Source organism: Streptomyces sp. NPDC002181, assembly GCF_042890485.1.
Classification (GTDB): domain Bacteria; phylum Actinomycetota; class Actinomycetes; order Streptomycetales; family Streptomycetaceae; genus Streptomyces.
This window is the reverse complement of the sequence record NZ_JBIASC010000019.1, coordinates 1-57,671: the sequence shown is the minus strand read 5'-3', so window position 1 is coordinate 57,671 and position 57,671 is coordinate 1. Positions and strand designations below refer to the sequence as shown.

The 57,671-nt window shown below is 71.2% G+C and carries 18 protein-coding genes and 2 pseudogenes (1 of these 20 running past the window's edge); 4 read left to right on the top strand and 16 right to left on the bottom strand.

All coding sequences use genetic code 11. The features are described from left to right. The 9 genes from ACFYXV_RS32125 to eccD all read right to left on the bottom strand — a co-directional run. Nucleotides 1–31,735, bottom strand: partial view of a lonely Cys domain-containing protein gene (locus ACFYXV_RS32125; RefSeq protein WP_389384809.1) — the 5' portion only. Its footprint begins 6,311 nt before the window's first position; the window shows 31,735 of its 38,046 coding nt (coding positions 1–31,735); its start codon is at nucleotides 31,733–31,735; its stop codon lies off the left edge, out of view. A gap of 1 nt (nucleotide 31,736) precedes the next feature. Further along, complete coding sequence (locus ACFYXV_RS32120; RefSeq protein ID WP_389384808.1) at nucleotides 31,737–32,105, bottom strand: hypothetical protein; 369 nt, start codon at nucleotides 32,103–32,105, stop codon at nucleotides 31,737–31,739. 7 nt (nucleotides 32,106–32,112) lie between these two features. Then, nucleotides 32,113–32,598 (bottom strand): YbaB/EbfC family nucleoid-associated protein, encoded by a 486-nt coding sequence (locus tag ACFYXV_RS32115; protein WP_389384807.1) that lies wholly within the window; start codon nucleotides 32,596–32,598, stop codon nucleotides 32,113–32,115. 2 nt (nucleotides 32,599–32,600) lie between these two features. Beyond that, nucleotides 32,601–35,651, bottom strand: coding sequence for an AAWKG family protein (locus ACFYXV_RS32110; RefSeq protein ID WP_389384806.1), 3,051 nt, complete (start codon nucleotides 35,649–35,651; stop codon nucleotides 32,601–32,603). 43 nt (nucleotides 35,652–35,694) lie between these two features. Then, nucleotides 35,695–36,186 carry a type VII secretion system-associated protein gene (locus tag ACFYXV_RS32105; protein WP_389384805.1) on the bottom strand — a complete coding sequence of 164 codons (492 nt, stop codon included), beginning with the start codon at nucleotides 36,184–36,186 and terminating at the stop codon, nucleotides 35,695–35,697. 45 nt (nucleotides 36,187–36,231) lie between these two features. Then, nucleotides 36,232–36,555, bottom strand: a complete 324-nt coding sequence (locus tag ACFYXV_RS32100) for a WXG100 family type VII secretion target (RefSeq protein ID WP_385466147.1) — start codon at nucleotides 36,553–36,555, stop codon at nucleotides 36,232–36,234. Nucleotides 36,556–36,601: 46 nt separating this feature from the next. Continuing rightward, nucleotides 36,602–36,943 (bottom strand): hypothetical protein, encoded by a 342-nt coding sequence (locus ACFYXV_RS32095; protein WP_385466150.1) that lies wholly within the window; start codon nucleotides 36,941–36,943, stop codon nucleotides 36,602–36,604. Between the two features lie 120 nt (nucleotides 36,944–37,063). Next, nucleotides 37,064–38,521: a type VII secretion protein EccB gene (eccB, locus tag ACFYXV_RS32090; protein WP_389384804.1), complete on the bottom strand. Its 1,458-nt coding sequence runs from the start codon at nucleotides 38,519–38,521 to the stop codon at nucleotides 37,064–37,066. Between the two features lie 49 nt (nucleotides 38,522–38,570). After that, nucleotides 38,571–39,971 carry a type VII secretion integral membrane protein EccD gene (gene eccD, locus ACFYXV_RS32085; RefSeq protein ID WP_389384803.1) on the bottom strand — a complete coding sequence of 467 codons (1,401 nt, stop codon included), beginning with the start codon at nucleotides 39,969–39,971 and terminating at the stop codon, nucleotides 38,571–38,573. 607 nt (nucleotides 39,972–40,578) lie between these two features. On the opposite strand from eccD, the gene eccCa reads away from it, so the two are divergent. Genes eccCa through ACFYXV_RS32070 form a run of 3 tightly spaced genes read left to right on the top strand, consistent with a single transcriptional unit; the run spans nucleotide 40,579 to nucleotide 49,129 of the window. After that, entirely contained in the window at nucleotides 40,579–44,559 is a 3,981-nt protein-coding gene (gene eccCa / locus ACFYXV_RS32080; protein WP_389384802.1) for a type VII secretion protein EccCa, read from the top strand. After that, on the top strand, nucleotides 44,556–45,770 hold the full coding sequence (locus ACFYXV_RS32075; RefSeq protein ID WP_389384801.1) for a S8 family serine peptidase: 1,215 nt from the start codon (nucleotides 44,556–44,558) through the stop codon (nucleotides 45,768–45,770). Before eccCa ends, ACFYXV_RS32075 begins: the two co-directional genes overlap by 4 nt. Nucleotides 45,771–45,814: 44 nt before the next feature. Continuing rightward, a complete protein-coding gene (locus ACFYXV_RS32070; protein WP_389384838.1) occupies nucleotides 45,815–49,129 on the top strand; it encodes a right-handed parallel beta-helix repeat-containing protein in 3,315 nt (1,104 codons plus the stop codon). Nucleotides 49,130–49,204: 75 nt separating this feature from the next. On the opposite strand, the gene ACFYXV_RS32065 is transcribed toward ACFYXV_RS32070, so the two are convergent. Next, nucleotides 49,205–49,912, bottom strand: coding sequence for a type VII secretion system-associated protein (locus ACFYXV_RS32065; RefSeq protein ID WP_385466165.1), 708 nt, complete (start codon nucleotides 49,910–49,912; stop codon nucleotides 49,205–49,207). A gap of 104 nt (nucleotides 49,913–50,016) precedes the next feature. After that, on the bottom strand, nucleotides 50,017–50,139 hold the full coding sequence (locus ACFYXV_RS32060) for a hypothetical protein (RefSeq protein WP_385466168.1): 123 nt from the start codon (nucleotides 50,137–50,139) through the stop codon (nucleotides 50,017–50,019). Between the two features lie 304 nt (nucleotides 50,140–50,443). Between ACFYXV_RS32060 and ACFYXV_RS32055 the strand changes: the two genes are divergently transcribed. Then, a complete protein-coding gene (locus tag ACFYXV_RS32055; protein WP_389384800.1) occupies nucleotides 50,444–52,468 on the top strand; it encodes a BTAD domain-containing putative transcriptional regulator in 2,025 nt (674 codons plus the stop codon). 117 nt (nucleotides 52,469–52,585) lie between these two features. Here ACFYXV_RS32055 and ACFYXV_RS32050 read toward each other — a convergent pair. The 5 genes and pseudogenes from ACFYXV_RS32050 to ACFYXV_RS32030 form a co-directional block, all read right to left on the bottom strand. Beyond that, nucleotides 52,586–52,735 (bottom strand): annotated as a pseudogene (locus ACFYXV_RS32050) (IS30 family transposase); the annotation flags it as partial. A gap of 121 nt (nucleotides 52,736–52,856) precedes the next feature. After that, nucleotides 52,857–53,402 carry a TetR/AcrR family transcriptional regulator gene (locus ACFYXV_RS32045; RefSeq protein ID WP_389384799.1) on the bottom strand — a complete coding sequence of 182 codons (546 nt, stop codon included), beginning with the start codon at nucleotides 53,400–53,402 and terminating at the stop codon, nucleotides 52,857–52,859. A 134-nt stretch (nucleotides 53,403–53,536) separates the two neighbouring features. After that, entirely contained in the window at nucleotides 53,537–55,093 is a 1,557-nt protein-coding gene (locus ACFYXV_RS32040; RefSeq protein WP_389384798.1) for a carotenoid oxygenase family protein, read from the bottom strand. 176 nt (nucleotides 55,094–55,269) lie between these two features. Beyond that, a complete protein-coding gene (locus ACFYXV_RS32035; RefSeq protein ID WP_389384797.1) occupies nucleotides 55,270–56,727 on the bottom strand; it encodes an aldehyde dehydrogenase family protein in 1,458 nt (485 codons plus the stop codon). 768 nt (nucleotides 56,728–57,495) lie between these two features. Continuing rightward, nucleotides 57,496–57,671 (bottom strand): annotated as a pseudogene (locus tag ACFYXV_RS32030) (MFS transporter); the annotation flags it as partial.

The window sequence follows — 57,671 nt, the reverse complement described above, 5'->3', positions numbered from 1 at the left end:
CGTTCTCCGCGGCCAGAATCTCCCCCGTCTCGGCGAATGCCAATAGCAGTGCCCGCACCCGTTCATCGAGGCCCGTCTGGCTGGCCCCGTCCCGGAAGAAGCGCAGGAAGCTGCGCTGCAGCAGGGCCGGCGCCGCGCGGTAGGCATCCAGGCCGGGGCCCTCCAGCGCGGCCAGCCAGTCCCTCGCCGCCTTCGCGGTCTGCTCCGCGTCACCCGCGAAATCCGCGCTGATGTGGGCGAGTTCGGTGCGCGTCGCGATGATCGCGCCAAGCCGGGGCAGCATTCCGGGCCCGCCGTCCTCCTGGACTGCCGCCAAGCGGTACAGCTGCTTGTGCAGGAAATGCTGAAGGCGAGCGACGCCCGGCGTCCCCGGTGCGTTCACCCGGTCGGGCCCGGGGAGCTCGCAGTTGTCGACCACCGCGTGCAGCTGCTCGATGAACTCCTCGTCCGACATGGGGGTGACGCCCAGTTCCTCCAGGCGCTGGAACAGGCCGTCGGACTGGACCATCATCTGCAGGTACATCACGCTCGTCTCTGTGGGCCCGCCGAGCTCCGGCCGGTGCGGGAGCAGCCCGGACCGCTCGCCGATCTGCCGGGCCGTGGCCAGACCCTCCATCACGGAGTCCGACGCGTGGTGGGCGAGCGCCGCCCACCGCTCTTCGAGCTGCTCGGCGACCGGGCTGAGCACCGACGGCGAGGCTGCCGAGCCCGGCTCCGCGGCGGCCTGGTGTTCGGCCTGCGACTGCTCGGCCAGGGCGGTGATCTCCTCGAGGGACAGGCCGCCGAACGCCGCGTTCCACTCCTCGTCGCTGAGGACCAGTTGCAATGCCCCGGTGATGGAGTCCTCCTCCTCCTCCTCCTCGGAGGTGCCGTCGTCGTTCTCGTCCCGGTCTTCGATCAGCGTGGTCGCGGTCGCGGTGATGTCGATGCCGTTGCGGTGCTCGGCGGGGGCTCCGGGCTCGCTGAGCCTGAGCAGTGCGCGGGCCGCGAGCCGGTCCACCGCCGCGTCGGGTGTGGGGTGGGCCAGGCGGGCCAGCAGTGCTCCGCGCAGGGCGAGTTCCGGTTCGGCGTCGGGGTCGAGCCGGAAGGCGATCTGCCGGCTGACGCTGGCGTAGTCCTTGGCCGAGAGGGTGCCCTGGGACACCCGGCGGGCGGCGTCCTCCAGCCGGCCGAGCTGCTCGCGGATGGCCGCGCGGGTCTGCGCCGGGGCGGGCGTGGACTTGCGCGGTGTCTCGGCCGGTGGCACCGGCGGGAAGCTCGTATACATCTCGACGCCGCCGGTGAGCTTGGCGATCGTCTTGCGCTGGCTGCGGACGGTGTTCTCGAACTGGTCGTCGCTCTTCCTGCCGGGACCGGTCGTCCGCTCGACCAGGGCGTCGAGCACGATCCGGGCGTACTGGGCGGGCAGTGCGCGCTGGTCGGCCTTGAACGTCTTGAGCATCCGGGCGAGCACGCCGCGGTTGCGGAGTTTGACCAGGTCGGCGGGGTGATCGGGCGTGGCGGCGATCTCCAGGTGGTGGGTCATCAGGATCGCGAGCTGGTCCGCGGTCTGTGTCAGACCGCGGCGCTGGGCCAGTGTCGTGGCGGCCTCGACGGGCTTGATCACCTTTTGCACCGTGTCGAGGTCGGTGAGCCCGTACCGCAGCAGGTCGGCCGCGGCCCTGCCGAGGTTCTCGACCCGGGCGAGAACCTCGGCCTCCTCGGTCAAATCCAATATGTTGCTTATGCGCCCCGCCGGGATCCGGTCGCCGAGAAGCATCTCCACGGCCCCGCGCACCAGCTCGACGGCCTTGCCGCGCAGCTCCTCGTCGAAGGCCGACGGGTCAGCGGCCAGATGGCGAAGCTGCCGCAGCCGCGCCAGCGAAGGGATCACTTCGCCTGCCCGGCCGGACCCAGTGGCGATCCGGGTCACGCCCACGTCCCCCGTCAGCTCTTCGAGCCGCTGGGTCAAGTCCTCCTCGCCCGGTCCCGCAGGTGCCATCAGCCTTTCGGCCCACAGCAGCTCCTGCTGGCCCGCACGGATGCTCGTGATGAGCGGCAGGTCGGGCCTCGGCTTGCGCAGCTCGGCAGCCAGGTCTTTGTCGAGTCGCTCTATGAGGGGTGCAGCCTCGTGGGTGTCGGATTTCCGCAGACAGTGGTGGTCGTACCGAGCCGCGCCCTCGTCGAGGAGCTGCCACGCCGGATTGGTGTGGTTGCCGAACTCCTGGACCACCTCCGCTTCCGTGATCAGCAGGTTTCGCTGCAGCCCCGTCCACTTCGCGATGGTCGTCTCGCGGTCCGGGTCGGCCGGCTGCCAGATCAGTGCGCGAGCGGCACGGATCAGCGAGATGAGCTCCTTCGCGTACTCCTTGACGGCCGCCTTGAGGGCCGCATCCTTCGCGAAGTTCTCCACTATGTCGCAGTACCGGTTGTAGAGGACCACGGTCTCGGCGAACGACATGTACTCCGCCTCACGAGCACGCCACAGCTGCGCCCTGGTCTGCAGGGTCCTCGTCCCGACCTTCCGCGGCGCGAGAGCCGCGACCATGGCCGGCGTGGCTGCCGGGTGGGCCTCCACCCGCTCGCTCAGGCCCGCGATCCGTTCGTGCACCGCCGCCGCGAACGTCTCGTAGCGGTCGTTGACCGCGGCGGCCCGGCGCTTGGCCGGATCGTTGGTCTGCTGCTGATCCAGCCGCAGCAGTTCCTCCGCCAGCTCCTTCTCCCGCTGCCCCATGCCGCTCAGCACGGTCTCCGGGGCCTGCTGCGACAGCGCGAAGACGACATCACTGACCGCGAGCCGCTGCTCGTACTCGTGCTTGCGCGACACCCTCAGCACATCGTCCAGATGGTGCCTCAGCTGCCGCGCTTCCAGCTCACCCAGCTCCAGCAGCGCAACGCCGGCCGTGGCCAGCACCTGCAGGTGGTGGTTGTACGCGACCCGGGGCAACGAGTTGCCCCGGTCGGTGACCTGCACCAGGCTGTACAGCAACGGCGGCCAGTGGCGCAGCCGCTCGGACGCGGACTCACCCAGTCGGTCACCCACCAGGTCGGCCAGCGCCTCGGCCGCCACCATCAGATGGCCGGCGTGATCCCGGAAGCCCCCGCCGAGACCCGTACCCAGCTCCACCGCCCGGCGCAGCAGGACCAGCGCCTCCTCCAATTCCCCTACAGCGAGCGCACCCTCGCCACGCGCCGACAGCTGCTCGACCGTGACCACGGCCTTCAGCGCCGCCACCGACTCGTCCAGTGCGTAGTCCTGCTGAGCCTGGGGAAGCTGGCTGGCCCTCGTCCCGGCGTCCTCCACCCACGCCGTGAGCTCCTCGAACGACACTACTCCGGAAGCCAGTTCCCGACGGCCGGCACCCCACAGCGCGGCCAGTCGTTTCCAAACGGCCTCAGCAGACTTCACCCGCCCCGCCGGCAACTTCGACGCCGCCAGCTCCCGCGCATCCTCACTCACGGCCACCGGCAGCGAGAGCTGCTCGACCGGGAGCGGTGCGGTCGCCGCGCTCTTGCCCTTCTTCGCGGTGGACGGCTTCGGCGCCGCCGGCGCGGCCTCGGGACCGCTCGCCGTCACCGGCACGGCCGGAACGCTCGTGGCAGTGGTGGCAGCAATGACGGCAGCGGCGGCGCTCTGCGCCTGGGGTGACATCCACGGGTTGACGACACCCGTGTTCCTGGGCTCCCGGTAGACCGGCCACGCCGCGCGGATGTCACCTCCCGACGCGTAACCGGCTATCCAGTTGCCGAACTTGTCGACACCCAGGAACTTGTCCGCGTCCACACCCGCCTTGGCCGCGTGCAGACCCCGGCGCAGATCCGTCGAACCCTGCACCACCGCGTACCGGTAGGCGTGCTTCGCCGACGCCTTGATCGAAGCCCAGCCCAGGTGCGGCGGGAAGAACGAACTCCCCTTCTCCGGCAGCGGACCCCACGCCACCGACGTGTACTTCAGCATCGCCTCGAACACGCCGTTCGCCAATGGAGCACTCCGCTCTGCCTCCGGGACCGGGACCCTCACACTCTGCCCGTCCTCCCACACGGAGATCAGTCCGTCCTGGTCCAGCTGGTGACCGCCCACCAGACCGAACCACTGGTCGACCCCGTTGCCCGTCTGCTTCGCCTCGGCCGCCAGCACGTGCCTCTTCACCGCCACCGGACGAGAGATCGTCACCCACACATCCTGCTGGGAGAGCGAAGATCCCGCCTGGGACGCCGAGACCGACTCACCGCCACCGCCGGCCGTCGTCGCCTTCTTCCTCTTGCCCTCGAACACCGGCCACTGCTCCACGGGCCCGGACACACCGTCCGGACCCCGCTCAGCCTGGGCCGCACTGTTGAAGACATACTGCGGACCAGTGATGAAGTTGTTCGCGGCGTCCAGCGCAACGGCCCACACCCGCGAGACCCGATCCGCATGCAGAGGATCCTCATCCGCAGGACGCACCTCACCCGTGTGACCGTCCACCCACAACACGCCGGTACCCGGCACGGACAACACGTTCCACACATGCGCCCAACCATCGGCGCCGGCACCGAAGACCAGCGCACCAGAACCCGCACCCGCACCCTCAACCCGTGCGAGTACCGCCCCCAGCGCCCCGCGACCCTCACCGAAGTACTCCGCAGCGAACCCCGTCCACTCCTGGGCCACCACGTGAGCCGAAACCGGCGGAGCCACCGGCTCCTGCGGCACCTGCGGAACCCCATGGAACGTCGAGTGCACTGCCATCGCCGTCACCACACAGTTGTCCGCCGTACCCGACGACGCATCCACATCCCCAGCGGGCGCCATCAGATCCAGCCACGCCCCCGGATGGGAGAACCCACCCACACGCGACAGCCGGTCGGCCAACGCCTCCTGACGCACACCGTCACGCCCGTGGTACGCATCCCCCCCGAGACCACCCAACAACACCTCGATCGACCCGAAGACCTGCCCCGCACCCTCGGGCGCCGCCGCCTGCAGACCACCCGTCTGTGTGCGCTCCAGGCGGTACGCGACCAGGTCCGCCACGCTGCCGGCCCGGTTCTCCGGTGTCGCGGAGGCCACCAGCGAGACCAGTTCGAGCTGCTGCTCCAGGGACGCGGGTGCGTCCGGGGCGAGCCCCAGGACGCGCCCGGCCACCGCCGTCACGGCAGCTTCCAGCCCGCCCGTCAGGAATTCGGCGGTCCCCAGGGCCGTGATCCGGGCGACGGCCGTGACCAGGGAGTCGAAGAGCTGGTGGGCCTCGATCTCCGGCCCGTACAGCTCGCGCACCTTGGCGGACCAGTCCTGCTGAATCCGCTGTGCGAGGTCGTCCACGGCCGCCGCACCGCTCGGCTGCCGGCTCATGACGGCGGACAGCTCGGCCGACGCGGCCCCGATGTCCGACAGCAGTCGTGCGTGCACCTCCGGGGCCAGGTAGGCGTTGCCGGGTCCGCGGTCGCCGGCCTGCCGGGTGAGCTTGTCCAGCAGCCCCGTCAGCTCCCCGGCGACGGCGGGCGGCAGCGGCTCACCGAGCGCGACCGCACCGATCGCCTCGGCCAGCCGCAGGGCGTCGTGCTCGGCGAGCAGCGGCTCCGGGGCGCCCTCCGCCTGGGGTTCCGGCAGCGCGGTCGCGTGGTCCAGCAGCGGCGCGAAGGCCCGGACCAGAGGGTGGCCGAGCACGCCCCGGACCATGGCGCGAAGGACGTCGTCGGACGGCTGCTCCGCGTGGCGGACCGCCCGTGCGTAGGTGCGCGCGCTTTCGGCGATCAGCTGCGCGACGACCTGCCGCAGTTCCTCGGGGCTGGTGAACGGGCTGATGAACCGGCCCCCTACGAGGACGTACTGCCGCAGTTCCACCAGCACCAGGGGCACCGCGAGGCGGCCACCGTCGGTGTCCAGTTCCGGATAGTCGTCCATACCGACGCTTTGCCACGCGCTCACCTGGTCGCCGGCCTCGGTGTGCCCGCGAAGGGCGGTGGACAGCTGGTCGCCGACGCTGCGTCCCCGGTAGCCGCTCTCCGGGTCGAAGAACCCCCCGTAGTTCAGGAGGTCTCCGAGGTCCACCAGAGCCGCACCGCTCTTCTCCTCGTATTGCCTGAGGTCCGACCGGAGCAGGAAGAGGAACAGATCCGTGAGCGCTTCGTGGTGCCGTTCCAGGAAAGCTCGGGTACGGGGCCGGAGAGCCGCGTGGATGACCCCGAACGAGTGGCGGGACGCAACCGGCAGCATGTTCTTCGTCAGCACCTCGAACCATTGATTCGCAGGTACGGCACTGGCGTGGGAGTACAGCAGCCAGCTGTAGCCCCAGACCTCGTCGATGTCCGGGATCGCCGCGAGGAACGGCACCTGCGCCGCCGTCACCCCGCGCTCGCCGAGAGCTTCGTGGAGGAAGCTCTCCGCCACCCGCTGGCCGAAGCTACGAGCCGTCTCGAAGGTCGTCCAGAGGACAGGGGAGTTCTTGACCGGGCCGCTCGCCAGATTGAGCATTCCGCGCAGGCCGGACGTGGCGAGGCCCACCGTGTAGTGGTTGTAGGTGGAGTGCGAGGGGCCGTCGATGCTCGGGTGCACCCGCAGCTGGGCGCCCACCTCGGTGGCCTCCCAGCCCGCCGTCGGCGTCAGCAGGTCGCTCAGGGGAAGGGAGATCCCGAAGAGGTCCGTGAGGTCGAGCGCTTCACGGGCCCGCGTCAACTCGGTCAACCGCTGCTCGGCCGACGGCCGCTGCTCGCCCGGCAGCGCCGCCATCGGCTGCACGACGAACTCGCCGATGGTGAAGCGGACGCTTCGGGGCTCACCCTGCCCGTGGGCCAGGGCGGCGCGGCGTGTCGCGTGCAGACTGCCGTCCGGCGCCCCCCAGAACGACATGTACTCGATCACCAGATCGATCCCGGGACCCTTGGCCAGGACCACCTTCCCCGGGAAGAGCGGCAGCCCGGTCTGCCTGTCCAGCAGCGCCGTCCCGTCGAGGAGGGTGAGGAAGTGCCGGTCCTCGGCCTCCACGCCGAGGGCGCCGTAGCGACGGTCGGTCGGGGCGTCGACCAGGGCGAGCGCGTCGGAGGAGGACTCGGCGAAGGCCGGCAGCGCGCCGCCCACGGCCTGTCCGGACGGGTCGATCACCACAGCCGTCGCATCGTACGGTGCGACCGCCGGCGGCGCGTCGGAGAGTCGGCGACGCTCGCCGGCGAGCAACTCCACCCACACCACGCCGCGGTCCGGCTCGCCCGCGGCCGGCCGCGGATAGTACGCGGCCCAGGCGTGCCCGGCCCGGTCGCCGGGACGGCCGGCCAGGATCAGCGCGGACGCGCCGTACCCCTGCCGCTCGACCGCCCCCGCGACGGACTCCCAGTCTTCCACCCGCTGCCAGTCCTCGCCCATCACCAGCGAGGACTGCGCGGATCTGCGGTCCAGCGCCGAATCGTCCAGCACGCCGGAGGCCCGCACCCCGTCCGGGAACAGCTCGCGCCGCAACCCCTGGAGCAGCGCGAGGCACTCCGCCACCGTCCCGGCGTGCGCAGCCGCCTCGCCCGCCACTCGGCGCACCACCGCCTGCAGCTCGGCCCGGCTCAGCCCGTGACCCGCTGCGCCCTCGTCGCCGTCCGGCCGGAAGTGCGGATTGGGAATCCACTTGCCCAGGTCGTTGGCGTTCTCTTCGAGTCGGCCCGTAGCGACGATCCGCCAGGCACCCTTGATGTACCGCGACGCCACACCGCCGGCGAAGGCGACCTCGTCCTCCTCGTCGTAGCTGTACGGGATGCCCGCCGCACCCAGCGTCCCGGCCACGTCGACGCCGCCCGACGCGTCGACCTCGTAGACGTACCCGTCGCTGCACCAGCTCGCCACCCACTCGCGGGACGCTCCGGTGCCCACGAATCCGTACAGCGCATCACTGCCGAGCCCGAGCCGCACGTGGGCGTCGAGGTCCAGGTTCGACGGGTCACGCGGCACGAAGCCCTCCGCGAAGATCACTCCGGGAGCGCGCCGATCGGCCCGGAACACCGGACGCCGGGGGAACCAGACCGGCGGCGGGAGGATGGCGGAGGCGTTCACCGGCACCACCGCAGCCGGCAGCAGGTTCTCCTCCTCAACGCCGGAGAAAGCGTCCTCGGCGGAGTCGGATCGGCCCTCGCTGCCGTCGTCCCCGTCGCTCCACTCGGCCGACGTCTCCGGGTCATCGAGATCGTCCCAGTTCACCTCGCGGTCGATCCGCAGGCGCGGCCCGGTCGAAGCGGCCAGGGCGCCGGCCGTGCTCGTCGCCGCCGAACCGTCCGAAGCCCCGGAGCCACTCAGGTCGCCGTCCGACCTCACCGCACCGTCGCGCGGAGCCGGCCGGCTGCCGGCGCCGCGCCCGCCGTCGGCCAAGGCGTGGACGGCCATGCCGAAGGCGAGGTTGGTCCGTGCGATCAGTTCGTCGTCGTCGGAGGCGAGTGCCTCGTCGAAGCGCTCGCCCCACTCGGCAGCCTGCTCCGGGCTCATGCCCTGCTCGATCGCCAGGGCTTCCATTCCGACCGCGTCGAGGCCTGGTTCGGGCTCGGTGTAGCCGAGCGAGAGCGGTACCCGGTCGCCGACGATCGCTGTCAGCCGCGCGAGGTTCCGCGGGCGCAGACGGCTCTGTGCCAGGCCGCTGCCCGGCTCGACCGGCGCGTTGTAGTCGCCCATCGCGCTGCCGTCGACCCGGAGGCCGTTCGCATCCGCACTGCTTCGGTGCTCGTCCGGCAGGCCCAGACGGTGGCCCACCTCGTGGCGCAGGTCGACGGCGAGCGCGTCGATGCGCCACCACGAGACCGTCATCGCCCCGTCGCCCGGCTCGATCAGCGTCACCGCGGCGTCGCTCAACTGCCCCTCGGCAACCGGCACCTGCTCCGGCGCGATCCGGGTCAGCGTCACCGTCGCCACATCGCCGTTGCCGAGCCTCAGTACATCCTCGGGGGCGTTGTACAGCTCCTCGACGCCCGCCAGGCCGCGCTGCCACAGCGCCTCCACCCTGGCCTCGTCGAACGCGTCCGCGTTCATCAGCGCGACCTGCACCTCCAGGTCGGTGTACACCTCTCCCCGGTACATGAAGCGCCGGACCAGGAAGTCGGCCTTCGTCGTCATCGGCTCCCCGGTCTCCGGGTGGGCCGCTTCCGGGCTCGGGTCCGACCACACGTGCTGCCGCCGCACCGGCAGCGCCGCCGCCCGCGCGGCCCACCAGCCGTCCTCGCTCCGCACACCCTTGAACGCGAACATGCCCGGCAGCGTCTCGCCACCACCGGACGCCTCCTGCGCCGACATCGGAGCCGTCGGCTGGAAATGCCCCGGCAACGCCCCGACCCCACTGAACGTCCCAGCCCAACCGCCGGGGAGGAAATGGTCGATGGTCAGCCCCTGGCCGGCCGCCGACAACGCCTCGGCCAGCAGGACCGGCAGCGCCTGGACCGGAGCCGGCTCCGGCTGGCCGCGCTGCGCGAAGTACTGCCCGAGCAGGTCGCGCAGGCGCGCCCAGGTCAGCATTGCGCTCTCGCCGCTGGCCGCGCGCATCGCGTCCAGCCAGGCGAAGCTGCGCAGCAGCGCGACGAAGGCCTCCTGGGCATCGTCCACCGCGCCACCGAACACCAGCCGCAGCGCGCGCACCCACCGAAGCACCTGGTCGGGGCTCGGCGCCCCGCCCTGCGCGTCACGCGGCATCAGACCGGCGAGACGGGTCAGTTCCGTCTCGTCGGGCTCGGGCCGGAACACCTTCCAGCAGGCCTCCGGATGGTCGATGTCCTGCACCTCGACGCGCCATCGTGAGGGCAGACCGTCCGACGGTGCCAGGTGTGCGATTTTGGCGTCGGTCGCCCACACCACCCGGTTCCACACGTTCGCGAGGATCTGGGCTCCGCGCGGTTTCTCCAGCAGGTCCCCCGCCCGGGCTGCCGCAGCGAAGCATGCCAGGGCGAGCACCGGCCGGTCGTCGGGCAGCAGTTGCATGCTCCGTCGGCGGCCGAAGAAGCTGCCGATCTCAGAGAACTCGGCATTGCGCCGGGTGCCGTCTCTCAGGATGAGTCCCCCGTCCTCCCAGTTCGAGTGGAACCCGACGACGTACGGGTCGGTGAAGGGCAGTTCGAACGGAGCACTCTCCCGGTGCGGCCGGCCGTCGGCCCGAAGGGGCTCGGAATGGACGTAGTGCCTCGTTCCGGAAATGTGCCTCAGGTTCTCGTCGATGTTCAGGTGGTTCGCAGGCGTCGACATCCGCCCGGTCTGGCTCCTGCCGTCCTGGGTCAGCTGGGTGAAGCTCTGGACGGCCGAGTCCGGGACCACCGTGCCGTCCATCAGCGTCACCGAGCCCTCGGGGCCGACGGCGTGCATGCCCGGGTCCGCCGGGACCCACTGCCCGGTCGGCAGGTCGGCGGCACTGCGGTCCTCGAAGACCAGCATCCGCCTGCCCCAGGCGTTCACGAGCCGGGACGTGTTGTCCGGAGACCAGACCCGCACGCCGAGCCCGCCGGCCACGATCCGCGGCCGCTCCGGGACGTTGTCGCCGTAGTTCGACACGGCCAGCACCACCTCGTCGCCGTTCCAGGTCGGGTCGTGGCGCAGCAGGTGGGGCAGTTCCTCCGGGTACACCACGACCTCGGCGTTGTCCCGGTCCCGGAGCAGCATGTCCCCGCTTCCCGGCTCGGCCCGCGCCGCGAGGACGTGGGCGCCCGGCGACCAGGCGGCAGGCCGTTCTTCCAGAGTGCCGTCCTGGTGCTTGACGGCGTAGGCGTCCTTGCGCAGCGGCATCCGCCCGGCCGTGGACCAGTTCCAGCCCGTGGGCCGTCCGTCTTCGTCCACCAGCAGGTGGGCGTCGTCGAACACCTCCCGGTGCACCTGGAGGTAGTACGCGCCCAGGGCGGCGAGGCTCTCCGCCCGGTCCACCTCGCCGGCACGGGAGGTCAGCCACAGCAGCAGACCGAGCTCGTGGTCCGAGACCGGCGCAGCCGGGTCCAGCCGCAGCACCCGCTTGGCGACCCGCTCGAGTGCCGCGTCGAGACCGCCCTCCGCGTCCGCGCCGCCCAGCCGCGACAGCTGTCCTACGGCGTTGACCAGCCGGTCGTACATGCCGTCGAGCTCGACGCGCGGTCCGTACAGTGCGCGGACCTTGGCGGCCCACGCCGCCGCGTCCTGCTGCGCGCTGTCGGGCGCGGCGGGCTGGTGACGGCGGTCACCGGACTGCCCGGCAGGGGCGGCCGCCGAGGCCGGGTCCGCCTCGGCGGTCCCGTCCCCACTGGGCTCCGTGAACAGTCCCCACGTGGCACCGCGGTCGTGGTATTGCCGTACGAGTTCCTGCGCCGCCTCCCCTGACGGGGGCGCCTGCTCGCGGCCGGCCAGACGGTCGACCAGTGCGGACAGCTCGGCGGCCTTGTCTGCGTCCGGGGCCGGAACGGCGTCCTCGGTCTTTTCGGCCGCGACCAGACCGTTCGCCAGCCGGTCCCTCCTCGTCTTCTCGAGCGCCGCCCCGAGTGCCAGCACCCGCCTCTCCGGACCCGTCCGGCGGGCCGCTCCCCCCTTGAAGAAGCGCAGGAAGCTGCGGTGCAGCAAGGCCGGCGCCGCGCGGTAGCCGTCCAGGCCGGGGCCCTCCAGCGCGGTCAGCCAGTCCCTCGCCGCCTTCGCGACCTGCTCCGCGTCCTGTCCGAAGAGCGCGCTGGTGTAGGCGAGTTCGGTGCGCGCCACGTTGATCGCACTCAGCCGGGGCAGCATTTCGGGCCCGCCGTCCTCCTGGACGTGCGCCCACTGGTACAGCAGCTTGTGCAGGGTGCGGTGGAGGCCGGCGCCCTGCATCGTTTCCGGTGCGTTCACCCGGTCGGGCCCGGGGAGCTCGCAGTTGTCGACCACCGCGTGCAGCTGCTCGATGAACTCCTCGTCCGACATCGGGGTGGTGTCCAGTTCCTCCAGGCGCTGGAACAGGCTGCTGTGCTGGGACGCCATGTACAGGTAGGGCACGGTGCTCTCCGGGACCATGACGAGATCCTGTCGGGTCGGGAGCAGAGTGGCCCGCGCCCGGATCTGCTGGGGCGTGGCCAGACCCGCCGCCACGGAGCCCGTCGAGTGGTGGGAGAGCTCTCTCAGCCGCGTCCTGAGCGGCTGCACGATCGGGCCGAACGGGAGGTCTCCCGACGGCGAGGCTGCCGAGCCCGGTTCCGCGGCGGCCTGGTGTTCGGCCTGCGACTGCTCGGCCAGGGCGGTGATCTCCTTGAGGGACAGGCCGCCGAACGCCGCGTTCCACTCCTCGTCGCTGAGGACCAGTTGCAGTGCGCCGTCGATCCGCCTGTCCAACGAAGTGTCGCTGTGGGTCTTCTTGCGGTCTTCGATCAGCGTGGTCGCGGTCGCGGTGATGTCGATGCCGTGACGGTGCTCGGCGGGGGCTCCGGGCTCGCTGAGCCTGAGCAGTGCGCGGGCCGCGAGCCGGTCCACCGCCGCGTCGGGTGTGGGGTGGGCCAGGCGGGCCAGCAGGGCTCCGCGCAGGGCGAGTTCCGGTTCGGCGTCGGGGTCGAGCCGGAAGGCGATCTGCCGGCTGACGCTGGCGTAGTCCTTGGCCGAGAGGGTGCCCTGGGACACCCGGCGGGCGGCGTCCTCCAGCCGGCCGAGCTGCTCGCGGATGGCCGCGCGGGTCTGCGCCGGCGCGGGCATGGACTTGCGCGGTGTCTCGGCCGGCGGCACCGGCGGGAAGCTCGTGTACACCTCGACGCCGCCGGTGAGCTTGGCGATCGTCTTGCGCTGGCTGCGGACGGTGTTCTCGAACTGGTCGTCGCTCTTCCTGCCGGGACCGGTCGTCCGCTCGACCAGGGCGTCGAGCACGATCCGGGCGTACTGGGCGGGCAGTGCGGGCTGGTCGGCCTTGAACGTCTTGAGTACTCGGGCGAGCACGCCGCGGTTGCGGAGTTTGACCAGGTCGGCGGGGTGATCGGGCGTGGCCGCGATCTCCAGGTGGTGGGTCATCAGGATCGCGAGCTGGTCCGCGGTCTGTGTCAGACCGCGGCGCTGGGCCAGTGTCGTGGCGGCCTCGACGGGCTTGATCACCTTTTGCACCGTGTCGAGGTCGGTGAGCCCGTACCGCAGCAGGTCGGCCGCGGCCCTGCCGATGTTCTCGACCCGGGCGAGAACATCGGCCTCGCCGGTGAAATCCAGTGAGTTGTTCATCCAACCCGTCCGGATCCGGTCGCCGAGAAGCATCTCCACGGCCCCGCGCACCAGCTCGACGGCCTTGCCGCGCAGCTCCTCGTCGAAGGCCGACGGGTCAGCGGCCAGATGGCGAAGCTGCCGCAGCCGCGCCAGCGAAGGGATCGCATCGGCCGCCCGGCCGGACCCAGTGGCGATCCGGGTCACGCCCAGGTCCCCCGTCAGCTCTTCGAGCCGCTGGGCCAGGTCCTCCCTGCTCGGTCCCGCAGGTGCCGGCAGCTTCTGTGCCCACAACAGCTCCTGCCGGCCCACCCGGATGCTGGTGACGAGCGACAGGTCGGGCTTCGGGCGACGCTGCGCGGCCGCCAGCTGCTCGTCGTGCGACACCATCAAGGACGCCAGCTTGGCGGGGGCGCCCAGTACCGCATCGAGATTCCCCCGGTGCGTGCGGTTGTCGAGGAGAGTCCACGCCACGTTGCCCTGGAGGCTGAACTGCCAGGTCACCTCTGCTTCCGCGATCAGCAGCCCGCGCTGCATCCTCGTCCACGCTCCGACGGTCGTCTCGCGGTCCGGGTCGGCCGGCTGCCAGGTCAGTGCGCGAGCGGCACGGATCAGCGAGATGAGCTCCTTCGGGTACTCTCCGGCGGCCGTCTTGTTGGCCTGGCTCCTTTCGAAGGCGGACTTCAGGCCGAGACCGAGATACCGGTCGTGGAGGACCTTCGCCTCGGCGAACGACAGGTATCCCGCCTCACGAGCACGCCACAGCTGCGCCCTGGTCTGCAGGGTCCGGCTCCCAAGCATCCGCGGCACGAGAGCCGTGACCATGGCCGCTGTGGCTGTCGGGTGGGCCTCCACCCGCTCGCTCAGCCGGGTGATCCGTTCGTCCACCGCTGCCGCGAACGTCTCGTAGCGGTCGTTGACCGCGGCGGCCCGGCGCTTGGCCGGATCGTTGGTCTGCTGCTGATCCAGCCGCAGCAGTTCCTCCGCCAGCTCCTTCTCCCGCTGCTCCATGCCGCTCAGGACCGTCTCCGGAGCACGCTGGGACAGGGCGAAGACGACATCACTGACCGCGAGCCGCTGCTCGTACTCGTGCTTGCGCGACACCTTCAGCACATCGTCCAGATAGTGCCTCAGCTTCCGCGTGTCCAGCTCACCCAGCTCCAGCAGGCCCACTCCGGCCGTCGCCAGCACTTCGAGGTGGTGGTTGTAGGCGATCCGGGGCAGGTTGCTGCGACGGTCCGTCACCAGCACCAGGCTGTGCAGCAACGGCAGCCACTGCAGCACGTTCGCCGGTACCGACGCTCCCAACCGGTCGGACGCCAGTTGCGCGAGCGCCTCGGTCGCCAGCATCAGGTCGGCGGCATGGTCCTGGAAGCCGCCGGCCAGGCCCCACCCCAGCTCCACCGCCTGCTGCAGCAGCTCCAGCGTCTCCTCGAGCCCCGCCGCATCGACATCCGCGTCCGGAGCGGACAGCCGGCCCACCGACACGACCGCCTTCAGCGACGCCACCGACTCGTCCAGCCCGATGTCCTGCTGCGCGGCCGGCAACTGCTTCACCCGAGCGGCGACCTCGCCCACCCAGGACATGAAGACGTCAGCCGCCACCGCTCCGGCAGCCAGTTCGCGACGGCCCGCGCCCCACAGGGCGTCCAGCCGTGTGCGTACCACCGCGGCCGACTTCACCCGGCCCGCCGGGAACCTCGACGCCGCCAACGCCTCCGCATCAGTGCTCGCGGCAACCGGCAGAACGACCTGCTCAACCGGTGCCGGGGCGGCGGCGTTGTCCTGGTCCTGCGAGTCCGCCGCCTGGGTGGCCTTCGCAGTGCTCGTCACCGGTACGGCCGGCACGCTCTGCTGCACCTGCGGAACGCGGACCCACGGGTTGGCCGCACCCCGGTCCATCGGCTGCCGGTACACCGGCCACGCCGTCCTGAGGTCACCACCCGTCGCATAACCGGCAATCCAGTTGCCGTACTGGTCGACACCCAGGAACTTCTCCGCGTCCGTACCCGCTCTCGCCGCGTGCAGACCCCGGCGCAGATCCGCCGCACCCTGCACGACAGCGTACTGATACGCCTGCTTCGCCGAATCCTTGATCGATGCCCACCCGACGTACGCAGGGAAGAACGAACTCGCCTTGGCCTCCAACGGCCCCCACGCCACTGACGTGTAGCGCAACGTACCCTCGAACACGCCGTTCGGCAGTGGCGCATTCCGGTCCTCGGGCAGGACCGGAATCCGCACACTCTGCCCGTTTTCCCACACTTCGATCGAACCGTTCGCACTGAGCTGGTGACCACCCGTCAGTCCGAACCGCGAACCACCCCACGCATCGGTCGTCCACTTCGCCTCCGCCGACAGCAGATGGCGCCGAAGCCGGGCAGGACGACTGATCGTCACCCACACATCCGCCGGCGCCAGCACCGCAGCACCCGGGGCGGACGAGGCGGGGACAGACGTGGAGACGGGCGCAGCACCGGGCGCGGTCCCGGTGCCGGTGCCGGCGGCGGATGCAGCGCTGCCGGCGGCCGTGGCCTTCTTCTTCCTGGCCCCGAACACCGGCCCCGCCTGCACCGGCGGGAACGGACCGGCCTGGCCCAACTCCGCCTCGGCCATGGCATTGAACCCACCCGGACCCGCGATGAAGCCATTCCCCGCGTCCAGCGCAATCGCCCACACCCGATCCAGGCCATCCGCATGGAGAGGTACGTCCCCGGGCCTCACCTCACCCGTGTGAGCGTCCACCCACAACAGGCCCGAGCCCGGTACGAACAACAGGTTCCACACGTGCGCCCAGCCATCGGCACCTTCGCCGAACACCAGCGCACCGGAACCCTCACCCGCACCCGCAACCCGCTCCAGCACCCCCGCCAACGCCCCGGATCCGGAACCGAAGAACTCGGCCGCGAACCCCGACCACTCCTGCGCCACCACATGCGCACCGACCGGCGGAGCCACCGGCTCCTGCGGCACCTGCGGCATCCCGTGGAACGTCGAATGCACCGCCATCGCCGTCACCACACAGTTGTCCGCCGCATCGGCCGGACCACCACCCAGCAGGTCCAGCCACACCTCCGGGTGCGAGAACCCGCCGGGCACCGCACCCGCACCGGACAGCCGCCCGATCAGGTCGTCCTGACGCCCGGCATCCCGACCGTGGTACGCCCCCGCACCGAGGCCCTCCAGCAGCGCCTCGATCGACCCGAAGAACCGGCCGGCGCCATTCTGCTGGAGGTAGGGCTCCCAGGCTCGCCGCAGGTTCGCGTCGACCTCGACCGTCGATGCGGTCGAGGTGGGCGCGGTCACGATCGTGGCGGTGTCGACCGGGGCGGTCGCGGACGGCAGGGGAGCGGATGAGGTGGTACTGGTCGCGTCGAAGAACGGTATCCCGTTGTCGAGGAGCATGCTCTCGGCGGCCGACCTGGCGGACGTGCCGGGTGCGAGCATGCTCTCGTCGAACCCGTCGTTGGGAAGCCACTCACCCAGTGCGGCGATCGAGTCCCCCGCCTCGTCCGTCAGGATCTCGAAGGCACCGGCGATATGGCGGTACCGGGTGCCGCCGAGGGCCGTGACCTCCTGCTGCTTCAGGTGCGGGTTCATGGTGGGGCCGAGGTTGGCCACGCTGTCGTTGGCGTCTATGCCGCCGGGGAAGAAGCCGACGTAGAAGTAGCCGCTCCACTCGGCGCCCTTGCCGGCGGTCCGGAGGAGGCCGGGTGTCTTCGTCCACGAGACGAAGACCGATCCGGACCCGCCCATGAGGGCGGTTACGTGCTCGTGGAGATCGGTGATGCGGGTGCTCTTCGGCGTCATGCCGGCCGTGAAGATCAACTCCGGATCGCGGCCGTCCACGCGCCATACGGGCCTACTCCGCCAGTCCGGTCGGTCGCTCGGGATCCACCGGTCGATCTCGGACGGTTTGGGCAGCCCGGTCACCGCCGCGGTGTGGTTCCACAGGTCGTGCGGGTGCAGGGCAGACAGTTCGTCAGGAGTGGGCCGTGCGTCGGACGGGAGCACCGGGAAGCGCTGGGTGCGGCGGAGCGTGCCGAGGTGGCTGCCCACCAGTTCGTGATCCTTCTCGGCACGGCTGTTCTGACCCGGAACGTAGACCTTGTTGGTCACCGCCTTCGTGAGGCGGTTCTCGTCCAGCCAGAGATCCGTACCGGTGCTGAGGGCGCGGTCGAGCTCGCTGCCGGGTCGGCCGAGGAAGGGGAACTTCTCACGGGTGGCCCGAAGGTCCACGGCTTGTCCCTCGGCGACGGTGACCCGGAGCAGCTGGTGGCCCTTCGGTACGGTCTGCGGTTTCGTGCGGGACAGCGCCATCCGCCCGTTGTTGGCAGTGATGCCGTCGGCCAGCAGGCGTTCGCCGGACGTCGTGGTCAGGAGGTAGGCGTCGGCCTTCGTGCCGGCCGGCCACCGAACGGCATCCGAGGGCAGACCCAGGACGGAGCCGGGCACCTCGATTCTGATGCCGAGCGGGGATGGCCGGTCGAGCGTTCGCACCTCGGACAGGGCACCCGCGCTGACACTCGCGTGCCCGATCACCGTCGACCGCTCGGCCAGTGACGGGGGGAGGAGGTAGAGCGGACGCTGGCGGTCGAGCGCGTCTTGGAGCGATTGGGGAGCCGAACGTCCTGTCTTGCCGGAGAAGGTCCGGAGGAGGTCCACTGCTGCACCGGCCGGGACCGAGATCTGCAGGACGGTCTCCGCTCCCAGAGGAGCGTGGAGCCGGGCCGACGCCGGGTCCGGCGAGGCAACGAGAGCCGCCACGTCTCCCGGGACTCCTTCGTCCAGAACGACCGCGAGTTTACGGTGGGTCGCCACATAGACCACCAGCGGCTCCGGGTTGACGACGGGACTGGGCGGCAACCAGTGGATCTCGTTGAAGGCTGCCTCGCCCGTCTCCGTACCACGGGCCGGGACGGTGACCGGGGCCTCGGGAGTCGGGCCGGGCTCGGGGGCGGTGGACTCAGGGTCCATGACGGTGCTGCTGTTGACGCGGTGGACGTCGGCGGGCGCGGTCTGCGGGAGAAGAGGGGTGGTGGAGCTGCGGTGGGCCGCGAGGGTCTCGAGGTCCCGAGGGCTGAGCCCGAGATCCTTCACCGGGAGGGATTCGTTCATCATCACGGCTTGCGCGCGGATGCCGGGTGCGAGGGTGAGGCCGGCCGCGTCCAGTTCCGCCAGCGCGATGCGCTCGTGGGCGGTCGGCAGGGTGGGTGTCGCGGGCCGGGTGGCCGGGGTGACGGTGATGGCAGGGGTCTGCGTGGTGATGGTGATGGCAGGGGTCTGCGTGGTGTCGGCCGGAGGCCGGGGTGCCTGAGCGGTGGTGTCGTCGGCGGTCGTCGTCGCGGTGGCCGTGGGCGGCAGGGGGCGGGGGAGGGCGGCCAGGTAGTCCGAGCCGCGTTGGTAGACGGCGAGTTCCGGCAACGCCGTGTCGGGCGGGGTACTGCTGGACGTACCGTCCTCGTTGACCAGCGTGATGCGGACGCCCAGGGCCCGGGTCGCCAGTACGACGGCCAGGTCTGCGGTCGCCGCGTCCCAGCGTCGGGCAGTGAGGAGTTGGGTGCGGATCAAGGTCTCGACCTGAGCGCGGTCGAGCGCGGCCACGGTCTGCGGCGACAGCGTTCCACCGTCGGCGCGCAGCCCTGCCAGGGCGTCCGCGTCGAGGGCGCCCGCCAGGGAGGAGCGGTCGCCGGAGTGGAAGACCGCCTGGGGGTCCAGCTGGGTCGAGGGCGGCAGGACGCCGGCCGCGACGGCCGAGGCGATGGCCTCGGGCGTACGGGGAAGCACCGGGACCGCTGGAGCGCCCGGGCCCGGTACCGGAATCGCCTGCGCCAGTGCCCTCGCGAGCGCCGGGTAGAAGCCGTTGCCGTCGCCCTGCGGCTCCACCAGGTCGTAGACGCGTCCGTCGGGCCCCGTGACCGTACGGTGCTCCGCGTCCGATTCCGCGTCGAAGCCCGTGCTCGCAGCGGTGGCAGCGCCCGCGGGCTGCTTCCACGGGGGTGCGGAGTGTGCCGGACGCTTCGGTTCCGTCCCCGTGGGGGCAGGAGGGACGGCCGCGGTGAGCGGAGAGGCCACCTCGCCGGCCCGCAGGGGCAGTGCGGCGCTGAAGACCTTGTCCGCCAGGTACAGGACCACGTGCGGCGCGTCCTGCCCTGTGGGGGACGGGAACGTCTGGAAGCGGCCCTCGGCGTCGACGACCGTCACCGTGACCCCGTACGTACGGGAGGCGAGCACGGGCAGCAGGTCGGCCGCTCCGTGGTCCCAGCCCGAGTCGTCCGCCGCCCGGCCGTCGCGCATCAGCTGGGAGACGGCCAGGTCGAGGCGTTCGTCCCGGGTGAGCGACAGCTTGACGGAGGGCGGCAGCACCCCCTGACGGTCGTCGTACTCACGCCGCTGCGGCGTGCCGGCCGCCAGGTCGATCCCCGCCGCCTCCAGTTCGGTGGTGGAGAACGTGTCGTCCTCGTCCGTTGCCAGCGCGGCGAGGAGGTCGTCGCTGGCCGGATCGGCCAGCTGGTTCGCGAACGCGGCCCGCATCCCGTCCGCCGGGGGCAGCCCCGCGGCGAGGACGGGAGCGCGCTCGGCCAGGGACCGCGCGAAGGCGTGGAAGAAGGAGTTCCCGTCCTTCGGCACCGCCTCCACCCCGAAGCGCACCGACCGGCCGGCCGGCCCGGGAGCCGTCAGGGTGATGGCGCCGTCGGCCGTCTCGTCGCGCTCGAACACCCGGGGCTTCGGGTCGGCGGTGGCCGGAGCCTTGAGGGTCACCGTCTCCGGCTCCGCGAGGCCCGCCAGCTGGGCCCGGCCCGCCGCGGTGTCGTTCAGCTCGTGCCAGCGTGTCAACCGGAAGGCGTCCGAGTGCGCCTTGTGGTAGTCCGCGGCCAATTGCTCCGCCGCGGTCTGCAACGTGTCGAGCCGGTCGCGCACCTCCTCGTGGGCCGCCCTGGCCCGGTCGCGCGCCTGGAGCGCCGCGTCGAGAGCGGCCTGGGTGACCTCGCGGGCCGTGCGGTCCTCGTGGGCCCTGGCGGAGGCCAGGCGGCTCTGCGCGACGGTCCTCGTGGCGATTCCGTCCGCCCGCAGCTCCAGTGCGTCGGCCCGGGCCGTCACCGCGTCGAAGGCTGCCCGGGCATCTTCGAGCGCGGTGAGCGCTTCCAGGGCCGCCGCTCCGGCCAGCGCCTCGTACGCCCGGGCGTCACCGTCCGCCGGGGTGTCCGTGCCGCCGAGCGCCTGCTCGTCCATCTGCGCCACGTTCCGCTGCGCACGGGCCAGCGTGGCCTCGACCCGGTCGCGCATCCTCTGCGCGCGCTGCCGCAGGGTGGTGGCGGCCCTGCCGGTCTCGTCCATGACCCGGATCGCGTCGTGGTAATGCCGCTCCGCCGCGTCGTGCGCCGCGGTCGCGGCGTCGAACCGTTCCCGCGCCTCGTTGTACGCGTCCACCAGGGCCGTGCCGGCCTCTCGGCGCACGCTCCAGTACTTCTTGTCGGCCTCCACCCACGCGTCGGACGCGGAGTCGACGGCGTCCCACGAGTCCGCGACGTGCTGCGGGAAGTTGCCGTCGGTGATCAGGCCGAGCCGGCGGGCGGCGTCCTCGGCCACCCAGGCGAGGACGGTCCCCTTGGTCTCGTACGCCTGCGGCCCCGGGTTCCCGAAGTGGTTGCCGGCGATCACCTGGAACGGCGAGATGAAGGCGCGCCCGAGCTTGCTGTCCTTGACCTCGCGGTGGACCGAGGCGACCGCGATCCAGCTGGTGGGCACGGCGAAGAGGAACGACCGGCCGGCGCCGAACTTGTCCTTGGTCCCCTCGCTGGTGTCCAGGTTTCCCGAGTCCGTGTCGACAGTGCCCTCGGACGGGCCACTGGTGGGGCCGGCGGGCAGCAAGGACAGGTCGCCCGTCTGGGCCTGGCCCAGGATGCCGGCCGTCGGACCGACGGTGTCCCCGGCCTTCAGCGCCTCGGCGCCGCCGTTGCCCTTGCGCACCTTGACCTGCTGCTTGGCCTTTCCGGCCACGCGCTGCAGCCGGGCCTCCCCCAGTTCGGGCCGGGCGTACACGGTCACCTCGCCGACGGCGCCCCCGATGGGGTTCCTGCGGCTCAGCGGCGGCGGTGTGTAGCCCTCGGGCCCCATGGCCTCCCGGGCGAAGGCGCTCAGTACGTGCGGCGCCGTGGCCGAGTCCAGGGCGTGTGCCCCTCCCGCGCCGGTTCGCGTCAGCCCCGTGCCCTGCACCCACCTCGGCGCGGTGCCGTCGCCGGTACCCGGATCGCGGTGTCCGATGTTGTAGGCCTTGGCCAGCGCGTGCCGCGCGGCCTCCCGGACCAGGTGCGCGTCGGGCACCCGCGAGACGATGAAGCCCTCACCGAGTGCGGTGAACTTCCCCACGCTGCCGTCCGGGTACGTGACCAGCCGCCAGTCCGCCGCCCCCGAGAGCGAGGGCAGCGGCACGCTGCGCACCGGACCCGGCGCGGGGAGCGGGGCGGGTGCGTCCAACAGCCCCGGCGTGCCCGCCGGAGAAGGCAGGATCGAGGCCAGCGGGGTGTGCGTGGTCTGCGTGCCGACCGCGCCCTCGGAGCTCACCGGCTTCGACAAGTCGGCCTTCTGCAGCGTCAGACGCAGTCGGTACGAGGTGACGTGCTCGGCGTGGGGACCGGTGAGGGTGACCTTCTGGGTCACCTTCTCGCTCTCGGTCCGCGAGGACGTACGGGTCGTCGTGACCGAGCCCGACTCGGTGTAGGTGACACCGGCGTTCGGGAAGACGCCACCGCCCGTCTCTCCGCGCTGGGCGGTGGTCAGACCGCCCTGGAAACCGTTGCTCCGGGAGGCCGACGTGGAGGTGCTGTCGCCGGTCACCAGCGCGTCGGACAGCTCGGCGCTGTGGCCGAGTCCGGTGAAACGGCTCTGCTCCGAAATGAGTTCCGCCAGGACCTGCACCTGCTGTCCGCCGATGTGGATGCTGCCCCAGCTCCAGTAGGCGATCCGGGTGGGAACGGATGCGCCGGAACCGGACATCTCCCCCTTCATGGCGCTCAGCACCCGGCCGGACACCAGCCGACGCACGGCGTCGCGGTCGGTGTCGCGGGCGAACAGCCTGTCGAGCTCCCGGTCGAAGGCGCCCAGGACCTCCGCGGCGTTGAGCGCGTTCAGCGGATAGCTGCCGAGGCCGCCGCCGATCACCCAGCCCGGCAGCGACCACTCGTGCGCGGTGTAGCGCGGCACGGGGCCGAAACCGTCCCGGATGACCCCGAGCTCGACCGCGCTCTTCTCCGGCAGGCTGCCGATCCAGCCGCCGGGGACAGTGACACTGGACCCGGAGGCATTGCCGAACATCGACGGCACCAGAGAGGAGTTCGCCGCCTTCATGGTCCCCAGCGCGGTGGACGCGGCGGCCACCATGTGCGTGGCGTCGGCCATGACGGCCACCTGGTGCGACTCGTCCGCGCGGCTCGTATCGGCGCTGACGGACCTCTTGGCGGACTGGCTCGCGCCCTTGCCGTACTTGAAGGGGGTGATGCCCAGGCCGATGCCGCTGCGGCCGCCGGCCCGTCCCACCGAGTGCTGGGTGGTCTCCGAACCGCTGAAGCCGAACGTGTACGTCCACTCCGAGCCCTCAGCGGCCCCGAACTTGGTCTCGACGGAGATGACCCGCTCCAGCTCGCCGGGGGTGGGCCCGGACAGCATCCGCAGGTCGTCCAGCACCATCCGGTGCCCGAGCGACGTCGTGCGGTTCCCGTAGGGTCCCGGCGTCCACAACCCGCTCATCTGGTATCCGGACGCGCTCATGCTCTGGTCGGAGTTGGCGGTCAGATAGATGGACTGGAAGGCGCGCAGCGCCGCATCGTGGGCCGGCGCACCGTGCTGGGTGAGCTGCCACCCGTCGCCCGACGCGTCGCGCAGGGCGTCCTCGGCCGCTTTGACGAGCTCCGGCCGGGCGATCACCATCAGCGTCTGGACGGGGTGGTTCTCGTGCGGGGCGGGCGCGCGGGTTGCGGCCGAGCGCAGCAGGGCCGGGGAGCCGGTCGCCAGGTCGAAGGAGTCCGTGGCGGGCAGCGCGCGCGTGGACACCGTCCGGCTCAGATCCCGGTAGGGATGGGCCGCGGTGGCCGCGTCCGGGTCGTCGAGCGGGGTGTGCCCGGGGGCGACGCTCAGCAGGACCCGGCCGGTCGGTGCGGGCGGGTTGGGCGCGCCCAGCGGACGGTGGTTCTCCCGGAAGACGAAGAGCCCGGTGCTGAGCAGCCCGAGGGAGAGCGCACCGCGCAGCACCGCGGACGGTCGCCAGTAGCCGCCCCTGCTGACCGAGAACGTCAGTTCGTAGCTGAACAGGTGCGAGTCGGCGCTCGTGGACGTGGTCTGCTCGAGGGAGGCCGTCTGGCCGAACGCGTTGTCGCGGTCCTTGGACCGGCCGGCCGAGGCGGCCAGCGCGAACCCGCCCGAGGTGCTGGTGCCGGGGTTGCCGGGGCCCGACCCGAGCGGCCGGATGAAGAGGGAGGCCTCGGGGGCGGCCTCCAGGGAGCGCGAACCGCCGTGCTCGGCATCCAGCTTCTCCGCGCCACTGGTGGTGAAGCTGAGCCTGCGGCCCCGAACGGTGCGCTCGAAGCGGCGGTCCGTCAGCGTGCCGTCCAGCCAGAGGTAGCGGTACCCGGTCGTGAACCGCCCGCGCTCCCGCAGCTCGATCCGCAGGCCCGTGGTGATCAGCGTCTCCAGGCTCGTCGACATCGCGGCGTGGGCCAGCGTGCGGCAGACCTCGAGGGTGTTGGCGAGAACGAGCTCGAAGTGCCCGTTGTTGCGCCACTTGGGGTTCGCCGGATCCAGCTCGGCGAGCGGGGCCACCAGGCCGGGGTAGAGGGCTGCCGCCCGCTCCAGGATCTCGTCGGTGAACCGGTCCAGCGCCGTACGGCCGAACGCCCCGTCGGCCGGGGGCGCGCCGGGCGCGGTGGCGACAGGGCTCTCGGTGAACGAGCCGGTGCTGAAGAGGAACGCCTCGACGCGGCTGAAGCCCAGGGTCGGCGGGTTGTCCCGCGTCAGGTACGCCGGCGCGAACGGGTCGCCGATTCCGCTCTCGGGGGGGACCGACGATCCGTCGTCCCAGCCCGCGAGGCGACGCGCCTGGTCCTCGGGGATCCGTTCGAGGCTCCAGGTGGTGAATTCGACGGGCGCGTACAGCGGGGGCAGTCCGTCGGGACCGGCCGGGGCCTTGCGGTTGCGTCCCGAACGCTGCACCCGGACGGTCTTCTCGACCAGGTACAGCCCCGTGTTGGACTTCGGCCCGAGGCCGGAGACCGTCACCTGGGAGCCGGAGCCGCCGGACCCCGTCGACCTGGTCCCGCCCCACGTGGCCCGCAGGCCGAGCAGCGCGAGCGTCAGCCGCAGGTTGACCGGTCCGGTGACGAAGTCGAACATCGGCCCCAGGGAGGTCTGGAGGCTGATGGTCCGGCTCTTGGCCATCGACCTTTCGTTCGCCGAGCTGTGCGTGAGCGCATTGCTCACGTCGTACTCGTTGGAGTCCGTCACCAGTTGGGCGCGGCGTGACACGGTCCGCACGGTGAACACGCCCACGGGCCGGCCCTTGGCGTCGGTCAGCGGGGGAGTGGAGAGCCGCCCGCCGGCCAGGACGGATGCATTGTGCTTGAAGTTGGTGCTGGAGAAGAACGTGTCGAGCAGCCGGTAGGCCGGCGTGCCCGGCGCCGCGCCGAGTTGCCGTGCGGCCCAGTCCCGTGCCTGGACGAGCGGACCGTACTTCTCGGTGCCGATCAGTCCCGGATCGGGCTGGGTGGGGAAGTCGAGCGTACGGGGAAGCTTCTTGACCGGCGGGGTCTTGGTGGCGGCGTCTCCGAGCTTCAGCGACAGGCCGTTCCTGACGGCGAAGCCGGCGAGGAGCGGTGCGGCACTGTCGGAGGTGCTCAGGCTCGGCTTGCTGACGCTGATGTCCACGTACACGTCGGTGAGGTGGATCAAGAGCTTCCCGGAGGTCCCGACCCCGGTATCGGTGGTGACCTGTGAGGTGAGCGTGAATCCGAGGCTGCGCGCGTGGCCCAGGCGCAGGCCGAAGCGGGTGAAGACGCCCGCCGGAGTGAAGGGCAGGAGCAGCGGGAGGACCGGATTGACCTGGCGGCTCGTACTGAGCTTCCGGCTGCGGCCGGTGGTCGCCGCGGCGCGCGAGCTCTTGAACGGGCCCTTCAGGCGGGCATCCGCGTCCTGGAACCGCTCCCACTGCGCGTACGGACGCAGTCTGAGCGTCAGGACGCGGGTGCCGTCGTCGCCGGTGGCCTTGGCTGCCTTGCCCACCCTGGCCGAGTAGGCGAGCTCCACGCCTTCGCCGATGAGGGTGTCCATCGAGCCGTCGAAGGCCCGGGTGATCTCCGCCGCGAGTCCGGTGCCGGGCAGGGCCTTGCGGCCCTGCGGCTTGGGGCTCAGCCCGGGTGTGGCGGCCAGCTCCCGCAGGATCTCCTCCACGGCCGCCTGGGGCGCGCGGAAGGTGAAGGTGCTCACGCCGTAGCTCTCCGAGAGCTCCAGCACCCGCGGCGGCAGGAGCGGGATCAGGGCGGCCAGGTTCCCGGTGGGCGCGGGCAGGCTCGACCCGTCGGTGAACGCGGCCGGGGCGCGGTGCGCCGGGGGAGGCGGCAGGTCGCGGTCGATCCGGGGCGGCCGCCGGCGGGCCAGCCGGTTCTCCAGGGTCTCGGTGGGCGTCGTGGCAGTGGTGGGCGTGGTGGCAGTGGTGGGCGTGGTGGCGGGTACGGAGGCTGCCGTGCCGGTGCCGGTGCCGGTGCCGGTGCCGGTGCCGGTGGTGGCGGTGGTGGTGGTGGTCGTCGAGGGGCCCGCGATGGTGGTGCCGGGCTGCTGGAGGGTTCCCGGGAGGTGGCCGCTGTCGCGGGTCGCGGGGTCCGCCGACACCGTCGGGGAAACGGTGGCGGCCTCGTCCCAGAGGCCGGGGTGCTGCCACTCGGTCCGCTTCCACTGGGGCGCCGTACCGTCGGGTCGCGGGAGCATGACGAGGCGCAGGACGCCGGTCTTCGGATGCCGGCGGATCTCGGTCGGGCCGTCGTAGGTGTAGGCGTGACGGCCCGTCTCGTTCGCGAAGTACTGGGCCAGGGACGGGTCCTGGGTCGGGGTGACGAAGACGAACGGTGCCGCCTGGTCCCGCTCGTGCGTGGCCGTGTCAAGCGTGATCACCAGGTGCCTGAGTTCGGCGGGCGTCACCAACCAGAGGTCCGTGCCCCCGGGCATGGCGATGCCGATGAGACCGTCGTGCTCCAGCTCCGTCCACACCAGCAGCGGCACCTCGATGGGCCTGCCGGAGTCTTGCTCGGAGGCCCAGGGGGGCGTTACGGGGAACAGCTTGCGCGTTCCGTCCTGTTCCTGGACTTCGAAGTGGAGCTTGGCGGTGTCCAGGCCCTCGGGCGCGTCGTGGTAGCTCCAGTTCCACGTCACGGCGTGCCGACCGGTCCGCGGCGCGTGGGACGTGTCCGAGTAGCCCTTCTCCCAGAGGTCGAGGGCGGATACCTGGGCGTCGTCCGTGGCATCCAACCGCTGTTCGAACGCCCGGGCCAGCAGGCTCCTCAGCCGCGCGGGGTGGGTGTTCGGGTCCCACTGGTCCAGGGGCAGCATGTGCATCAGCTTGCGGGCCCACTGCACCTGGTCGCCGAGTGGCCGCGGCCTCAGGACGAGCTGCTCGGCGTCCGCCAGGGCCCACAGGGCCCGTGCCGTGAGCGGCTCGCCGGCCGGACGGGAGATCTTCCCGAGTGCGGAGTCCAGCAACTGCGAGCCCTGGGCGGCGTGGTCGCGCATCACGGTGCCCAGTGCCGGTGACAGGGCGCGCAGCTCCATCGCGGGATTCTGCCGCAGTGTCCGCCGAGCCCAGTTCAGAACCGATTCGTACTCGACCGGTCCGGGGCTCGCGTTGAACGCCCGGGCGAGGTGGTGCCAGATCTCCATCCGGAACTGCGGCGTGAGCGCGCTGATGTCCTGGTCGTTGGTGCGGAGGGTTTCGAGCGCGGCGATGCCCGCGAGGAGGTCGCCGTAGTCCTGGCGGCGGGTCTCGACGTCGTGGCCGAACCTGAGGCGCAGCGCGCGGACGAGCCGCAGGGTCGTCTCGCGGGTCGCCGGGGGTACGTCGCCCCCGGTGGGGCCGGGGTGGAGACCCGCGCTGACGGCGAGTGCGCCGAGCTCGCCGGCCGTGGGCTCGGGCAGGAACCGGATCCATTCGCCGTTCTGCCCCCCGGGCAGCCCCCACAGAATCCTGTGGGTGAGGTTCATTCCGGCGCTGAAGGTCGCGGCGGTGACGGCGCGCCGGCTCACGTTGGCGGTGTGCTGGGCGAGGGAGACGGTGCGCAGGGGGTCGGCGACCGGTGATGGCGGCGTGCCGTTGCCGGCGTATGCGAGGGGGTCGTCGCTGGGGGTGGCGCCGTAGCAGAGCTGGAGCCAGATCTCGATGTCTCCGGGGAGTTCGGCGAGCTCCCGGAGCGTGCCGATGTAGCGGCCGCCCTGCTCGGCGTCCAGCCAGACGGTGTTCCCCTTCACCGTGAGCTTCATCGCCCCCGGGCCTCCGTGGGTGCGGAACGCGCGGACGGCCGCGTCGAGCGGAGCGTCGGATTCGTCCCCGAGGACCCTGCTCTGGCCGGCCACGTCGACGGAGCGTGTGAGCCGGGTGTGCTCGCGGAAGGCCTCGAGCGCGAACTCCCGGTAGCGGTTGCGGCTGTGCAGGATGGCCGGGGTGCCGCGTCGGTCGCCGACGCGGACGGTGTCGTCGACGTCTGTGTGGGTGAAGGGGGTACTGGGGCCGACGATGGGTGTGAAGAACTGGTCGGCCCGGTCGGGGAGGTCACGGGCGGGCGGGTCGAAGCGGAGCCAGGTTCCCTGGGGCTCGGCCTGGTCGACGGGGTCGTGGTCGTAGATGGCGAGGTCGGATACGCCCGCCTGCTTGCGCAGGCCTCCGTCGAGGCTGGGGGCCCATACGCTTTCGCCGAGTTCCTTGGCCACGGCCCGCAGAAGCGCCTGGGAGCCGGCTCCGGCATAGGGAATGGCAAGGACCACGGGCACGCCGGCCGTGCGGCCCGGGTCCGCGGCGATGGTCTTGGCCACGTCCTCGTGGCGCAGCGCCCGGCCGTCGGGTCCGGTCACCCGGCCGTGCTTGTCGACGTCCGCCTGGATCACCCAGGCCGCGGCGCCCCACGGGGAAGCGGCCCTGTCGGTCTCCTGCGGTGCGGGGTTGTCCGGGAGCAGCCCGTACACGCTCGTGGTCGACGTGAGTACCGTGCCGAAGTCCTGGCCCGGGCCGCCCTTCCAGCTGCGTCCGGTGGAGTCGGTGATGCCCGTGAGGAGGCTGTCCGGGTCCAGCAGGGCATCGATGACGACCGCGGGCGCCGGGTCGACGTCGGTCCAGTCCGTCTCCTGGGCGGGGTCGCCGCCGACGGTGATCGCGAGGGTGGAGCGGACGCCTTGGTGGTGGAGGCGTACGTCGTGGGTGGGTGCCCAGACGACGACGTCCCCCAACCGCCTGGCGATGATCTTCTGGAGCGCCTGGGATCCCGTTCCGGTGGTGGGGATGGCGAGGACCACCGGGACGCCGGCCGGGCGGCCCGGGTCGTGGGCGAGGGTCTCGGCGATCTGCTCGTGGGTGCGGGGTCTGCCGTCGGGGCCGGTCACGAGACCGTGCTCGTTCAGGTCGGCGCGGATCACCCACGCCTCGCTGCCCCAGGGGGCGGGCCTGGTTCCGGCGTCCTGCGCAGCGGGGTCGCCCTCGGGGAGCCGGAGGGTGCTGATGCTCGACGGGATGAGCACGCCGGGCTTCGCGGACGCGGGCGTGCGGACGGTCCAGTCGCGTCCGGTGGGGGAGGGGACGCCCTCGAGTGCGGTGTCCGGGGTGAGCAGGACGGGGTCGGCGGTCGGGCCGGCGATCGGTGCGGACAGCGGGCCGGGGCCGGGGAGCACCGGTGCGGGAGACGGGTCGGAGGCGGTCGGGGCGGCCGATTCCGGCGGGCCGGCCAGGAGGGACGTCCCGCCGGGAGGGGCGTCCCGCGTGTCGGCATCGGCGTCGCGATCGCCGAACTCGACGGCGGTCTCGATGCCGATGCCGATGCCGATGCCGATGTCGGTGTGGTCGTCGTAGGAGGAGGTGCCGCCGTGGCCTTTGACGGTGGAGGAGTTCGCCGGGAGGGACGACGGCGTGGCCGAGACGGCCGGGTACGGGAGGGGCTCTTGATGTTGATCAGGGTGCCGACCGAGTGCGGTGTCCCCTTCGGCGGTCGTCGCGGTGGGGGACGGCGCGGGCGGCGAGGACGTCTCGCTCAGCGGGCCGGAGCCGGTGTTGAGGCGGCTCAGGACGTCGCCGCTGTCGGTGGCGATGCGGACGCCGTCGCGGTCGCCGAATTCCGAGGCGGCGGGTACGGGCTGCGGGGCCGTGTGGTTCGGGTTGGGTATCCACTCGCCCAGGGTGTTCGGCTCTCCCGGGGCACCGCCCGGGACGATCCGCCAGGCGCCCTTGATGTGCTGGGGGACGATCCCGCCGGGGAACGCGACCTCTTGCCGTTCCGCGAATTCGTACGGGATGCCGCGATCGGCGAAGGTCTCGGTGACGTCGATGCCGCCGGGTGCGTCGAGGAGCAGGATGAACCCGCTGTCCCGTCGGCCCAGTGTCCAGTCCAGTGAACTGCTGGTGCTGACGAAGCCGTACGCGGCCCTCTCGTCCGCGCCGGGCTGTACGAACTCGTACAGGTCCAGGTTGTCAGGGTCGCGGGGGTGTATGCCCTCGGCGAACAGGACGGCCGGATCGCGGGAGTCGGCCCGGTACAGCTCGCTCTGCGTGGACCAGGTGGGCGAGGGCGTGATCGAGGCGGTATCGACCGGGACGACCGCGGACGGCAGAGGAGCGGGGGACGGTGGACGGGCCGTGTCGTCGTCGCCGAGCTCGTTCCGGGAGAAGTCCTCGGCCTGCCGGTCGCCGCTGTGCTGGCTGGTGGCGAGCGGCCCCGTCGAACGTTCGACGGGTTCCGCAAAGGCGCCCTGCCCGGAGCCGGTGCCCTGGGGCGTGGTGTCGCCCTGGACGGTATCGGTACGCGTGCGGTCGTCCGCCGACGGCTCCGCTTGGCCGGAGGTGGTGCCTGGTCCGGTGTGGTGGGCCGGCGCGGCGGGGGCCGGCGAGGCGGGGGCCGGCGCCCCGCCGAGCGGGACGGCGCTGCCCGGGGGCAGGCGCGTGCCGGTGCTGGTGCCCGTATCGGGGGTGGCCGGGTTCGACAGGGCCGGCGGAAGCACCGAGTTGGAGGTGCTCCCGACCGGGGTCGTGTCGAGCGGCGCGGTCGTGTCGAGCGGTGTGGTGCCGTCGGAGGGGAGCGGGGTGTCGGAGCCGAGGATGATGTTCGAGGTGGTCGTGCTCGGCAGCGGTGGCGGGAGCAACGGGGCGCGGGTGGTCCCGTTCTGGCTGAGGGACGGCAGCGGGTTCCCGGCCGGCAGCCGGTTGCCGGAGTTCCGGTCGGCATCGGCAACGCCGGTGCCCGCGCCGGCCGGAGGCGGGGAGGGCGTATTGAACGGCGCCGGGTTGCTGAGGCCCCCGGCCGTACCGGAGTCCTGCGGGCTGACGGTGTTCGGGAAGCCGGGGGTGCGGTCCGTCGCGATCGGAGGGCCGCTGAGCAGGTCGCCGCCCTGGTCGGTCGGTCCGTCGAGCGGAAGCGGGTCCGCGCCGTTGTTCCCGCCGTGGAACGTGGACGGGCTGTTGGTGAAGCCGGGACTGGGGCTGAGCGAGGGTTTGAAGAAGGCCTGCCTCGCCCACTGGGCGCCGCCGATGAAGAGCCCTCCGAGGGCCGCCTCGGAGATCGAGCTGACCACGGCGCCGCTGAACGTGTCCGGACTCCACGCCCATTTGTTTTCGAAGAACCCGTTGACGAACGTCTCGGCGGTGCTCTCGCCGAAGCCCTCGCCGAGAACTTCGCCGCCCCCCTCCAAACCTTCCTTGAACCACTTGTTGTTGTTCAGGTAGTCCTTCTTGAAGACGGACTGGGGGAGGGCGTGGAACATGCGGCCGAAGAGGCTGGAGAACCCGCCCGCGAGCCCGCCGAAGGCCGCGGACTTCCCGATGTCGTTCCAGTCGATCCCGGTCGGCTTGCGGTTTCCACTGTTGAGGCTGATCATCGCCACCCGCACGGCGAACGTCGTGAAGGCTTCCTGGAGAGCCTCACTGAACGCCGGCATCAGATGGGCGTTGCTGAGGACCCGGTTGAAGAGGATCAGCAGGGACAGCCGCGTCCGAGCCTTGGCCAGCGCGACTTCGCTCAAGGACAGCCCGCCGGTGAAGAACGACAAGGAGGAGAGGAAAGCGAGTTCGATGAAGAGCTGGATGATCTCGGCGAGGATCTGCCACTGACCCTCCATGATGTTCCGCGACTGCTCCAGCTGGCCGTTCGCGAGGTCGTTCATGGTGCGGCGGAGATTCCCCATGTGGTCGGTGCCACCGCGGCCCGTGAAAGTGCTCATGGCGTCGACATAGCGCTGCGCCACGTCCGGCGGGAGCCCGTCGTGCACCGCCGAGAAGGAGTCGACGATCCTGCCGACGAGGTCTGCCAGCTTGCCTCCGTAGCCCTCGATCGGCAGGGTCGTGGCGTACGCCTTGTCGCTGCTCGCCTGGAGCGGCCTGTTCCCCGTCAGGAGGAAGAGCATCTCCCGCTCTTCCTCGGTGAACTCGATGTCCCCCGGCACGCTACCGCTTTCTCCCGTACTGACCGAGGTCGAAGTTCTCCATGGCGTTGATGCCCTGATCGATCGATTCCATCACCGCGCCCTGGGCCGTACTGATCTTCTTCAGTTCGGCCAGGCGCACGTTCACGATCTCCGCGAGCCCCTTGACGATTTCGTCATGGGTATCGAGTACCGCCTTGATGTTCTGGCGGTACTTCGGGCCGGCCTCCAGCGCGTAGTCGTCGTCGACCCCCATCCAGTCGAGGTGGGGTCGCAGCTCGTTGTCGAGGTCGATGCCGATGCCCTTGGCGAAGGCCACGATGGCCTCCATCTCGGCGATCGCCTCGGACAGCCGCCGCGGTGCCGCCTGGAACGTCCCGTACTCGCCCATGGCCCGCCTACCGTTCCCCGCCGCCGGCCGGATGGCCGTCCGGGTCCTCGTGGATTTCGTCCCGCAGCTTGGAGTTCGCCCCTGTCGGGACTGCGGAGCCGGCCCCACCGGCCTTCGCCGTAGCCGCCAGTGGCCCCCAGACGTCCGCCCAGTCGAACTCGCTGCCGCCGGTGCCGGGGAGATCACCGATGTTCTCGGCCAGGGGCCCGAAGGCGTCCATCACGCGCTGGGCCATACGGCCCCGGGCGCTCTGGACCGCCTCCAGGACGGCCGCGGACAGCTGAGTGGCGCCCATGGAGCGGTACTTGTTGTCGAGGAAGGTGATCTGCGTCATCTCCCCCTGCGGGCCCACGACCACCTCGACGCTGCGATCGCGTGAGCGAACCTTGGCCGAGCCGCCGCGCAGGCTGTCCTCGGCCCGCGCCACCGCCGCCCGGGTCTCTTCGAGCGCGGCCCTGGCCTGGGCCACGCGCTCCTCCATCGATTGGGTCATGATCAGTCCCTCCCGAGTGCGGCCGGGGCGCCGCCCTCGTCCGTACCCCACACGTCGTCGTCCTCGGCGACCCAGGAGTCCCGCTCCCGGTCGCTGCTTTCCGTCTGCTGTCCGCCTCCGCCGCCCTGTCCACCCATCGGGGGCATGAACGGCGATCCGCCGGAGGTGGCCGTCCCGCCGCGCTGGGCGGCGGCAAGCTCCTCGTCCCGTCGGTGCGGTGCGGCGCGCCGGCGCACGACGGTCTGCTGTCCGTCGTCCAGTACCGTGCGCACGCGCTCGCCGCTGCCCTCGCCGCCGCTGGTCCCGCCGTTGATACGGGTGCCCATCGGCAGCATCGGGGAGCCGCCGGGGCCGCCCCCGTAGCCGCCCTCGCCGCCGCTCTCGCGGGCGCCGATGCCGGACGGGGACAGCTGCGCGTCGAGGTTCTCGTCGAACAGGTCCTCCTCCATCCGGGGCATCTCGTGACGCGGACCGAAGGAGGAGCCGTTGTTGAGGCTGGTCCCGGAGGACAGCCCGTCGAACGGGTTGTCGGGGTGGTTCGGCAGGGCTCCGCCCGGCGTGACAGGCGTGGTGATCGTGGTGCCGTCGGGGAACGTCGTGGTCGAGAGGGACTTCTGCGGGTCGACTACGGACGAGCTGCCATCGGGGAAGTCTGTGGTGAGGGTGCGGTCCGGGTTCAGCGTGGTCCAGCTGCCGTCCGGGTTCCTGACGGACCCACCGGGCTGGAGATCGCTGATCTGCTGGGTGCCGTCGGGCAGCGTGGCCGTGACCTCTCCGGTGGCCGGATCGATCCTGGTGGTCGTGCCGTCCGGGAAGTGCTTGGTCAGCGAGCCGTCCGGGTCGAGCCTCGTCGTACCGTCGCCGGAACCCGGAAGCGAACGGGACAGACTGTCGTCCCAGCGATTCTGTTGTTCCTGCTGCAGCCGGTCCTGCCTGGCCTCCTGCTCGTGTTGGAGCCTGTCCTGCCGCTCCAGCTGCTCCTTCTCACGCTGCTCCTGCTTGGCCTCCTGCTCGTGCAGGCGCTGTTCCTGCTTCTGCTCCTGCTCCCGTTGGTGCTCCCGCTGCTCGTTCTGGATCTTCTCCTGCCGCTCCTGCTGCTCGTTCTGGAGCCGCTCCTGCCTCTGCTGCTGCTCCTGCTGCAGTTTCTCCTGTTTGGCTTCCTGCTCCTTCTGGTGCTGCTCCTGTTCCTGCTGGCGCTGTTCCTGCTTGTGCTCCTGTTCCTCCTGCTTGCGTTCCTGCTTCTCTTCCAGCTCGCGCTGCCGCTCCTCCTGCTTGTGCTGCTGCTCCTTCTGCTCCTTCTTCTGCTGCTCGCGTTCCTGCTCGGCCCGCCTGAAGGCGATCTGCTGCTGTGCTTCCTGTTCCTGCTGGCGCTGTTCCTGCTTGTGCTCCTGTTCCTCCTGCTTGCGTTCCTGCTTCTCCTCCAGCTCGCGCTGCCGCTCCTCCTGCTTGTGCTGCTGCTCCTTCTGCTCCTTCTTCTGCTCCTCGCGTTCCTGCTCGGCCCGCCTGAAGGCGATCTGCTGCTGCGCTTCCTGTTCCTGCTGGCGCTGCTCCTGCTTGCGCTCCTGTTCGGCCTGCTTGGCTTCTTGTTTGGCTTCCTGCTCCTTCTGGTGTTGCTCCTGTTCCTGCTGGCGCTGTTCCTGCTTCTGCTCCTGCTCCTCCTGCTTTTTCTCCTGCTTCTTCTCCCTCTCCTCGGCGCGCTTCTCAGCCTGCTCCGCCTTGTCGTCCATCTCCTTCTGCCGGCGACGGTTCTCCGCGTCCAGATCGTGCTGCCGCTTTTCCTGTGCGGCCTTGTCCGCCTCTGCCTTGTCCTTCTTCAGCTCCTGTTCGAGGTTCATCGTGTTGGTCGAGGTCACGGCCTTGAACTTGGCGTCGTTCCAGGAGTTCTCGACAGAGAGCAGAGCTTCCTTGCCGGCCTGTCCGAGAGACCTGATCACCTGTTCCTGCCACAGGCGGATCGCCTCTTCGCCGATCCGCTTCCACGTGGCCAGGTCGTCCAGTGCCCCCCAGTCCTTGTATCCGCTGCTGAATCCGTCATGGCGTACGTGGAAAGACTTTATATTGATCATGCCGCCGCGAATGTCCTGGTTTACAACCCGAACCTTCTTGATGTTGTTCTGCCACACGGAATCCGTGACATCGAGCAGTACGTCGTGTAGCCAGCGCAGCGGATTTCCCGTGTACAACTGCCAGTGGTTCCACTTGTAATAGAGCTCCTGGCCGGCCAAGCGCAAAGCCTCCATGAAATGGCGCAGGTCGTCGCCGTACTCGGAGCGGTGGAACTGGGTGAGCGGGAGCTGCTTGGTGTACGCGCCGTATTTCCGGACCAGTCCGTGTATCAGGTCACGGAAGACGCCGGCGGCCTGCCCCTTCCATGCCTCCTCGCGGCCCAGGTCGAACTCCCAGTCCTTCAGCTCCTCGTGCTGCTTCTTGAAGAACTTGGCCGCCCGGTCGAAGGCCTCCGCCGCCTCCCTGAAGGAGTTCAGGTCGACGGCGTTCCTCCGGTCCACGAAGAGGCTGTTCCACTCGAAGCCCACGGTGGAACCGCTGGACCACAGCGCCTCCAGCGCCTTGCCGCCGGCGTAGCTGTACTGGCTGAGCTGCTTGTCGCTCCACTCGGTGTGGGCGGCCACATCGTCGAACGCCTTGTCCCCGCTGTTGAACGAGTGCCCCGCGACGACGCCGCCGGCCGGCGGGGCGTCCAGAGTCTGCGAACCGAGCAGCGTGATGCGTGCCCGGAGCATCTTGACCTCGGTGTCGGGTGACGCGGTGGTGCCCGCGCCATCGAGCCTCGTGTAGAAGGGGACGACGAAGTCGGTGTTCTCGATCCGCCACCCGGAGTTCGCGGTGCGCCACTCGAGGTCGTAGACGATGTCGTCGATCACGCCGTAGTACGGTTCGGCGCCGTCCGTGATCTCCACCTTCATCAGCGGAATGTGCTGGTTGCCCACCAGCTTGTCGAAGATGTCCTCCCGCAACGGCATGTCGGCGCCCGTGAGCAACTTGACTGCCAGGTGCCAGTAGTCGTTCACGGAGTGCGCCGGCTGCACGGGCATGGGTGTGGTTCTCCTCGTCGAAGTGGGCTGGTGCGGAAACGCGTCAGTCGCTGCTGTCTTCGGCCTTGCCGCCCGAGCCACTGCTGAGGTTGTCGGACACGTCCTCGAAGGCATCGAGGAACGCCTGGCCGTCCACGTCCGCCAGGCTGGCTCCCTGGGTGTTCAGGAGCGTGGTGATCGTGGTCTCAAGGTTGCTCACGACGTCCGTGAACAGCCTGGCGTCCTGATCGAAGATCTTGACCAGGGAGTTGGCCGTCTTCGCGACGCCGTCGTTGAGGTCCCGGCCGACGCTGTGCAGGTTGTCGCCCGAGGCCATGAAGCCGATCGCCAGGGGCTTCATCAGGTCGTACTCCTCGTCGGGAGTCCTGTCCTTTTGACCGACGAGGCTTGCCATCGAGGGACCGAACGTCGGATCGTCCTGCGTGATCTTTTCGAATTCCCATGTCATGGGCGTGACCCGGTAGTCCAGGAACCCCTGGAGGCCCGCCTTGTCCATGCCCAGCTTGCCCGTCAGGGGCTCAGGGTCCTTCGCCATGGTGCCGTCCTTCCGAGGAGCCGACGTCTCTGTGGGGACGCCGGGTCAGCGGCCGATGTTGACCGAGGACCACATCTGGCTGAGGGAGCCGTCGGTGTACTTGTAGTTGCCGGAGACCTCGGTAAGCAGCCCGGCGTGCTTGGTGAGCATGTTCTCCATCGCCTTCACGGCGCTCTCCCAGGCCTGCTGCTTCCCGTCGTAGATCTCGCGGGGCTCGCCGATCCAGGTCTTGCGCAGCTCGTTCAGTTCCATCTCCAGATTGGAGATGGTGGTCGCGATCGCCTTGGTCTGCGCGATCATGTCGTCGGAGGCGTTGTTCATGTGGGAGTAGTCGACGTAGATGTAGCCGTCGGAGAGGTTGTTGCTCACGTTCCGTCCTCGTGGTCGCCGAAGGTGAACTGCCGTGGGGGTGGAGTCAGCCGGTCAGGGCGTCGAAGATCGCCTCCGACTGCTGGTACGCCTGGTTGATGGCCTCGTTGGACGAACCCTGCTGGAGGCCGTGCTTGGTGAGGGTCTCGTTCAGCGCGTCGATCATGTCCTGAAGGTTCTTCAGGATGATGTCGGCCTGTTTCTCCCAGGCGGTGATGAGGTTCTGGAAGCTGTGGCCGTCGCTGCCCTGGTAGCCCGACGACAGGCTGAACCGTGTGGCCTCCACGTCGGAACGGCTCTTCTGGATTCCGGTGAACGCCATCTCCAGGGCCTGGATGCCGTTCCGGGTTGAGGTTGCGGACGACTGCTGCATGGTGTTGCCGGACACGTATCTCCCTCTCGGTCGTATGGACCTGTTCAGCCGTACCGTAGGAGGCGGGGCTTGTCTTTTGCGGTGTCCGCCTTGCCGCCGCCTTGTCGTTTCCTTGCCGACGCCCGATGGCGCCACCTACTTGCAGACCGGCCCCGTGACCTGGGAACGCCCCTCCTGCGCGGCCTCGGTGGACAGGTCCGGGCCGGACGGCAGCATGCCGAGGAACTGCGACGGCAGACCCTGGGCGGAGGCCGTGTCGTAGCCGAGGGCCTCAGCCGTCTTCGTCGACACGATGCGGTACTTCAGCCCGGTTCCGGTGACCAGGTACAGCGTCCCGCCGACCTGCGCGCCGCTCGCGCTGAGCGCCTGGACCAGTACGCCGCCCCCCGGCGGCACCGTGACCCGGTCGATGGGTGTGCAGGGCGGTGCGACGGCGTCCGACGATTCGGCGACCGGCCCCGGCGTGGGCGAAGCGACCAGGGCCATGCTGATCCGTGTTCCCTTGGCGTCCGCCCCGGCCGGTGTGATGCGCACGCACGGGCTGCTTCCCTTGGGGACGCCCATCAGCTGCGGCGGGGACTGCGGCAGGCGCTCCGAGTCCTTGCCGGCGGGGTCCTCCGGCGCCAGTCGGCCCCGTAGCGCGTCGGCGCCCAGCTCGGCCACCACCGGGGACTCGCCCCCGTACGCCTTCTCCCGAGTCTGCGGATCGCCGAGCATCAGTGCCGCGGTGGTCGCCGAGACCGGCTGGAGGCCCTCCTGCCGCAACAGGTAAGTCCGCGGGGCGTCGGCGCCCATCACGGACACCCGGAACAACTGCCCGATCTGCGTGGCCCGGCCGCCGAGCTGCGGCCCCGGACTGCCCCGGCCCGGCACCTCGGGCGGCGTGAGATCGGGCCCCGCAGGCAGCGCCCCGAGCAGCGCCGCTGACACCTTCAGCGGGGCGGCCGAACCGTAGCCGAGGGCCTCCCGAGCGCCGCGCTGCGCGTCCAGGCGCAGCCGCATGCCGCTCCACAGTACGTACGGGGTGCCGTCCGGGCCCGTCGCGAGCAGCCCCTGCCGTTCTCCGAGCGGCGTGCCCGTCGGCTCCGCCGCCACCGCCAGGGTGCTCACCGGGCCCTGGCCCTCCGGCCCCGTCGAGGAACACACCTGCCAGGGCGCCGTCGACAGGTCCCGCGCGGACGGCAGCCCGTCCGGAGCACCCGGTATGCCCGCCGACGCGCCGTGCGGGGTGTCCTTGAGCGAGGCCGAGCCGACCGTCGTGGTCTTCAGCTTGGTTCCCAGCAGCAAGCGGGCGGAGGCGTAGTTGCGGACCGGGCGGAGCCGGCCGTCCACGTACAGGTAGCGCGAGCCGGTCTCCTTCTCCACGATCAGCGCTCCCGAGCTCCGCCACGAGTCCTTGGTGCCGGGCGCGAGCAGCCCGAACACGAAGGCGCCCGCCGACACCAGGACGGCGAAGATGACCCCGATGGCGATTCCCCGGTTCGTACGCCCCTGCGGGCTCTCCGGCGAGTCAGGGTCGGCGCGCAGCATGCTGGAGGTCAGGCGGCCCATCAGGAACATGTGGGCGTGGACCTGATCGCGTTTGTTCTGCATGTGTCATTCCTCCGTGGTCGGCATCGGTCGATCGGTCGGCCGTCGGCCGTCAGCCGTTCAGTCCGCGCAGGTATCCGTAGACGCCGAGCACCCAGATCGCGAGGGGCAGCGTGGCGATCGCCGCCGCGGAGTGGAGCAGTTCGGCGGCCCGGGCCCAGTACGGCACCATCCGGCGGCCCGGCACGGTCCAGGAGGCCACGGTCAGCGCCGCCGTCACCGCGAGCAGGGTGGCGAGGAGCAGCAGTCGGCCGTGCGGCGAGAACGACGTCGCCGCCGCGAACAGCAGAAGCAGGAGGCCGATGCCGCTCGGCAGCAGCAGCGAGATCCGCTGAAGGGTGTTGCCGAGCCCCCGGCTGTGCAGGACCAGTAGCAGCGTCAGGGCCCCGATCGTCAGAAGCGAGGACAGCCCGGGCCGGGTTGCCAGGCCCAGCAGGGCGCCGGTGCACACCGCGCCGGCGGCCCCGTACAGCCCGGTCATCCAGTCGTCCGCGAGCGTCGCGCGCTGGGCCACCACCGCGGGCGGGTGGGGCTCGATGCCCTCCTGGAGCTGCTGCGCGTTCGTCGGGAGCAGCGGCAGCCGCAACCCGGCTAGGCGGAACGACAGGGACGGGACGAACGCGCCGAAGAGGACGGCCGCCAGGGCCACGACGCCCGCCGTCTGGGCCGGCGCCAGGTCCGCGGCGACCATCAGGCCGCCGGCCAGCGCCCCCGAGAGGCCGACCACTGCGGCGGCCACGAACACGCCCGCGTACGCCGCCACGACCGTCAGGGCGATCATCGCCCCGCCCGTCGCGGCGGCCCCGGCGGCCAGGACCCGCGACCCGAGCGCCTGGTACAGGTACGGGCCCGCCAGCTCCCCGCCCGGCAGCAGCCAGCCCGCCAGCCCCAGGTAGCAGATCGCGGGCAGGGCCAGCGCCAGTGCGGACGCCGCGTCCCCCACGGCCCGGCTCGCCGAACCCGCGCCGGCCAGCAGCAGGACGGCGACTCCGGCCGCCGCCAGCGCCCGCAGGCTTCCCGAGCTCCCGGGCACGCACAGGAGTGCGAAGCCCGCCGCGAGGACGGCGGCGGCCCAGGACAGCAGCACGCGGCGGCTGATCGTGGCGGTCCAGCCGTACGGGCGCTGCTGCATGGTGGTGGATATGCCGTCCACGAGGTCGTCGAGGTGGACCTCCGGCAGTTGATCCGTGTGGGGGCGCAAGTAGACCGTGTCGCCGTCGCGCAGGCCGAGGGATTCGATGCTCAGCTCCTCGGCCAAGCGCTCACCGCCCAGCCGCTGGAGCACCCAGCCGCTGTGCTCCAGGCCGGATTCGGCGAGGTTTTCGCCCGCGTACTCGACGAGGGTGGGCAGCAGGTCGGCGACTGGGACGTCGGACGGTACGGCCAGGTCGATCAGCTTCGCCGGGGCGCGCACGGTCAGGCGGCACAGGGAGTTGACGGAGTTTTCGGTCATGGGGGCTCGCGGTCCTCATATCGGGGGTCGGGTCACGGGGGTGTCCATCGGCGGGGTGCTCGTCTTCCGGACGTACGGGCGTACGGATGTACGGGACGTACGGGCGTACGGGACGTCTGGGCGGGCGCGACGACGCGGCGGGCGAAGGCCCGGCAGGGCACGAGAGTGTGGCGGGTGGCGTCGGGGAGCGGCGACGCGAGGGGCGGCGCGCAGGGGTCCGGAGGGCCGCAGGAGAAGGACCATGTGTTGGACGAACGCGCCGATCACCTGCACACTACTTGTACAACGCCTGCTTCTGAACGGGTGCTCGCTTCAACGCCCGCGGTTGTTCCTCAACTCGTTATGGACGAGAACCCCCGCCGCCGACTCCTTCCTGCAGGATGTCGGTTCCGGGCCCGCACGCACCCGGTGCTCCCTCCACGCGCTGCTCCGCGCTGCTCCGCGCTGCTCCGCGCTGCTCCGCGCTGCTCCGCGCTGCTCCGCGCTGCTCCGCGCCGCCACCGCCCCGCCCGCCGGGTCCGCGGACGCACCCGAGTCGGCACCCGTACATCCACATCCACGCAGGCCCGCGGGCGGCGTGGACCACCCCACCCAAGGAGAAGCCCCGTTGAGCGTCGTGCTGTTTCGCAGGCCGGCCCGCCGGCCCGGCCCGGACATGCCGGAAGGTGAGCTGAGCCTTCAGGAGCCGCCCACCCTGAGCGAGGTGGTGCCGGACAGCTCGGCGGTCTGGCAGTACCTCCCCATGGCCCTGATGTCGGTGTCGATGATGCTGATGTTCATGCGGCCCAGCGGCCAGCAGGGCGGCCGCGGGTTCATGTACCTCGCGCTCGGCCTGATGCTCGTCGCCTCCGTGGCGATGATCGCCGGCCAGTTCATGAAGCGCAGCGCCGACCGCAAGAACACACTCAAGGCGGAGCGCCGCGACTACCTGCGCTACCTCACCCAGACCCGCCGCAAGGTGCGCGCCTCCGTGGTGGAGCAGCAGCGTGCCCTCAGCTGGCGCCACATCGAACCCGCTGCGCTCTGGTCGCTGGTGGGCACCTCACGGCTCTGGGAGCGGCGCCCCACGGACAAGGACTTCGCGGAGGTCCGCGTGGCAGTCGGGGACCAGAAGCTGGGACTGCGCCTGAACCCGTTGTCCACCAAGCCGGTGGAGGACCTCGAACCGCTCTGCGCCCACGCCCTGCGCAGCTTCATCCGCGCCTACTCCATCGTCCCCGACCAGCCGATCGCCATCTATCTCAAGGCGTGGGCGCGGGTGCTGCTGCGCGGTGACGAGGAGCGGCTGCGCGCCATGGTCCGCGCCCTCCTGTGCCAGCTCGCGACCCTGCACGCCCCCGACGACCTGTGGATCGCGATCTGCGCAGCCGAGGAGCACCAGGCCTCCTACGAATGGGCCAAATGGCTGCCGCACAGCCTGCACCCGCACGCCCAGGACGGCGCCGGCTCGGTGCGCCGCGTCGTCCACTCCTTCAACGAGCTTGAGGACCTCCTCGGCCCCGAGATCGCGGAACGGCCCGCCTTCGACCCCGAAGCCGTGTCCGGCCGAGAGGAGCCCTACTGCGTGATCGTCCTCGACGGAGTGCCCGCACCCGGCGGCCACCGTTTCGACGGCCTCGGCTCCCGCAACACCGTCGTCCTGGACATCGGCTCCTGCCTGACCTGGCGCCCCGGCAAAGCCACCCTGCGCCTCGACCTCACCGACGAGGAGGTGTCCCTCGTCCGCACCGACCGGGACCGCAAGGAGCAGACCACCGCACTCGGCCGGTCCGACGCCATCGGCGTCGTCGGCGCGACCTCACTCGCCAAGCGGCTCGCGCCCCACCGGATCGGTTTCGGCACCGACTCCAAGGAACCCTTGTCCAGCGAGGTCGAACTGACCACGCTCCTCGGCATACCCGATCTGCACCGGCACGACGCGCCCGAGCTGTGGCGCCGCCGCTCGATCGGCGAACGCCTGCGTGTCCCCATCGCGGTGGCCGCCGACGGGATCCCGGTGGAGCTCGACATCAAGGAGTCCGCGCAGGGCGGCACCGGCCCGCACGGCATGCTCATCGGCGCCACCGGCTCCGGCAAGTCCGAGCTGCTGCGCACCCTCGTCCTCGCCCTGGCCCTCACCAACTCCTCCGAGACCCTGAACTTCGTACTCGTCGACTTCAAGGGCGGCGCCACGTTCCTCGGCCTCGACGCGCTCCCGCACACCTCGGCCGTCATCACCAACCTCGCCGACGAAGTGGCCCTCGTCGCACGCATGCAGGACGCCCTGCACGGCGAGCTCATGCGCCGCCAGGAACTGCTGCGCCGCGCCGGCAACTACACCTCGGCGCTGGACTACGAGAAGGCCCGCGCCGCCGGTGCGCAACTGGACCCGCTGCCCAGCCTCTTCGTCGTCGTCGACGAGTTCAGCGAGCTGCTCTCCGCCCACCGCGAGTTCATGGACCTCTTCGTGATGATCGGACGCCTCGGTCGCAGCCTGGGCGTCCACCTCCTGCTGGCCTCGCAGCGCCTGGACGAAGGCCGCATGCACCAGCTCGAAAGCCACCTGTCCTACCGCATCGGCCTGCGCACCTTCTCCGCCATGGAGAGCCGCGGCGTCCTCGGCGTCCCCGACGCCTACGAGCTGCCCCCTCAGCCCGGCGCCGGCTTCATGAAGACGGGCGTCGAGGCCCTGATCCGCTTCCGCGCAGCCTACGTCTCCGGCCCGTACGTCAGGCGCGGCGGCGCCGCCAACCAGGAGCGCGTCGCCAGCCAGGTCGTCCCCTGGACGGCGGGCTGGGTCGTGCCGAGGACCGTCCCCGACCCGGAAACACCCGCGACACCGGCGCCCGAGGCGGAAGAGGAGGCCGAGACCCTGCTCTCGGTCGCCGTGGAGCGGATGCGCGACGCCGGGCCGCCCGCCCACCAGGTATGGCTGCCGCCGCTCGCCGAGCCCCCGGCCCTCGACGCCCTGCTGCCCGGCCTCGCTCCCCACCCCGACTTCGGCCTCACCCCGACCGGCTGGGCGCAGCGCGGCACCCTGAACGGGGTGCCCGTAGGCATCGTGGACCGGCCCTTCGAGCAGAAGCGCGACCTGCTCTGCGTCGACCTGGCGGGATCGGGCGGCCACATCGCCATCGCAGGCGGCCCGCAGAGCGGCAAGAGCACGCTCGTCCGCACCCTGATGACCTCGCTCGCCCTGACCCATTCGCCCCGCGAAGTCCAGTTCTACTGCCTCGACTTCGGCGGAGGCGCACTCGCCGGGCTCACCGGGCTCCCGCACGTCGGAGGCGTCGCCGCCCGGCTCGACGAGGAACGGGTCGGCCGGGTCGTCGCGGAGGTCACAACCCTGCTCAGCCACCGCGAACGGCTCTTCCTCGAAGAGGGCATCGACTCGATGGCCACCTTCCGCCGCCGCCGCGCCGCGGGCGCATTGCCCGGCGAGACCCACGGGGACGTGTTCCTGATCATCGACGGCTGGTCGACCGTACGGCAGGACTTCGACCAGTACGTCGCCGCCTTCAACGCCCTGGCCGCACGCGGCCTGAACTACGGCATCCACCTCGTCGTCACCACCGCCCGCTGGGTGGAGCTGTCCTCCGCCGTGCGCGACCAGGCCGGCACCCACCTCGAACTGCGCATGGGCGACGCGATGGACTCCGGCATCGACCCCCGCAAAGCGGCCAACGTACCCCGCACCCCCGGCCGGGGCCTCACCCGCGAGGGCAAGCTGCACTACCTCGCCGCGCTCCCCCGCATCGACGGCAGCACCACGGCCGAGGACCTTTCCGACGGGGTCGCGGCGCTCGTGGCCGCCGTACAGGAGGCCTGGTCCGGCCCGGTCGCACCGCCCGTACGGATGCTGCCCACGCTGCTGCCCGCCTCCGAACTGCCGCCGCCGGACGGCGACGTACGGATACCGCTCGGACTGGAGGAGAACGCCCTCTCCACCGTCTACCACGACTTCTCCCAGACACCGCACATGATCGTGGTGGGCGACACCGAGAGCGGCAAGACGAACACGCTGAAGCTCGTCGCGGAGGCCGTGATGAAGCGCTACACGCCCGCCGAGGCCCGCATCATGATCGTCGACTATCGGCGCGAACTCGTCGAGGCCGTCCCCGACGAGTACCGGCTCGGTCACGCCGTGTCCATCGACGCCCTCAAGGACCTCCTGGACGGGGCCGCCCGCGCCGTCGTCTCCCGGCTGCCCGGCCCCGACATCTCGCCCTCCCGGATGCGTACCTGCGACTGGTGGCAGGGACCGCGGCTGTTCGTCCTGGTGGACGACTACGACATGGTCAGCGGCAACAACCCCATGAACCAGCCGTTCGGTCCGCTCCTCGACCACCTCGCCCTCGGCTACGAGGTCGGCCTGCACCTCGTCGTCGCCCGCGCCGCCGCCGGCGCCGGGCGCGGCCTGAACGAGACCCTGATGCGGCGCCTCCAGGAGGTCAACACGCCCAGCCTGCTGCTGTCCTGCCCGCCGACGGAGGGCTACGTCTTCGGCAACGTGAAGGGCCGCATCCTGCCGCCCGGCCGCGCCACCCGCATTGCACGCCGCAGAAACGTCCAGGTCCAGCTCGCCCTGACCGGACCGGAGACCTCGTGAGGCCCCGCGTCCTGGCCTGGGCGGCGGTGGCGGCCGCCGTACCCTGCCTGGCCCTGGCCCTGCCCCCGTCGGCACGGGCCGCCGCGCCGGCCGCCAACGACCCGGTGGCCCTGCCCGCCCTGCGCTGGGCGCTCGCCCCCGGCGAGCCCTGCACGGCGGCCTCGCAGGTCACCGCCGAGACGGAGCCGTGGACGGTGAAGGAACTCGGCCTGCCCGGGGCCTGGCAGCTCTCCGACGGCCAAGGGGTGACCGTGGGCGTCGTGGACACCGGCGTCGCCAACGGGCTGCGCGCCCTCGTCGGGCGGGTCGACGGCGGCGGCAAGGACTGTGTGGGGCACGGCAGTTTCGCCGCCGGGGTGATCGCGGGCTCCCCGCTCGCCGAGGGCAAGGTCGACGGGGTCGCCTCCGGCGCCCGCGTGCTCGCCATCGCCGGCACCGACGAGCGCGGCGCCACCGATCCGCAGCGCCTGGCCGCCGGGATCCGGGCCGCCGTCGACGGCGGGGCCCGCATCGTCTACGTGGCGCGGGCCCTGCTCGACGGGCGGGAGGAACTGACGGCCGCCGTCGCCTACGCGACGCAGAAGCGGGCGCTGGTCATTGCCCCCGCCACCCCGGACGCCGCGCCGCAGGGCCAGGGCGGGCAGCCGGACCTGACCGCCCGCCCGTACTTCCCGGCCTTCGTCCCGCAGGTCCTGTCCGTCGCCGCCCACGGACCCGGTGGGTCTCCCCCGAAGAAGGCCCCCGCCCCCTTCGCCCCCGACCTGTCCGCGCCCGGCGAAGCGGTGGTGGGCATCGGGCCCTCGGGCACCGGCCATTACCTGGGCTCGGGGTCCTCCCTCGCGGCGGCGCACGCCGCCGGGGTCGCGGCGCTGGTGCTGGCGCGCGATCCACGACTGACCCCCGAACAACTGTCCCAGCGGCTCGTCGCGTCCGCCTACCCGGCCGACGTGCCCCAGCTCGACGCCTACGCGGCCGTCGCCGCCGTCCCCGCCCCCGAACGGCCGCACGGCGAACCCCGCGAGCCCGCCGCCCGGATCGCCGCCGCGCCGCACCAGCAGGGCCTGCGCACCGCCCTGTTCATCGGCGGCGGCACCCTCGGCCTGGTCGTCCTGGTGGCCGCCGGAGCCTTTGTCGTCCCCCGCGGCAGGGACCGGGGCTGGCAGCCCGCCGACAGCCCACCGGGCAACGGCGCCGAGGCCCCAGGACCATGAGCAGCAGACCTCACTACCCCGACTTCACCCAGGAGGACCGAACCGTGTCACGGCAGGTACTTGTCGTCTCCGCGGACCAGCCGGGTGGTTACGCCACCATCGGCGAAGCCCTTGCCGCCGCCCGCTCCGGAGCGGTCATCCGGGTCCGCCCCGGCCGCTACACCGAGAACCTCATGGTCAAGACACGCGTCACCCTCGTCGCCGAGGGTGAGGCGGGCCAGGTGGAGGTGTGTCCCCGTAGTGGTTCGGCGCTCGTCCTCGTCGCTGACGCTGTGATGATCACCGACCTCACCCTGCGCGGCGGCGGGGACGACCTGCCGGTGGTCGACGCCGCGCGCGGGCAGGTCGCCATGGAGGGCTGCACCGTCATCGGTTCGGGCTGGACCGCGGTACTGGCCCGCCACACCGGATCCCTCGCCATGCGCAACTGCCGCGTCACCAACAGCGGCGGCGCCGGGATCGTCGACACCTCTCCCATGGGCAGCACCATCGAGGACTGCCTCATCGAGAACCTGGAGACCTCCGGAGTGGTCCTGGGCGAACAGACCCGTTCCACGGTCCGCAACTGCCGCATCCGCGACGCGCGCGGGAACGGTGTCCTCGCCAACGGGGAGGCGCAGGGCAGCGTCGAGGACTGCCACATATCCGGCACCCACAAGCCCGGTCTCGCCCTGGAGGGCAACAGCAGCACCCGGGTGCTGCGCACCTCCGTCCGCGACGTCTCCATCGGCGTGTACGTGACCAGCGCCTCCCGACCCGTTCTGGAGGAGGTCACCGTCTCCGCCACCACGGGCCCCGGCATCACCCTGTTCGACGGCGCGGACCCGTTGATGCGCCGCTGCCGCACCGAGCACACCAAGGGGTACGGCCTCCTCATCACCGACCGCTCCCGCGGCACCTTCGAGGACTGCGAGTTCAGCGACGCCGGGGACGCCGCCATCCGGGTCCAGGCCAGCAGCTCGCCGTCCCTCACCCGTACGGTCGTCCGCAACTGCCGGCACGCGCCGGGCGCGGTCGCGCTCGTCGAGCAGTCCGCCGCGGAGTTCGACCGGCTCGAGATCGTCGACGCGGCCGGCACCGCCGTCTTCATCCGCTCCCAGGCCAATCCGCTGATCCGCCGCGCCCGCATCACCTCGCCCGCCGGTATCGGCGTCGACGTCGGCGACAACGGCCGCGGACGCCTGGAGTCCTGCACCGTCGACCGGGCCGGAGCCGCCGGCATCTCCATCGCCGACGGGGCCGGCACACACATCAGCGACACCGTGCTGCGCTCCGTGGCCGATGTCGGGATCCAGATCGGCGCGGGCGGCACCGCCACCGTCCGCGACTGCGAGATCGACACCAGCGGAGCCTCCGGCGTTGCCGTCGCCACGGGCGGTGAAGCGACGCTGACCCGGCTCCGGATCGGCTCCGCCGCCGCGCACGGGGTGCTCGTCGCGGAGGGAGGCCGGGCCGAACTGCACGCCTGCGCGATCACGGGCAGCGTCGGCGACGGCATCCGCGTCGACAGCTCGGACGCCGTCCAGCTCAACGGGTGCGTCCTGCGGGACAACCGGGGCGCCGGCCTGCGCCAGACCCGACCCGGGGCCCGCCTGGAGGTGTCCGATCTGACCAGCACGGGCAACGCGGTGCCCGACGAGTGGGGCGAGAGCGCGGGCACCCACGGCACGGGGGGCGGGCCGGCCCGGCCGGTCGATCCGAAGGATCTGAGTCCGCTGGACCATTTGGATTCGCTGGTCGGCCTGGACGGTGTGAAGCACCAGGTCCGTACCCTCGTCAACCTCAACCAGCTGGCCCAGCGCCGCAGCCGCCTCGGCATGCCCGTCGCCACCATGAGCCGCCACCTGGTCTTCGCGGGCCCGCCCGGCACCGGCAAGACCACCGTCGCCCGGCTCTACGGGTCGATCCTCGCCGAACTGGGCATCCTGCGCTCCGGCCACCTCGTCGAGGTTGCCCGCCCCGACCTGGTCGCCTCGATCATCGGCGGGACCGCGCTCAAGACCACCGAGACCTTCAACCAGGCCTTGGGCGGCGTCCTGTTCATTGACGAGGCCTACACCCTGCTGTCCGACTCCCGCGGCTCGGGCGCCGACTTCGGCCGCGAGGCCATCGACACCCTTGTCAAGCTCATGGAGGACCACCGTGACGACGTCGTCGTGATCGTCGCCGGCTACTCCGCCGACATGGAGGGCTTCCTCTCCGCCAACCCCGGCATGGCCTCGCGCTTCAGCCGCACGATCGAGTTCGAGAACTACTCCGTCGACGAGCTGGTGACCATCACCGAGAACATGTGCCACGCACACCGCTACGAACTGGGACCGGGCACCGCGCAGGCACTCGCCACGCACTTCGGCGGGATGACCCGGGACGCCACCTTCGGCAACGGCCGCGCGGCCCGCGGGGTCTTCGAGAGAATGATCGACCGGCAGTCGTTCCGGCTGGCCGCGATGCAGGACCCGGCCGAGAGCGACCTGACGCTCTTCATGCCCGCCGACGTCGGCGACGAGGGCACGGACGCGGCCGCCGCCACCGCCGGGAACCGCGAGGAGATGCTCGCCCGACTCCACGCCATGGTCGGTCTCGGAGCCGTCAAGCGTGAGGTCACCGACCTCGTCAATCTCCTGGCCACCTCGGCCCAGCGCGAGGCCGCCGGGCTGCCCGTGACCCGTATCAGCCAGCACCTGATCTTCTCCGGTCCGCCCGGCACGGGCAAGACCACCGTGGCCCGGCTCTACGCCGAGCTCCTGCACTCCCTGGGCGTGCTGCCCAAGGGACAGCTGGTGGAGGTCGCCCGCGCCGACCTCGTCGGCCGCTACGTCGGGCACACCGCGCAGCTGACGCAGGAGGTGTTCCGCAGCGCCCTGGGCGGTGTGCTGTTCATCGACGAGGCGTACACGCTCACCCCCGAGGGGTCCTCGAACGACTTCGGTCGCGAGGCCGTCGACACCCTGCTCAAGCTCATGGAGGACCATCGCGACGAGGTGGTCGTCATCGCCGCCGGCTACACCGGGGAGATGCGCCGCTTCCTCGACTCGAACCCGGGCCTGGCCTCCCGCTTCGCACGCCAGGTGCGCTTCGAGAACTACACGACCGACGAACTGGTCACCATCATCAGGGGCCAGGCGGAGACATCCGGCTACGAGTGTGCCCCCGGCACCGTCGAGGTCCTGCACCGGCAGATCGACGCGCTGCCCCGGGACCGTTCCTTCGGCAACGCGCGCCTGGCCCGCCAGCTCCTCGACTCCATGATCACCCGGCAGGCGCGCCGACTCGGCGGCACCCCGAACGCGACGCTGGACCAGTTGCGCAGCCTCCTGCCCGAGGACCTGGCCGCCGACACGGACTTCACCACGGCCTGAGGGAAAGACCGTACGTCCATGCGGAAGGCGCTCGGCGGGGGGATCCTCCCCCCGCCGAGCGCCCTCCGTCGTACGTCAGGTGGCCGGAACGGCTTCCTCGGGATGCTCGGCCCTCCACCGCTCCACGTCCGCGTACGCGGCACGCAGCGCGTCCGGCGAGACGATCTGGGCGACGGGCGCGGAAGCGGACAGGAGGAGGACCTGCCGGTCGTCGTCCACCAGCCGGTCCAGGAGTTCGGGGGCCGACATCAGCGTGTGGGGCGGCACGTCGTCCGCCGCCAGGGTGGGGGAGGGGGGGAACACCGGGACGGCCTTGGGCCCCTCGGGGAGCTCCGCAGTGGTGAGCGTCCCGTCCTCCTCCACGCAGACCGCCACCTCGGAGTCGGCGAGGACGAGGTGGAGGACCGACTCCTCCATGTAGCCGGTGGCGGTCAGCTGGAGGGCGTGGTCCAGCCGCCCCGCCGGCGGCGCCCAGTCTCGGACGTCGGGGGAGGGGCGGTACGCGTCGTTCGTCTGCCACTCGACGATCTCGCCCTCCTCGTCCGTGCGCCAGCGGCCGAGCACGGCCCACGACGGGGGCTCCTCGCCGTCGGATCCCATCCAGTGGGGATCGACCATGTGGAGCCAGTGGCCCGGCGCGGTCTTCGCTGCCGCCACGATGTTGTCGGGGGGCGTCCGGTAGCCGGGCTCGCCCGGGCTCACGCCGAGCCCAGGTACGGGGTCGGCGCCGGGGGCGGGGCCCAAGGGGCCGACGGTCTCCGATTCCTCGTGTGCGGATGCCATGGTCCTTCTCTCCGTTACGTCGGGCCGGGGGGCCGTCAAGGGCGTCGACCCCGGCAGGGGCAGTTCATCGCACCCGCCTTGCCGAAACCCTGTCATCTTCGCTGTCAGCCGCCGGAGCGCAGCACCTGCGCCACCATCGTGCTGAACGCCTCGTGTTCGGCAACTGCGAGGACGTGTCCGGTACTCGGCTGCGCCGCCACCACCGAGGACTTCGGACGAGCGGCCACAGTCTGCTCGGTTCATGAACGGGGCGGTGCCGGTTCCCGGCTCGCAGCGGCCGAAGATCTTTGCGCGGTGGACGTCGCAGGCGGGCGTACAGACCGAGGACGCGCTCGGCCTTGGGGCGGAAGGCCGGGTCGGTGATCTGCTTCTACGGATGTCACGGGCTCCGGGTTCAATTTCGAATCAAGGTGACCCCCAAGGTGACCTCCCACGTGGTAGGGGGTGCCGGACCCCCGAACCTCCCGGAAGGAGCGTCCGGAGCGTCGCCGTATATCGGCACAGACCAGTCCAGTTTTCATGGAGGATGCCGTGACCGGCCACAGCCTTAGATTCAGCCTGCTCGGACCGCTCGAGGTCCGGTGCGGTGACCGGCAGATCGACCTGGGACCGCCCAAGCGCCGCATCCTGCTGATCCGACTCCTCCTGAGCGCCGGTCAGGCCGTGTCCGTCGACCAGCTGTGCGCGGACCTCTGGGACAGACAGCGGCATCCCGCCGGGGCGGTGTCCTCGGTCCATTCGCACATCAGCAGGCTCCGCTCCGCCTTGGAGCCGGACCGTGGCCGGGACACGAAGTCGACCCTGCTGGTGCGCGAGTCCGGGGGCTACGTCCTGGCCGCCGGCGCCCAGGACCTGGACACGCATGTCTTCGAGGCGGCCCTCCACGAGGCGCGCGAGGCCAGGGCCGCCTCCGATCCCGCCGCCGCGCGCCGCGCGCTCGAACGGGGCCTGGGCCTGTGGCGGGGCGAGACGGCGCTCCAGGACGCCGCCGCCCACCGGTTCGCCGAGCAGGAGGCGGCCCGGCTCATGGGCATGCGGCAGCTCGCCGAGGAGATGCTCGCCGGGATCCTTCTCGCCGAGGGCGACGTGGACGCCGCCATAGGGATCACCGAACGCCTCACCAAGTCGGCTCCGCTGCGCGAAGAGGCTTGGGAGGTCCTGCTCCGCGCCCTGCACCGGGCGGGCCGCTCCGGAGAAGCCCTCCAGCAGTACGCGCGGCTGCGCACGATCCTCGCCGAGGAGCTCGGCGTGGACCCGGGCCCGGCACTGCGCGAACTGCACCTCGCGATCGTGCGCCACGACCCGGCGGCATCGGGCGGGCGACAGGCGCGGCGTCCGGCCGACGCGGCGACGGCCACGCCGACAGCCCCTGTCGAGACCAAGGGCATTCGGGCCCTGGGACGCGAGGACGAGGCGGATCGGCTGCGTGAGGTGGTCGCGGCCTCGCCGAAGGGGGCCCGCTGGGCCGTCGTTGCCGGTGATACCGGTTCGGGGAAAACGGACCTGCTGTCTTCGGCCGTCTCGTACGCGACGGCGCACGGTTTCACCGTCGCGCGTCTCGGCTGCCGCGACGCGGACCGCGCCGGGGCAGCCGACTCGCCGGCGGAGCGGCTGCTCGCCGAGCTGCGCGCGGTCCGGGCACCTGCCGACTGCTCGGCCCGCTCCGGCATCGCGTGCGCGCATCGGCCTGCCCCGGACCTGCTACGGCAGCTGCGTCAGCGGCCCGTCCTGTACGTCCTTGACGACCTGGACGAGCAGTGCGCCGACTGCCTGGCATTCCTGCGCCGACTCGCGTCGCTGCTGCGCGACGAGCCGGTCGCGGTGGTGGTGTCCGTACGCGATTCCAGGACTCCGGCACTGGCCGGGCTGATGGCCGACCTGGCGTACGCGGGCGCGGAGTACATCCCGCTCAAGCCGCTGGACGCCGCCGGCGTGGCCCGGATCCTGTGCGCTCGCGAAGAGGACGGCTCTCCGGAGGCAGCCGCGGCCCTGCACCGGCGCAGCGAGGGCAATCACTTCGTCCTGCGCGAACTGCTCGCGCTGGAGCCCCGGCACCGCACCGGGCCCGGGGCACGGCTCCCGCTCGCGGTCGAGGCCGTCCTGCTGCCGCGCATCATGGTCCTGCCCGAGGCGGCCCGCCTGATGCTCGCGAACGCCGCCGCCGCCGGGGAGGTCCTGGACCTGCGACTGCTCGCGGCGGCCCAGGAGCTGTCGGCGCGAGAGCTTCTCGCCCTCGTGGACGCGGCCATCGGCGCCGGTGTCCTCACCTGGGAGGGAGGACCGGGCTACCGGTTCAGCGGCCCGATGCGCGACGTGGTGCTCGCCACCCTCACCCCGGCCGGACGCCAGGTGCGCCTGGCCGTGCTCGCCGACGCGGCGGAGCGGCTGGCTCCGTCACCAGCCGGGCTCCACGAGGCTGTGCGTTCCTTCCGCGCGAACGCGGTGGGGAGCACGGCCCCGGACGGCGTCCGCGCGGTGGTACTGCGGCTGCCTCGATCGGCGGACGGTATGACCGGCTCTCTTGAGCGCAGGCGGATCTGCTGCAGTTTTGGGTGACGGGTTCAGTGACGCGGCCCGGAGGGCCGGTGTGGTCATGGCGGGAGAGTTCCTTCCCGCGGTCCCAGGAGAGGGTTTTGCGCAGCTGCTCGGGCAGCTGTGTCATGGATGCCGTGAGCGCCTTGAGTGCGCCACGGCCTTCGACGAACAGCGTCTGACAGATCGCTTCGTGGCTCATGCGCATGGACTCATCACCGGGGGAATCGGCACGAAGCCGGGCCGGTGCGAGATCTGCTCCGGGCTCCACGCCTTCGCCCGTCGTCTGTCCTGCCAGGCTCCGTAGGTGCCGTCGGAGTCCTGGTGGCCTCCCGCCCCATGCGCCCGACTTGAGTGGCTGCCTCACCTCCACCGGCCTGTCCGTCAACCCACCGGCCCCACCCTGAAAACCTCAGGAGCGGGTGGTGGGGGCGTAGACGTAGGCGCGGGGGAGGTCCAGGGCTGAGCCGATGTCGAGGAGCAGGCCGGTGGCGTTGAAGCGGGCGACTGTTTCGACGTTGAGGCCGGTGAGGTCGGTGAGCCATTCGAAGGTCTGGGTGTAGAGCTCGCGCATGCGGGTCCGGATTTCGGGGTCGCTGGTGGCGGCGTAGCCCTGCAGGCGGCAGCGCAGCAGGTTGCGGTCGGCCATCAGGGCCTGGTGGACGGCGCCGAGTGCGGTGAGTGCTCTGTCCGGGTCGTCGCTGGGCTGCCAGGCGGCGGCGAACGCCTCGCGGATGCGTTCGCTGACGAGTTCCTGCACGGCGAGGAAGAGGACCTTCTTGTTCTCGAAGAGCGCGTAGATGTAGGGCTGGGAGATCCCGGCGCGTTTGGCGATGTCGCCGGTGCGCGCGGCCTGGTATCCGTTCTCGGCGAACTCCACGATCGCGGCGGCGAGCACCTGCTCGCGGCGTTCGGCGGCTGTGGGGCGCGCTCCGCCGTTCTTCTGTGATTTCACCATCCCGCCAGTATTGATTCATCAATCACAGAAGTCAAAGAGGGCAGTCGGGCCAGTGCCTTGTCCCGCCTTCGTCCTGTCCGCGCCCTGCTCACACGGCGGGTGAGCAGGGCGCGGACAGGACGAAGGCAGGGGGATCAGATGCTGGCGTAGTGCTCGCCCATGAACTGGCCGTGGAAGCCGTAGGGGATGAAGGTGTCCAGCTGGGCGCGTGCGATCTCGGTGAGCTCCCGGGCGTCCAGGACGAGCAGGAATGAGGTGCGGGAGCGTGAGTCGAGCACCAAGGAGAGCAGGACGCCGTCGTCCTCGGCCGTGGCGCCGGGGCGGGGCACGAAGACGGGCTCGCCGGGGAAGCAGCCGTCCTCGAACCATACGGTGCTCACGTTCGAGGCGGTGTCGGCCTTGACGACCTGGTTGTAGGCGACCTCCGGCAGGTCCTGGCGCTGGCCGGCGGCGTAGACGTAGCGGTAGCCGAGAGTGTTGTACTGGCCGACGTTGTAGGTCGGCAGTTCCATGGTCTGGCTGCTGACCACCTCGTAGTCGGCCTTGCCGGCGCCCTTCAGCGGCAGGGTGTAGCGGCGCAGCTGTCCGGTTGACAGCGGCGCGCCGGAGCGGCGGCGCGCGATGACGTAGTCGCCCCAGTGCTCGGCGCCGTCGTAGGCCACCAGGTCCATGACGATGGTGTCGCCGTGCTCGTAGGCGTTGGCGTTGTGCATGCAGTACATGGCGTCGGTTTCCATGACGTGCACCAGGCTGCCGTCGTTTCGGCTGACGATGTAGATCTTGACCGGGGTCTCCTCGGCCCAGGACCAGGTGGCGGCCCTGGGGAGGTCGCCCGCGATCATGGCTTCGACCTTGGCCGGGTCGGTGCCCAGGGGGTACTGGAGCAGGACGAGGTAGTTCTCGGTGAGGGCGAAGGAGTGGCGGATGCTGGGTCGGCCCTGCACGGGGATGGAGTTCAGTACGGACTTGGTGCCGGTGGCAACGTCGGTGACGATGACGTCGTAGGTGGGGTTGGGACCGAAGCAGGTGTGGACGCTGTACTCCAGGCCGCGCTTGTAATCGCGCTGCAGGTGCGCGGGGGCCGCCACGCTGCCGGGGCCGCCGTGCTGCGAGGCCTTGAGGTCGTACAGGTCGCGGGTTTCCAGTGTGACCGGGTCGATCTCGACACCCATGGGGTGGTCGCACAGCGCGATGACCGCCTCCTTGATACGGGTGAAGGTGATGTTGGCGTTGACGCCCTCGGCGACGAACTCGGTCTGCTCGCCGCGCAGGATGTCGTGGCCGGGGTCGGCGAACAGTGAGCGGTGGTGCAGTCGGCCGTCCTTCTCTGCAGCCAGATAGGCGGGGCTGTGCAGGAACCGGCAGCGGTAGCTGACCTTGCCCGCGCTGAAAGTGAAACGCTGCAGCAGGGACAGGCCGTCGTACCAGTGCTCCAGGTGGTCGACACCGAGGTCGAGCTTGCCGACGCCATTGCGCAGCAGGCTGCCCGACAGCCACTGGGGCAGCTTCCCGCGTACCGGCACGTCGTCCATGTCGACCTCGTGCGGCAGGTTCTCCCAGCCCAGCGCGCCGCGCAGGGTTCCCACGCGGTTGCCGAGCCCCCCGCGGTACAGCCCTTGGCGCACCAGATGGTCCAGGTTGGTCTGCGGATCGAAGTGGTCGGCGAGCTGGGAGGCTGTCAGCTGGGACATCGTGTGCGCTCCTTGTATCGGATGGGTGTAAGCCCTGGCGGGCATGCGTGGAGGTGTGAAGGTGGTGGCTCTGTCGCGCGGTCTGCTCCGGGAACCGAATCCCCGGGGCTTCGCGGGACCGGGGAGCGGGGCGGGGATCTGGATGCCTGGTCCGCGCGCAGCCGAGGGCTCGGGTGTCAGAGGGGCAGCTGGGTCAGGACGAGGACGCGCTCGTAGGTGTAGTCGGCCATGGCGTAGGCGACCCCTTCGCGGCCGACGCCCGATGCCTTGACACCGCCGTACGGCATCTGGTCGGCCCGGTACGAGGGGACGTCGCCGATGATCACGCCGCCGACCTCCAGCTCGCGGTGCGCACGGAACGCGGTCTTGCCGTCATGGGTGAACACCCCGGCCTGCAGGCCGAATCTGGAGTCGTTGACTGCGGCGAAGGCCTCGTCGGTGCCGTTGACCGCCTCGATGGTCATGACCGGTCCGAAGACCTCCTCGGTGGCCAGACGGACACCGGGGGGAACATCCGAGAGGAGGGTCGGCGGGTGGAAGGCTCCCGCGCGCGGGCCGCCGGCCAGTACCTTCGCGCCGCCGGCCACGGCTTCCTGAACCCAGCTCTCCACCCGCCGTGCGGCCGCCTCGGTGATCAGCGGCCCGACGTCGACGCTGTCGTCACGGGGGTCGCCGGCGATCTGCTCGCCGAGTTTCGCGACGAGCTTCTTCACAAGTCGGTCGTGGACGGTGGCATCGGCGATCACTCGCTGCACCGATATGCAGGACTGGCCGCCCTGGTAGTTCGCGAAGGTGGCGATGCGGGCTGCCGCCCACTCCAGGTCTGCTTCGCTGGAGAAATCGGCGAGCACGACGGCCGCTCCATTGCCGCCCAGTTCCAGCGTGACGTGCTTGCGTGGAACCGAGTCCTGGATGCCGTAGCCGACCGTGTCGGAGCCGGTGAAGGAGATGACCGGCAGCCGCTCGTCCTGGACCAGGCTCGCCATCCGGTCGTTCGGGACCGGGAGGATGCTCCACGACCCGGCCGGAAGGTCGGTCTCGGCCAGCAGCTCGCCCAGCACCAGGGCGGACAGCGGAGTGGCCGGCGCGGGCTTGAGGATGATCGGCGCCCCGACGGCAATCGCCGGGGCGACCTTGTGGGCGACCAGGTTGAGCGGGAAGTTGAAGGGTGCGATACCGAGGACGACGCCCTTGGGGAATCGCCGAACCAGGGCGAGCCGACCGGTGCCGCCGGGGTCGGTGTCCAGGCGCTGCCCCTCGGCCCCGTTGAAACGGCGGGCTTCCTCCGCCGCGAGGCGGAACACGGACACCGCCCTCGCCACCTCGATCCGCGACCACTTGAGCGGCTTGCCGCTCTCCGCCGTGATCAGCTGCGCTATCTCCCCGGCTCGCTCGGTCAGGCGTTTGGCCACGTGGTCCAGCGCGTCGGCCCGCAGGTACGCGGGTGTGGCGCTGAACTCCTTCTCCGCAGCCACCGCGGCCGCGACGGCACGCTCGACCTGCTCTTCGTCGGGTACCTCAACCATCCCAACCAGGCTGCCGTCCCAGGGGGAGTGAACGGCGAAGACGTCCTGACCCCGTTCCTGCCGCCCGGCGCACCAGAAGGGACGGGCGGCGCCAGATGTCGTGACCATCACGATTCTCCTATTGATTGATCCATCAGAAAGGTTGCCATCGATCGCAGCTCGATGGATGGCGCTTGGGGCTCGGGGCCGAGCCGGAACCCCCGGTGTGGGGCTTTGACCATTGGCTCGCAGGGGAAGGGATCCTCGGGCCGTACCGTGCGGTGCTCGGCCGAGCAAGGCGTTCCAGTGATTTCTATGATTGATAGACCGATCATAGAAGTCAAGCAGCCCCGAGGACGGGCTGACTGCACGGTCAACTGGAGCCCGCCTTACACCTCGACGACTGCAGAGCGGAACGGTGACCGCCCCGGCACAGCCCCCCCCCACACCCACCCGGCTCCGCCGGTGACTGCTGCCGTGTTCCGGCACAACACCGCGATGGTGGTGGCGGAGTTCAAGCCCGCCGACGCGGGAAGCAACTGCCACCCCGGCACGATCGGCGACGCCGTGTGCAGCGCGGCCGTGCAGCACACTGGTGATCCCCTGCTCCCTGCCCGTGAGTTGCGTATGCGGCGGTTCAGGCCGGGTGGGCAGTGGCGGGAGGTGCCGACCGGGTTCGGTCCCCGGCCCACCGTCCGCAACCGCTTCAGGCGGTGGGGGACACCGGCCTCTTCGAGGCCCTACCGGAGGGCCTGGCAGCCGGGGCCGTGAAGAGGGGTGGAGTGCTCCGCGGACTCGTTCCGCAGCCCCGGCCGACCTGCGCCGGCCCTGATGCGTACCGGCCTGCGGGGAGTCGGGCGTGCACCCGCCTGTCAGCACGTCCGGCGGCGCAGATCACGCGGCCTGTTTCTCCTCAGGCCGGGCCGGTGCGACGGTGGTCTGCAGCGGGGCCTCTTCGATGAAGAGGCAGAGGAGGAGGGCGAGGAGTGCGGTGGGGGCGGCGTAGAGGAAGACGTCGGCGATGCCGTGGCCGTAGGCGTTCTCCAGCCAGGTGCGGACCGGGGCGGGGAGCA

What these genes read in the sequence shown, in the direction of transcription:
- ACFYXV_RS32045 (WP_389384799.1), bottom strand. Translation starts at nt 53,402, where the DNA reads ATGGTGAAATCACAGAAGAACGGCGGAGCGCGCCCCACAGCCGCCGAA.
- ACFYXV_RS32115 (WP_389384807.1), bottom strand. Translation starts at nt 32,598, where the DNA reads ATGACCCAATCGATGGAGGAGCGCGTGGCCCAGGCCAGGGCCGCGCTC.
- ACFYXV_RS32120 (WP_389384808.1), bottom strand. Translation starts at nt 32,105, where the DNA reads ATGGGCGAGTACGGGACGTTCCAGGCGGCACCGCGGCGGCTGTCCGAG.
- ACFYXV_RS32035 (WP_389384797.1), bottom strand. Translation starts at nt 56,727, where the DNA reads ATGGTCACGACATCTGGCGCCGCCCGTCCCTTCTGGTGCGCCGGGCGG.
- ACFYXV_RS32110 (WP_389384806.1), bottom strand. Translation starts at nt 35,651, where the DNA reads ATGCCCGTGCAGCCGGCGCACTCCGTGAACGACTACTGGCACCTGGCA.
- ACFYXV_RS32105 (WP_389384805.1), bottom strand. Translation starts at nt 36,186, where the DNA reads ATGGCGAAGGACCCTGAGCCCCTGACGGGCAAGCTGGGCATGGACAAG.
- eccD (WP_389384803.1), bottom strand. Translation starts at nt 39,971, where the DNA reads ATGACCGAAAACTCCGTCAACTCCCTGTGCCGCCTGACCGTGCGCGCC.
- ACFYXV_RS32040 (WP_389384798.1), bottom strand. Translation starts at nt 55,093, where the DNA reads ATGTCCCAGCTGACAGCCTCCCAGCTCGCCGACCACTTCGATCCGCAG.
- eccB (WP_389384804.1), bottom strand. Translation starts at nt 38,521, where the DNA reads ATGCAGAACAAACGCGATCAGGTCCACGCCCACATGTTCCTGATGGGC.
- ACFYXV_RS32065 (WP_385466165.1), bottom strand. Translation starts at nt 49,912, where the DNA reads ATGGCATCCGCACACGAGGAATCGGAGACCGTCGGCCCCTTGGGCCCC.